53 protein-coding genes and 3 pseudogenes (2 of these 56 cut by a window edge) are annotated in these 55420 nt (G+C 72.4%); 29 read left to right on the top strand and 27 right to left on the bottom strand.

From position 1 onward, the window contains the following. Positions 1-682, top strand: partial view of a hypothetical protein gene (locus BM339_RS07115; RefSeq protein WP_143118310.1) — the 3' portion only. Its footprint begins 71 nt before the window's first position; the window shows 682 of its 753 coding nt (coding positions 72-753); its start codon lies beyond the left edge, outside the window; the stop codon is at positions 680-682. A 42-nt stretch (positions 683-724) separates the two neighbouring features. Here the strand turns inward: BM339_RS07115 and BM339_RS07110 are convergent, their stop codons facing one another. Next, positions 725-1903 (bottom strand): HEAT repeat domain-containing protein, encoded by a 1179-nt coding sequence (locus tag BM339_RS07110; protein WP_177287636.1) that lies wholly within the window; start codon positions 1901-1903, stop codon positions 725-727. Positions 1904-2017: 114 nt separating this feature from the next. Here BM339_RS07110 and BM339_RS07105 point away from each other — a divergent pair, with 114 nt between their 5' ends. The 4 genes from BM339_RS07105 to BM339_RS07090 all read left to right on the top strand — a co-directional run bounded on the left by BM339_RS07105 (position 2018) and on the right by BM339_RS07090 (position 3952). Further along, positions 2018-2359 (top strand): ArsR/SmtB family transcription factor, encoded by a 342-nt coding sequence (locus BM339_RS07105; RefSeq protein ID WP_075020290.1) that lies wholly within the window; start codon positions 2018-2020, stop codon positions 2357-2359. A 3-nt stretch (positions 2360-2362) separates the two neighbouring features. Next, positions 2363-2884 carry an SRPBCC family protein gene (locus BM339_RS07100; protein ID WP_075020289.1) on the top strand — a complete coding sequence of 174 codons (522 nt, stop codon included), beginning with the start codon at positions 2363-2365 and terminating at the stop codon, positions 2882-2884. Continuing rightward, the gene (locus BM339_RS07095; RefSeq protein ID WP_075020288.1) at positions 2884-3504 is read left to right on the top strand and encodes a dihydrofolate reductase family protein; all 621 of its coding nucleotides are present in this window, start codon (positions 2884-2886) and stop codon (positions 3502-3504) included. The genes BM339_RS07100 and BM339_RS07095 overlap by 1 nt, the downstream gene beginning before the upstream one ends. A gap of 145 nt (positions 3505-3649) precedes the next feature. Further along, positions 3650-3952 carry a DUF1905 domain-containing protein gene (locus BM339_RS07090; protein WP_021599394.1) on the top strand — a complete coding sequence of 101 codons (303 nt, stop codon included), beginning with the start codon at positions 3650-3652 and terminating at the stop codon, positions 3950-3952. A 15-nt stretch (positions 3953-3967) separates the two neighbouring features. Here the strand turns inward: BM339_RS07090 and BM339_RS07085 are convergent, their stop codons facing one another. Both BM339_RS07085 and BM339_RS51170 read right to left on the bottom strand, forming a co-directional pair. Beyond that, positions 3968-5542: a carboxylesterase/lipase family protein gene (locus BM339_RS07085; RefSeq protein WP_075020287.1), complete on the bottom strand. Its 1575-nt coding sequence runs from the start codon at positions 5540-5542 to the stop codon at positions 3968-3970. Positions 5543-5668: 126 nt separating this feature from the next. Then, a pseudogene (locus tag BM339_RS51170) lies at positions 5669-5734 on the bottom strand (hypothetical protein); the annotation flags it as partial. A 290-nt stretch (positions 5735-6024) separates the two neighbouring features. Between BM339_RS51170 and hpnC the strand changes: the two are divergent. From hpnC to hpnH, 6 genes are read left to right on the top strand one after another with little or no spacing between them, the layout of a single operon-like run. Continuing rightward, positions 6025-6888 carry a squalene synthase HpnC gene (hpnC, locus tag BM339_RS07075; RefSeq protein ID WP_083597367.1) on the top strand — a complete coding sequence of 288 codons (864 nt, stop codon included), beginning with the start codon at positions 6025-6027 and terminating at the stop codon, positions 6886-6888. Further along, complete coding sequence (locus tag BM339_RS07070; RefSeq protein ID WP_024936513.1) at positions 6885-7802, top strand: phytoene/squalene synthase family protein; 918 nt, start codon at positions 6885-6887, stop codon at positions 7800-7802. The genes hpnC and BM339_RS07070 overlap by 4 nt, the downstream gene beginning before the upstream one ends. 28 nt (positions 7803-7830) lie before the next feature. Further along, positions 7831-9261: a hydroxysqualene dehydroxylase HpnE gene (gene hpnE / locus BM339_RS07065; RefSeq protein WP_024936512.1), complete on the top strand. Its 1431-nt coding sequence runs from the start codon at positions 7831-7833 to the stop codon at positions 9259-9261. Then, positions 9258-10268 (top strand): polyprenyl synthetase family protein, encoded by a 1011-nt coding sequence (locus BM339_RS07060; protein ID WP_021598196.1) that lies wholly within the window; start codon positions 9258-9260, stop codon positions 10266-10268. The genes hpnE and BM339_RS07060 overlap by 4 nt, the downstream gene beginning before the upstream one ends. Continuing rightward, entirely contained in the window at positions 10268-12238 is a 1971-nt protein-coding gene (gene shc / locus BM339_RS07055; protein WP_075020286.1) for a squalene--hopene cyclase, read from the top strand. Before BM339_RS07060 ends, shc begins: the two co-directional genes overlap by 1 nt. 3 nt (positions 12239-12241) lie before the next feature. Further along, entirely contained in the window at positions 12242-13246 is a 1005-nt protein-coding gene (hpnH, locus tag BM339_RS07050; RefSeq protein WP_024936511.1) for an adenosyl-hopene transferase HpnH, read from the top strand. Between the two features lie 33 nt (positions 13247-13279). Here hpnH and BM339_RS07045 read toward each other — a convergent pair whose 3' ends face one another. Both BM339_RS07045 and BM339_RS07040 read right to left on the bottom strand, forming a co-directional pair. After that, positions 13280-13840 (bottom strand): YdbT family protein, encoded by a 561-nt coding sequence (locus tag BM339_RS07045; RefSeq protein WP_021598193.1) that lies wholly within the window; start codon positions 13838-13840, stop codon positions 13280-13282. 120 nt (positions 13841-13960) lie between these two features. Then, entirely contained in the window at positions 13961-15946 is a 1986-nt protein-coding gene (locus BM339_RS07040) for a bifunctional phosphatase PAP2/O-acyltransferase family protein (protein ID WP_075020285.1), read from the bottom strand. A 205-nt stretch (positions 15947-16151) separates the two neighbouring features. Here BM339_RS07040 and BM339_RS07035 point away from each other — a divergent pair, with 205 nt between their 5' ends. Then, positions 16152-16841 carry a PadR family transcriptional regulator gene (locus BM339_RS07035; RefSeq protein ID WP_063747830.1) on the top strand — a complete coding sequence of 230 codons (690 nt, stop codon included), beginning with the start codon at positions 16152-16154 and terminating at the stop codon, positions 16839-16841. A 2-nt stretch (positions 16842-16843) separates the two neighbouring features. Further along, positions 16844-17344 (top strand): DUF1707 SHOCT-like domain-containing protein, encoded by a 501-nt coding sequence (locus tag BM339_RS07030; RefSeq protein WP_021598190.1) that lies wholly within the window; start codon positions 16844-16846, stop codon positions 17342-17344. Positions 17345-17373: 29 nt separating this feature from the next. Here the strand turns inward: BM339_RS07030 and BM339_RS07025 are convergent, their stop codons facing one another. Both BM339_RS07025 and BM339_RS07020 read right to left on the bottom strand, forming a co-directional pair. Continuing rightward, a complete protein-coding gene (locus BM339_RS07025; RefSeq protein ID WP_021598189.1) occupies positions 17374-18018 on the bottom strand; it encodes a response regulator in 645 nt (214 codons plus the stop codon). Further along, entirely contained in the window at positions 18015-19373 is a 1359-nt protein-coding gene (locus tag BM339_RS07020; RefSeq protein ID WP_083597489.1) for a sensor histidine kinase, read from the bottom strand. The genes BM339_RS07025 and BM339_RS07020 overlap by 4 nt, the downstream gene beginning before the upstream one ends. Positions 19374-19502: 129 nt before the next feature. Here BM339_RS07020 and BM339_RS07015 point away from each other — a divergent pair, with 129 nt between their 5' ends. Continuing rightward, complete coding sequence (locus tag BM339_RS07015) at positions 19503-22094, top strand: ABC transporter permease (RefSeq protein ID WP_083597366.1); 2592 nt, start codon at positions 19503-19505, stop codon at positions 22092-22094. A gap of 47 nt (positions 22095-22141) precedes the next feature. Here BM339_RS07015 and BM339_RS07010 read toward each other — a convergent pair whose 3' ends face one another. After that, positions 22142-23068 carry a LysR family transcriptional regulator gene (locus BM339_RS07010; RefSeq protein ID WP_256255242.1) on the bottom strand — a complete coding sequence of 309 codons (927 nt, stop codon included), beginning with the start codon at positions 23066-23068 and terminating at the stop codon, positions 22142-22144. A gap of 73 nt (positions 23069-23141) precedes the next feature. Between BM339_RS07010 and BM339_RS49645 the strand changes: the two genes are divergently transcribed. Then, positions 23142-23312, top strand: a complete 171-nt coding sequence (locus BM339_RS49645; protein ID WP_177287635.1) for a hypothetical protein — start codon at positions 23142-23144, stop codon at positions 23310-23312. On the opposite strand, the gene BM339_RS07005 is transcribed toward BM339_RS49645, so the two are convergent. From BM339_RS07005 to edd, 4 genes are read right to left on the bottom strand one after another with little or no spacing between them, the layout of a single operon-like run. Beyond that, positions 23293-23682 (bottom strand): PPOX class F420-dependent oxidoreductase, encoded by a 390-nt coding sequence (locus BM339_RS07005; protein WP_075020284.1) that lies wholly within the window; start codon positions 23680-23682, stop codon positions 23293-23295. The genes BM339_RS49645 and BM339_RS07005 overlap by 20 nt on opposite strands. Before the next feature lie 36 nt (positions 23683-23718). Beyond that, a complete protein-coding gene (eda, locus tag BM339_RS07000; protein WP_075020283.1) occupies positions 23719-24345 on the bottom strand; it encodes a bifunctional 4-hydroxy-2-oxoglutarate aldolase/2-dehydro-3-deoxy-phosphogluconate aldolase in 627 nt (208 codons plus the stop codon). Continuing rightward, positions 24342-25505: a glucokinase gene (locus BM339_RS47440; RefSeq protein ID WP_083597364.1), complete on the bottom strand. Its 1164-nt coding sequence runs from the start codon at positions 25503-25505 to the stop codon at positions 24342-24344. The genes eda and BM339_RS47440 overlap by 4 nt, the downstream gene beginning before the upstream one ends. Next, positions 25502-27313 (bottom strand): phosphogluconate dehydratase, encoded by a 1812-nt coding sequence (gene edd / locus BM339_RS06985; protein WP_075020282.1) that lies wholly within the window; start codon positions 27311-27313, stop codon positions 25502-25504. Before edd ends, BM339_RS47440 begins: the two co-directional genes overlap by 4 nt. Positions 27314-27486: 173 nt before the next feature. Between edd and BM339_RS06980 the strand changes: the two genes are divergently transcribed. Both BM339_RS06980 and BM339_RS06975 read left to right on the top strand, forming a co-directional pair. Further along, complete coding sequence (locus tag BM339_RS06980) at positions 27487-28608, top strand: ROK family transcriptional regulator (RefSeq protein WP_075020281.1); 1122 nt, start codon at positions 27487-27489, stop codon at positions 28606-28608. A gap of 732 nt (positions 28609-29340) precedes the next feature. After that, positions 29341-29961 (top strand): hypothetical protein, encoded by a 621-nt coding sequence (locus BM339_RS06975; protein ID WP_143118309.1) that lies wholly within the window; start codon positions 29341-29343, stop codon positions 29959-29961. A gap of 255 nt (positions 29962-30216) precedes the next feature. Here BM339_RS06975 and BM339_RS06970 read toward each other — a convergent pair whose 3' ends face one another. Beyond that, the gene (locus tag BM339_RS06970) at positions 30217-30717 is read right to left on the bottom strand and encodes a winged helix-turn-helix transcriptional regulator (RefSeq protein WP_021596887.1); all 501 of its coding nucleotides are present in this window, start codon (positions 30715-30717) and stop codon (positions 30217-30219) included. Positions 30718-30880: 163 nt separating this feature from the next. On the opposite strand from BM339_RS06970, the gene BM339_RS06965 reads away from it, so the two are divergent. After that, positions 30881-31546, top strand: coding sequence for a class I SAM-dependent methyltransferase (locus tag BM339_RS06965; RefSeq protein WP_218163586.1), 666 nt, complete (start codon positions 30881-30883; stop codon positions 31544-31546). 910 nt (positions 31547-32456) lie between these two features. Beyond that, entirely contained in the window at positions 32457-33683 is a 1227-nt protein-coding gene (locus BM339_RS06960) for an HNH endonuclease signature motif containing protein (RefSeq protein ID WP_075020279.1), read from the top strand. Between the two features lie 22 nt (positions 33684-33705). Here the strand turns inward: BM339_RS06960 and BM339_RS06955 are convergent, their stop codons facing one another. Next, positions 33706-34368, bottom strand: a complete 663-nt coding sequence (locus BM339_RS06955) for a DNA alkylation repair protein (RefSeq protein ID WP_033333966.1) — start codon at positions 34366-34368, stop codon at positions 33706-33708. Positions 34369-34520: 152 nt separating this feature from the next. On the opposite strand from BM339_RS06955, the gene BM339_RS48480 reads away from it, so the two are divergent. Further along, complete coding sequence (locus BM339_RS48480; RefSeq protein WP_143118308.1) at positions 34521-34718, top strand: hypothetical protein; 198 nt, start codon at positions 34521-34523, stop codon at positions 34716-34718. A 222-nt stretch (positions 34719-34940) separates the two neighbouring features. Here BM339_RS48480 and BM339_RS06945 read toward each other — a convergent pair whose 3' ends face one another. Next, entirely contained in the window at positions 34941-35294 is a 354-nt protein-coding gene (locus BM339_RS06945; RefSeq protein WP_024936503.1) for a hypothetical protein, read from the bottom strand. A 1007-nt stretch (positions 35295-36301) separates the two neighbouring features. Then, positions 36302-36805 carry a hypothetical protein gene (locus BM339_RS06940; RefSeq protein WP_021599531.1) on the bottom strand — a complete coding sequence of 168 codons (504 nt, stop codon included), beginning with the start codon at positions 36803-36805 and terminating at the stop codon, positions 36302-36304. Positions 36806-36960: 155 nt separating this feature from the next. Between BM339_RS06940 and BM339_RS06935 the strand changes: the two genes are divergently transcribed. Beyond that, positions 36961-37833 (top strand): NAD(P)-dependent oxidoreductase, encoded by an 873-nt coding sequence (locus tag BM339_RS06935; protein WP_075020277.1) that lies wholly within the window; start codon positions 36961-36963, stop codon positions 37831-37833. A gap of 1 nt (position 37834) precedes the next feature. Here BM339_RS06935 and BM339_RS06930 read toward each other — a convergent pair whose 3' ends face one another. Together BM339_RS06930 and BM339_RS06925 are read right to left on the bottom strand one after the other, a co-directional pair. Next, on the bottom strand, positions 37835-38797 hold the full coding sequence (locus BM339_RS06930; protein WP_075020276.1) for an alpha/beta hydrolase: 963 nt from the start codon (positions 38795-38797) through the stop codon (positions 37835-37837). Positions 38798-38852: 55 nt separating this feature from the next. Then, positions 38853-39416, bottom strand: coding sequence for a DUF1349 domain-containing protein (locus BM339_RS06925; protein WP_021599534.1), 564 nt, complete (start codon positions 39414-39416; stop codon positions 38853-38855). Positions 39417-39566: 150 nt separating this feature from the next. On the opposite strand from BM339_RS06925, the pseudogene BM339_RS51165 reads away from it, so the two are divergent. Together BM339_RS51165 and BM339_RS06915 are read left to right on the top strand one after the other, a co-directional pair. Continuing rightward, positions 39567-40238 (top strand): annotated as a pseudogene (locus tag BM339_RS51165) (phosphatase PAP2 family protein); the annotation flags it as partial. Between the two features lie 52 nt (positions 40239-40290). Continuing rightward, positions 40291-41052: a creatininase family protein gene (locus BM339_RS06915; protein ID WP_075020275.1), complete on the top strand. Its 762-nt coding sequence runs from the start codon at positions 40291-40293 to the stop codon at positions 41050-41052. Between the two features lie 3 nt (positions 41053-41055). Here the strand turns inward: BM339_RS06915 and BM339_RS06910 are convergent. From BM339_RS06910 to BM339_RS06870, 9 genes and pseudogenes are all read right to left on the bottom strand, one after another. Then, positions 41056-41832 (bottom strand): annotated as a pseudogene (locus BM339_RS06910) (lysylphosphatidylglycerol synthase domain-containing protein); the annotation flags it as partial. Between the two features lie 14 nt (positions 41833-41846). After that, the gene (locus tag BM339_RS06905; RefSeq protein WP_244938403.1) at positions 41847-42755 is read right to left on the bottom strand and encodes a class I SAM-dependent methyltransferase; all 909 of its coding nucleotides are present in this window, start codon (positions 42753-42755) and stop codon (positions 41847-41849) included. Continuing rightward, positions 42752-43864: a glycosyltransferase family 4 protein gene (locus BM339_RS06900; protein ID WP_337959899.1), complete on the bottom strand. Its 1113-nt coding sequence runs from the start codon at positions 43862-43864 to the stop codon at positions 42752-42754. Before BM339_RS06900 ends, BM339_RS06905 begins: the two co-directional genes overlap by 4 nt. Then, positions 43861-44259: a 6-pyruvoyl trahydropterin synthase family protein gene (locus tag BM339_RS06895; RefSeq protein ID WP_021597780.1), complete on the bottom strand. Its 399-nt coding sequence runs from the start codon at positions 44257-44259 to the stop codon at positions 43861-43863. Before BM339_RS06895 ends, BM339_RS06900 begins: the two co-directional genes overlap by 4 nt. Positions 44260-44284: 25 nt before the next feature. Continuing rightward, positions 44285-45256 carry a zinc-dependent alcohol dehydrogenase gene (locus tag BM339_RS06890; RefSeq protein WP_021597781.1) on the bottom strand — a complete coding sequence of 324 codons (972 nt, stop codon included), beginning with the start codon at positions 45254-45256 and terminating at the stop codon, positions 44285-44287. Further along, positions 45213-46043: a CDP-alcohol phosphatidyltransferase family protein gene (locus BM339_RS06885; protein ID WP_075020273.1), complete on the bottom strand. Its 831-nt coding sequence runs from the start codon at positions 46041-46043 to the stop codon at positions 45213-45215. Before BM339_RS06885 ends, BM339_RS06890 begins: the two co-directional genes overlap by 44 nt. Further along, positions 46040-46705: a GTP cyclohydrolase II gene (locus BM339_RS06880; protein ID WP_021597783.1), complete on the bottom strand. Its 666-nt coding sequence runs from the start codon at positions 46703-46705 to the stop codon at positions 46040-46042. Before BM339_RS06880 ends, BM339_RS06885 begins: the two co-directional genes overlap by 4 nt. A 113-nt stretch (positions 46706-46818) precedes the next feature. Beyond that, on the bottom strand, positions 46819-47562 hold the full coding sequence (locus BM339_RS06875) for a nucleotidyltransferase domain-containing protein (protein ID WP_256255237.1): 744 nt from the start codon (positions 47560-47562) through the stop codon (positions 46819-46821). Beyond that, entirely contained in the window at positions 47559-48260 is a 702-nt protein-coding gene (locus tag BM339_RS06870; protein ID WP_075020272.1) for a nucleotidyltransferase domain-containing protein, read from the bottom strand. Before BM339_RS06870 ends, BM339_RS06875 begins: the two co-directional genes overlap by 4 nt. Before the next feature lie 205 nt (positions 48261-48465). Here BM339_RS06870 and BM339_RS06865 point away from each other — a divergent pair, with 205 nt between their 5' ends. The 6 genes from BM339_RS06865 to BM339_RS06840 all read left to right on the top strand — a co-directional run. Then, positions 48466-49779 (top strand): ABC transporter substrate-binding protein, encoded by a 1314-nt coding sequence (locus tag BM339_RS06865; RefSeq protein ID WP_075020271.1) that lies wholly within the window; start codon positions 48466-48468, stop codon positions 49777-49779. Between the two features lie 5 nt (positions 49780-49784). Further along, complete coding sequence (locus BM339_RS06860) at positions 49785-50804, top strand: carbohydrate ABC transporter permease (RefSeq protein ID WP_083597360.1); 1020 nt, start codon at positions 49785-49787, stop codon at positions 50802-50804. Next, positions 50801-51625 (top strand): carbohydrate ABC transporter permease, encoded by an 825-nt coding sequence (locus BM339_RS06855; protein WP_021597788.1) that lies wholly within the window; start codon positions 50801-50803, stop codon positions 51623-51625. The genes BM339_RS06860 and BM339_RS06855 overlap by 4 nt, the downstream gene beginning before the upstream one ends. A 31-nt stretch (positions 51626-51656) precedes the next feature. Next, a complete protein-coding gene (locus tag BM339_RS06850) occupies positions 51657-53288 on the top strand; it encodes a glycoside hydrolase family 13 protein (protein WP_021597789.1) in 1632 nt (543 codons plus the stop codon). A 10-nt stretch (positions 53289-53298) separates the two neighbouring features. Further along, positions 53299-54345, top strand: a complete 1047-nt coding sequence (locus BM339_RS06845; protein WP_024935074.1) for a LacI family DNA-binding transcriptional regulator — start codon at positions 53299-53301, stop codon at positions 54343-54345. A 187-nt stretch (positions 54346-54532) separates the two neighbouring features. Then, a protein-coding gene (locus tag BM339_RS06840; RefSeq protein WP_235206398.1) for an ABC transporter substrate-binding protein crosses the window boundary here: on the top strand, positions 54533-55420 show its 5' portion. 408 nt of this gene lie beyond the right edge of the window; only the first 888 of its 1296 coding nucleotides appear in the window; the start codon lies at positions 54533-54535; the stop codon falls past the right edge of the window.

Here is a 55420-nt window from a genome sequence, read left to right as displayed (position 1 = left end):
CGCGCAGACCGCGCAGTTCGTGGCGTCCGGCTGCTGGTTCTCCGATGAGTTCGGCCACATCGCGCGTCCCGCACCAGCAACGCCAGGACCACGGATCACCGAGATGGTCCACGTCAACGATCGTCCTGGCAACACGCATCGAGTGAACGCGCTGGTCCTGACACCGTTACTGCCCGCCGAATGGCGCTTCGCCATGTACCGCAGCTTCCTGCCGGAAGATTTGGCGCGACACATCAGCCGATGGCGCGCCCATATCGATGAAGTGCGGGCAGGCGGTCACCGCGCGTACCTGCAAGCCTGGTACGCCTACACGATTTCCCAGCGGCTTGCCGAGGAATGGACCACCCTTCGGCAACTAGCAACTAACGCCAGGACACGCACGAACGCCTGGGCCGTCCGCCCCGCGTTGGTCGAAGTGCGCGAACGCATCACCGTGATGGCGGAACCGACCGTCAGCCCGCCACCCCGCTGGAGACGCTCACATGACCCACACCCCATCGACGCAACACCGTTCGTTGAGCTGGCGCGCGAGTGGAACAGGCGCGTGCCGGCCAACCAGAAGGTGCACGTCCCCAAGCCGCCGAGCTATGAGGAGTTCCTCGACGACCCCTCGCCGGACGACACGCTTGTGTGGCTGGAAGCGTCGGCCGAGGAGGGATACGGCGTCCTCCTCGATTGGTGAGCCCGAGCGAAGAGTTCCGACACAGAGGCGGCGGCGGGATCCCTATCGCGCCTCACTGTCCTGGCGGAGGAGGGCTGACAAGCAGAGGCGGCGCAGTCCGGCCGCGGTGATCCTGAGCCCCATCGGCTCCCCGTCGATCTCGGTCCAGACCACGAAGTCATCGAGCGTGGCACCCGCGTAGAGAACCCAGCGGGGAACGCCGTCGCCCCGCTGGGCGACGATGTCCTCAAGGGCATCGAGGGCCCTCCGAGCCGCCCGGTCACGATAGGTCGCACCGTTCGGGATCACGGCGTAACCGGGGTCCCGAATGATCAACCGGAGGTTCGCGACGGCTTCTTCGTCATCGCCTCCGGCGCCGAGGGCGCCGGGGGCGGCGCGACCGTCCGCTTCCAACTCCGCTCGGAGCGCGCCGTCCGGATCCAGGACGTCGCGCAGCGCCGCGTCGGCCTCCGCGTCGTCCATTTCCACGAAGTGGCCGAGGTCGAGCGCCGCGATGGCCGCGCGGCGTTCCTGGTCCCCGCCTCTGCGCGCCAACTCTGCCAACGCGTTGACGGTGCCCGATGCGCTCACTTTCACCATTGCCTGGAGCACCGGGTGGCGAGCCCTGATGTCGTTCTGGCCGTCAAGAGTGTCGATCAGCACCTGCCTCGCGACCGGACCGCTGAGGCGACCCAATGCGGGGGTCGCGGCATCCCTGTCACGAAGCAGAGCAAGCAGTGCTCCGGCCGCTTCCGACCCGGCCACTGCCACCAGCGGGCTCAACAGCGGTTCGCGCAACCCAGAGAACTCACCGTCGGCCAGCACACCGATCAGCGCGTCCTTGGCGGAGGGATCCCCGATCCGTCCCAGTGCCCCGGCCGTGATGGAACTGATCGTCTCGTAGCTGGAAAATCTGGTGGCGCGGCCGTTCTTGTCACGGATCCGGCCTGTTTCGACGAGCAGCGGCACGAGTACCGGCACGGCGCGAGGATCACCGATCTTGCCCAGCATTCTGCTGACCTCGGCACGAACGGCCCCGACCGGATGGCCGAGAAAAGGGAACACCGAATCGATCGCCGTGTCTCCGACGATCCTTTCTAGAGCCTCGCGGGCCCGACTGTAAACAAGAACGTCGCCGTGCCCGAGAAAATCCGCCAACCTCGCCACATCGCGTTTCTGCTCAAGCCTGTCGACTTTCCGTTTAAGCCTGTTGAGCTTTCGATTCTGGGAGCCGGGGAACATGCGCCCACTATGACAGAAGGACGGAGCGCTGGATCGGGCCGGCGCAGGCGCCGGAAGCCCAGCCGATCCGGCCGCCCGCTTGACGCATACCCATATGGGCATATGATGACGGCCATGGCACGAGCAGCGACGACGTCGGACGTGTTCAACGCGATCGCCGAGCCGCAGCGCCGGGAGATCCTGGTGCTGCTGCGGGCGGGCGAGCTGCCGGTGACGGAGCTGGCCCGGGAGCTGGGAATGACCCAGCCGGGGGCGTCCAAGCACCTGCGGGTGCTCCGGGAGGTCGGGCTGGTACGGGACCGCAGGGCGGGCAAGCAGCGCCTGTACGGCCTGGACGCCCGCGGGCTGCGACCGGTCCACGAGTGGACCGGCGGGTTCGAGCGGTTCTGGAACGAGAGCTTCGACCGGCTGGACGCCTACGTGCAGGACCTCAAACAGGCGAAACAAGAGGAGTGACCTATGGCAGCCACGGAACCCGGCACGCCGGCGCGGTCGGCGACGGCCGACCGCGAGGTCGTGATCTCCCGGGTCATCGATGCCCCGCGGGAGCTGGTGTTCGAGGCGTTCACCGAAGTCCGGCACCTGTCGCGATGGTGGGGGCCGGAGGGATTCACCACCACCACGCGGGCGTTCGAGTTCCGCGTCGGCGGGGCGTGGGACTTCGTGATGCACGGGCCGGACGGGACCGACTACCAGGAGTGGATCTCCTGGACCGAGATCACCCCGCCCGAGCGGATCGCGCTGCTGCACGGCGAGTCCGGCGACGACCCGAACGCCTTCGAATCCGTCCTGACGTTCGCGCCCGCGCCGGGCCGCCCCGACGGCGCGGCGACCCGGATCCAGATGCGCACCGTGTTCCCCACCAAGGAACTGCGCGACGAGGCGGTCGAGAAGTACCACGCGATCGAGGGCGGCCGGCAGACCCTGAACAACCTCGCCGCCTACATCACCGAACTCCTCCTGAAGGGAGATGACAGCTGATGGCCGGAAAGGTGTTCTTCAGCGTCTCGATGTCGCTGGACGGGTTCATCGCGCCCGAGTCCCCCGAGGAACTGATGGGGCGGCAATGGATGGAACTCCAGGCGTGGGTGTTCCCGCTGCGTTTCATGCGGGAGAACCTGAAGCTCGGCGAGGGCGGCGAGGAGGGGCGCGACAACGACATCGCGCGGGAGACCTTCGAGCGCACCGGCGCCAGCGTGATGGGCAAGCGCATGTTCGACGCCGGCGAGCGGGCGTGGCCGGAGGAGGCGCCGTTCCACACGCCGGTCTTCGTCGTGACGCACGAGAAGCGCGATCCCTGGCACCGGCCGGGCGGGACCACCTTCCACTTCGTCAACGACGGCATCGAGGCGGCGCTCGACCAGGCCCGCCAGGCCGCCGGCGACCGGGACGTCCGCATCGCGGGCGGCGGCGCGACGATCCTGCAGTACCTCAACGCCGGCCTGGTCGACGAGTTCTCGATCGCGCTCTCACCCGTGCTGTTCGGCTCCGGAGTCCGCCTGTTCGAGGGGGTGGACGCCGGCCGCGTGGCCCTGGAACCGGTCCGCACGGAGCACTCCCCCAGGGTGACGCACCTGACCTACGCCGTCCGGGAGCGGTGAGACCCTCCCCGCGAGCCGTCCGGGAATGGTGAGCCTCGTGAACCGTCTCCATCTCGCCCACATCGATGAGTTCTGCCGCCCGGCGTGGTCTCGTCCATGGAAGGCCCTGACAGAGGCCGGGGCCGACACGCGGGGAGGACACACCGTGACAGCACAGTCCAAGAGCGCGAAGAGCACGCCGCTCGACAAGGAGTTCACCGAGATCCTGCGGAAGAGCCCCGCCAAGGGCGGCTGGACCTACGTCATCTGGCCGGAGTCGGCCGAGTTCTTCGGTACCCGCGGCCTGGTGAAGGTGACGGGGACCATCGACGGGCACCCGTTCCAGGGCTCCTTCATGGCCCTGGGCGACGGCAACCACAAACTGGCCGTGAAGGCGGAGCTCCGTGAGGCGCTCGGCAAGGAGGAAGGCGACAAGGTCACCGTCCACCTCACCGAACGCCTCGGCTAGCCGGGCGGGGCGTGGTCAGAGGGAGTCCCAGAACGCGCAGTTGCTGGTCCGGGAGGTGTCGGTGCGGTGGATGCCGCGCGCTCCCGGGGCCAGCGACAGGACGTCGCCCGGTGACCGGAAGCGCGGCCAGTGCGGTGCGTGCCGCGCCTTCGGCCTGCCGTTCCAGGCGAAGGACGTCCAGTAGCCGACCATCGCATCGGAGAGCCGCTGCTGCCGCGGGTCGAGTTCGCCGAGCAGTCCCGGGAACAGGAAGGTCAGCTCGGTGGCGTGCTCGGCGCCCTCGTCGAATCCGGGGACGTCGATGAGCGGCGGTGCGGTGCGGTCGGCGAACTGGTACGCGTAGACCGGGACGCCCGCGCGTTCGAGCAGCTGGAACGCGTCTTGGTGCAGGCAGGTGGAGAGCGCGCCGCCGGCGTCGGTCTGGATGGTGGCCAGCGCGATCCGTGGATCGGAGTAGTTCCGTGCCGGATACCGAGCGAGCACCGCGCCGGCGGCGTCGCCGTACGTCGAGCGGACGATGCTCTCGTACTGCGCCTCCGTCATGGGGTTCGGGTGGAGCAACGAGACGTACAGCCGCATCTCGTCCAGCGTGTTGCCGTGCATCACCGGCACCCGGTTGAAGCGCCCCTGCTCGATGGCCTTCTCGGGTTGCAGTGGCAGCACGCGGTCGCCGCCGGCGACGGGCCCGGCGCTCATCCCCGCCGCGTCGAAGGTCTCCAGCAGCGTCTTGACGGGCACGTCCCGCAGGCATGCGGCGTTGTCCACCGGCGAGCCCTGGTCGCACCCCACGGCCTTGGCGAGCGATGCCGCGTCGGCCTCTGCCGAGGCTTCGGTCCGGACGGGGGTGGCGCAGCTGAAGCTTTCCGGTATCACCTTGTGGAACAGTCCGGCCGCAGACGGCGAGGCGAGGTTGGCGCAGGAGTCGGCGGCACCGGCGGATTCACCGAACAACGTCACGTTCCGAGGATCCCCGCCGAAGGCCCTGGCGTTGCGCTGCGCCCAACGCAACGCGGCCTGCTGGTCGAGCAGTCCGTAGTTGCCTGCCTGGTAGCGCCGATCGGCGCCGTTCTCCAGGCCGGGGTGCGCGAGCCAGCCGAGGGGCCCGAGGCGGTAGTTGACGGTGACGACCACGACGTCGCCGTCCACCGCGAGCTTGGCCGCGTTGTAGACGCTGCCGCTACCGGTCGTGTTGCCGCCGCCGTGGACCCACACCATGACCGGCAGCCCGTGCCGCCGGTGTGCGCGGTCAGGGGTGGTGACGTTGAGGTACAGGCAGTCTTCGCCGTAGGTGGTGTCGCCGCCGTAGGGCGGGGCGAGCTGTGCGCATTGGCTGCGCGGGGACGTCGCGTCGTAGGTGCCCTGCCACGGCCGCACCGGTTGCGGCGGTCTCCAGCGCAGGCTCCCCGTCGGAGGCGCCGCATAGGGGATGCCTTGGAACAGCCGATAGCCCGGTTGCGGTTGGCCGCGCACCAGTCCGCGGTCGGTGCGGACGACGGCGGACGGATCCGTTGGACGCTGCTGGGCCACGGCCGGCGCGGCCCCGGCGAGAAGGAGAGCGGACGCGAGCAGGGAGATGCCGGTGAGCCTCACAGGGCCCCCTTTCAGCACGGCGCTTCTGGCAGCCCCCCGAGCCGGGCACGGCACCGAACCCCGCGCCCCGGACTCAAATTAGAACTTGATTCTAAGATAGATGCAAGCCCCGATACAGGCGGGGATTCACCACCGCTGGCGGGACTCCTCCGCCCACCCGGTGAGGTCGTCGAAGTCGATCCAGGTGCCGCCGTCGGTGCGGGCGCGCCCGCTGAAGTGGCCGAAGCACTGCTGGGGTCTCGATGCCGACCGTGCCGACGATGCCGAGTTCCGTCCGCGCGACCCGCTCGTGGAACGGACGGAACTCGGCCTCGACCCGCAACCCCACTGATCGTCCGGTCGCGTGCCGGTTCCGGGCGGCCTTTCCCGGGTTGTCGCGGCGCGGAATCCTGGACCGGTTCAGGCCCGGGACACGCATCGTTTAAATAAGTCCATACCTCGGCCAGAGTTTCTCTCGTGCCGGACCTGCCGATCTCCTCTAGGTGATCATTGAACCGTCCTGGAGCGCCGAGGAGCACGACCGCGCGCTGGACCGGCTCGCGGCGCGGGAGAACTTCCCGGTGGCGGCGCGGCTGCTCCCGGCCCGGCACCGCGCCGACCTGCGGGCCGTGTACGGCTTCGCGCGGCTCGTCGACGACATCGGCGACGAGGCGCCGGCGGAGCAGCGGCCGAAGCTGCTCGGCCTCGTGGACGACGACCTGGACCGCGTGTTCGCCGGACGGACGCCGAACCTGCCGCAGTTAAGGCGGCTGGCGCGGACGGTGCACGCGCACCGGATCCCGGAGGAGCCGTTCCGCGACCTCGTCCAGGCAAACCGGCAGGACCAGACCGTCCACCGGTACGACACGTTCGAGGAGCTGAAGGGGTACTGCGCCCTGTCGGCCGCGCCAGTGGGACGGATCGTGCTGCGCGTGTTCCGCGCACACACGGCGCGGCTGGAGGCGGCGTCCGACGACGTCTGCACGGCGCTGCAGATCATCGAGCACTGCCAGGACGCCGGACAGGACTACCGGAGCGGGCGGATCTACCTGCCCGGCGAGGACCTGCGGCGGTTCGGCTGCGCCGAGGACGACCTGGCCCGCCGGGTGACGCCGACGCGGCTGCGCGGCGTCCTGGCACTGCAGGCCGGGCGTGCCCGCGACCTGCTGGACGGGGGCGCCGGGCCGCTGATGGCGGGCCTGACCGGGTGGGCGCGCTTCGCCGTCGCCGGCTACGTGGCCGGGGGACGCTCGGCGCTGTCGGCTCTGGAACGCGGGCGTTTCGACGTGCTCGCGCATCCGCCGCGTCCGCGGCGGGCCGCCCTGCCGGCCCGCTGGGCGCGCGCTCTTGGAGGGAGAGGGCGATGACGGTTTCGGAGGCTTGCGAGCGTTCCGAGCGGGTTGCCGAGGCGTACCGGCACTGCGAGCGGGTGGTGCGCGACGAGGCCCGCAACTTCGCCTACGGGATCCGGCTGATGCCGGCCCCGAAGCGGCGGGCGATGAGCGCGATCTACGCGTTCGCGCGGGGCATCGACGACATCGGGGACGGGCCGGAGCCGGCGTGCGTGCGGCTCGACCTGCTGGACCGGTCGCGGCAGCGGCTCGCGACCGTGCAGGAGGTGCTGCGGCGGCGGCTGGACGTCCGGGCGCTGGAGGGCCACCCGGTGCTGACGGCGCTGGCGGACGCGGCGGGCCGCTACCCGATCCCGCTGGAGGCGTTCGAGGAGCTGATCGACGGCTGCGAGAACGACGTCCGCGGCGCCGACTACCGGACGTTCGACGACCTGCTGCGGTACTGCCAGCGGGTCGCCGGGACGGTCGGGCGGCTGTCGCTCGGCGTGTTCGGGCCGGACGGCCGGCAGCGGGCCGAGGGGCTCGCGGACTCGCTCGGCGTCGCGCTCCAGCTCACGAACATCCTGCGCGACCTGCGCGAGGACCGGATGGCCGGGCGGACCTACATCCCGGCGGAGGACCTGGCCCGGTTCGGCTGCACGCTGGAGCTGGACGAGTCGGGCGCGTTCGTCGACCCGCCGTGGCGGCTGAACGAGCTGATCGGCTTCCAGGCGGAGCGGGCGCGGGCCTGGTACGCGGAGGGGCTGCGCCTCCTGCCGCTGCTGGACCGGCGCAGCGCGGCGTGCACGGCGGCGATGGCCGGCATCTACCGGCGGCTCCTGGAGAACATCGCCGAGCGCCCCCAGCTCGCGCTGAACGCGCGGGCGTCGCTGCCCACCTGGCAGAAGGCCGTCGTGGCGGCCCGCGCGCTGTCGGGGGTGGAGCGGTGAGCGCCGCCGGAGCCCTGGGGGTGGGCCGGTGAGCGTCGTCATCGTCGGAGGAGGGCTCGCCGGCATCAGCGCCGCGATCGCGCTCCAGGAGTCGGGCGTGCCGGTGACGCTCGTGGAGTCCCGGCCATGGCTGGGCGGCGCCACGCACTCGTTCACGCGGGGCGACCTGAGCGTCGACAACGGCCAGCACGTGTTCCTGCGGTGCTGCTCGGCGTACCAGGGGCTGCTGCGCAGGCTGCGCGCCGATCACCTCGTCGACGTCCAGGACAGGTTCGACGTCCCCGTCCTGCGGGCGGGGGCGGAGCCGGCGCGGCTGCGGCGGTCGCCGCTGCCGAGCCCGCTGCACCTGCTGCCGGCGCTGGCCGGGTACGCACCGCTGTCGCCCGCCGACCGGCTCCGGGCGGTGCGCGCCGCGGCGGCGCTGCGGCGCCTCGATCCCGCCGACCCCGCGCTCGACACGCTGTCGGCCGGGGCATGGCTGGCGCAGCGGGGGCAGCGGCCCTGGGTGCGGGACGCGCTGTGGGGGCTGTTCATCACGTCCGCGCTGAACGCCGAGGTGGACGAGGCGGCGCTCGGGCTGTCGGCGATGGTGTGCCGGCGGGCGCTGTTCGGCCGCGCCGACGCCGCCGACATCGGGCTGCCGCTCGTCCCGCTGGAGGAGCTGCACGGCGGCCCGGCGCTGCGGCGGATCGCCGAGATGGGCGGGACCGTCCGGCTGAAGGCCAAGGTCGAGGCCGTCACCACCGACCCGAAGGTGGTGGTGGACGGGACGCCGATCGCCGCCGACGCGGTGATCCTGGCGGTGCCGCACGAGGCGGCGGCGCGGCTGCTGCCCGCGCAGGCGCTGCCGGAGCCGCTGCGCTGGGCCGAGCTGGACGCGAGCCCGATCGTGAACGTGCACGTCGTCTACGACCGCAAGGTCACGGACTTCCCGCTCTCGCGTGGGGGGACGACCCCCCACACGCCCCGGAACAACCTTTTCTCGCGTGGAGGGACGACCCCCCACACCCCCCGGAACGACCTTTTCGCCGCCGCGGTCGGCTCCCCCGTCCAGTGGGTCTTCGACCGGACGGCGGTGAGCGGGCTGCGCCGCGGCCAGTACCTCGCGGTCTCGCTGTCGGCGGCCGACCGCTGGATCGACATGCCGACCGCCCGGATCCGGTCGCGGTTCGTGCCGGAGCTGCGGCGGCTGCTGCCCGCCGCGTGGGACGCCGAGGTCCGGGAGCTGTTCGTGACGCGGGAGCGGCGCGCCACGTTCCGGCAGCGTCCCGGTTCCGCCGCCGCCCGGCCGGGGCCGGTGACGCGCGCGCCGGGCCTGTTCCTGGCCGGCGCGTGGACCGACACGGGCTGGCCGGACACGATGGAGGGCGCGGTGCGCAGCGGTCTCACCGCCGCCCACCTGGTCCGCCGCCATCTCAGGAGCACGCGCCGGGCCGAGGAGAGGGTGAGCGTCCGATGACCACCGTGCCGGTCTCGCTCACCGACGTCCGCGAGCTCGTCGACGGGGCGCTGCGCGCCGCGGTCGGCCGCCTCGACCCGCGCACGTACCGGGTCGCCGCCTACCACCTCGGCTGGACCGACGAGGAGGGCCGTCCGCGCAAGGAGCCGGCGGGAAAGGCGCTGCGCCCGGCGCTCGCCCTGCTGTCCGCGCGCGCCGCCGTGGCGCCGCCGGAGAGCGCCCTGCCGGGAGCGGTCGCCGTCGAGCTGACCCATGCGTTCTCGCTCCTGCACGACGACATCATGGACCGCGACCGGACGCGCCGGCACCGGCCGGCGGCGTGGACGGTGTTCGGCGAGGCGTCCGCGATCCTGGCCGGCGACGCGCTGCTCGCCCTCGCGGCCGAGGTGCTGCTGGAGGCGCCCGGCCAGGGCTCGGCGCGGGCGGCGCACGCGCTGTCCACCGCGACCCGCCGCCTCATCGCCGGCCAGTCCCTCGACATGGACTTCGAGACGCGCCGGCAGATCGGCGTGGACGAGTGCGTCGCGATGGCGTCCGGCAAGACGGCCGCGCTGCTGGCGTGCTCCTGCGCGATCGGGGCCGTCCTGGACGGCGCCTCCGAGAAGCTGTGCGCCGCGCTGCAGGGGTTCGGCGAGGACCTCGGCATCGCGTTCCAGCTCGTGGACGACCTCCTCGGCATCTGGGGCGACCCGGAGATCACCGGCAAGCCCGCGCTGTCGGACCTGCGGTCCCGCAAGATGTCGCTGCCGGTCGTCGCCGCGCTGAACTCCGGCACCCCGGAGGCGGCACGGCTCTCCGATTTGTACGCGCGGCCGGACCCGTCGGAGGACGACCTGGCCGAGACGGCCGCGCTCGTGGAGGCCGCGGGCGGGCGCGCCTGGGCCGAGATCGAGGCCGAGAGCCGCATCCAGCGGGCCGCCGAGCACCTCCTCGACGCCCGGTTGCCCGACCCCGTCCGCGCCGAGTTCCTGCACATCGCCGACTTCGTCACCTGCCGGGACCACTGATGACGACCACAGAGCCGACCACGGAGACCGCCGCAGCGCCCACCACGGCGCCCACCACGACCAGAACGGCCGCGGAGGCCCTGGACGCCGCGCGCGAGCACCTGCTCCTCCTCCAGTCCCCCGAGGGATGGTGGAAGGGCGAGCTCCAGACCAACGTGACCATGGACGCCGAGGACCTGCTGCTGCGCGAGTTCCTCGGCATCCGCACCGGCGAGGACACCTTCGAGGCGGCCCGCTGGATCAGGTCCCAGCAGGCCGCCGACGGCACCTGGGCGAACTTCCACGACGGCCCGCCGGACCTGTCCACCACCACCGAGGCGTACGTCGCGCTGCGGCTCGCCGGGGACCTCCCCGACGCGGGCCACATGGTCCGCGCCGCCGCCTACATCCGCGGCGAGGGCGGCGTCCCGGCCACCCGCGTCTTCACCCGGTTCTGGCTGGCGATGTTCGGCCGCTGGCCCTGGGACGAGCTGCCGGTGCTGCCGCCGGAGATGATGTTCCTGCCGCGCTGGTTCCCGCTGAACGTCTACGACTGGGCGTGCTGGGCGCGGCAGACGATCGTCCCGCTGACCGTGGTGGGCGCGCTGCGTCCCGTCCGGCCGCTGCCGTTCACGCTGGACGAGCTGTACCCGGACCACGACGTCCCGCGCCCCCGCGGGCGGCGCCTGCCCGGATGGGGCGAGGCGTTCGAGGCGCTCGACAGGGCCCTGCACGTGTACGAGCGGCGCCCGCTCAGGCGCGTGCGCAGGGCCGCGCTCCGCCGCGCCGCCGAGTGGATCATCGCGCGGCAGGAGCGGGACGGCTCGTGGGGCGGGATCCAGCCGCCGTGGGTGTACTCGCTGCTCGCGCTGCACCTGCTCGGCTACGGGCTCGACCACCCGGTGGTCCGGCGAGGGCTGGACGGCCTCGAACGCTTCACGATCCGGGACGAGTCGGGGCGGCGGCTGGAGGCCTGCCAGTCCCCCGTCTGGGACACCGCGCTCGCCATGAACGCGCTGGCCGACGCGGGCCTGCCCGCCGGGCACCCGGCCCTGGAGCGGGCCGCCGAGTGGGTGATCGGCGAGGAGGTGAGGGGGCCCGGCGACTGGTCGGTCGGGCGGCCCGGCCTGCCCCCGGGCGGCTGGGCGTTCGAGTTCGACAACGACTGCTACCCCGACACCGACGACACCGCCGAGGTGGTCATCGCGCTGGACCGCGTCCGCCACCCGCGGGCGGAGCCGGCGATCGAGCGCGGTGTGCGCTGGATGGCCGGGATGGTGTCGAAGGACGGCGGGTTCGGCGCGTTCGACGCCGACAACACCCGCGCGCTATGCCGCAGGCTGCCGTTCTGCGACTTCGGCGAGGTGATCGACCCGCCGTCCGCCGACGTCACCGCGCACGTCGTGGAGGCGATGGCGCGACGCGGCATGGCGGACTCGCTGCTGGTGAAGCGGGCCGTCGTCTGGCTGCTGAGGGCGCAGGAGCCGGACGGTTCGTGGTTCGGCCGGTGGGGCGCCAACCACGTGTACGGGACGGGCGCCGTCGTGCCCGCGCTGATCGCGGCGGGCGTCCGGCCGGAGAAGCCGGTGATCCGGGACGCGGTCGGCTGGCTGGAGCGCCACCAGCGCGACGACGGCGGCTGGGGCGAGGACCTGCGCTCCTACCGGGACCGGTCATGGGTCGGGCACGGCGCGTCCACCCCGTCCCAGACCGCGTGGGCGCTGATGGCGCTGCTCGCGGCCGGCGAGCGCGGACCGTCGGTCGAGCGCGGGATCCGCTGGCTCGTCGACCGCCAGCGGCCGGACGGGACGTGGGACGAGGACCACTTCACCGGCACCGGCTTCCCCGGCGACTTCTACATCAACTACCACCTGTACCGCCTGGTCTTCCCGCTGTCGGCCCTGGGCCGCTACCTGAGCGGAGCCGGCTCGTCCCCCGCACGGCCCGGCGCCGCCGCGGACGGCGGGCACAGCGACCCGGAAGGGATCTAGAACATGGCGATGCCAGTGCGCCAGAGCCTGCGCGTCGGCGGGTACGTCCTGCGCAACCGGCTGGCGGGACGGCGCAGGTACCCGCTGATCGTCGAGCTGGAGCCGCTGTACGCGTGCAACCTGGCCTGCGCGGGCTGCGGGAAGATCCAGCATCCGGCGGACGTGCTGAAGCGGCGGATGCCGGTCGAGCAGGCGGTCGCGGCGATCCGCGAGTGCGGGGCGCCGATGGTGTCGATCGCGGGCGGCGAGCCGCTGATGCATCCGCAGATCGGCGAGATGGTCGCCGAGCTGGTGAGGATGAAGCGGTACGTGTTCCTGTGCACGAACGCGGCGCTGATCCCGAAGAAGATCGACGCGTTCCGGCCGTCGCGGTACTTCGCGTGGGCCGTGCACATCGACGGGCTGCGGGAGCGGCACGACGCGTCCGTCTGCAAGGAGGGCGTGTTCGACCAGGCCGTCGAGGCGATCCGGATATGCCGGGAGCGCGGGTTCCGCGTCACGACGAACACGACCGTGTTCAACACCGACACCCCGCGGACCGTCATCGACGTGCTCGACTACCTGAACGACGAGCTGCGCGTCGACCAGATGATGATCTCGCCCGCGTACGCGTACGAGAAGGCACCGGACCAGGACCACTTCCTCGGCGTCCAGGAGACCCGGAACCTGTTCCGCACGGCGTTCGCGGACGGCCGGCGCGAGCGCTGGCGGTTCAACCACTCGCCGCTGTTCCTGGACTTCCTCGAAGGGAAGGTCGACTTCCCGTGCACGGCGTGGGCGATCCCGTCGTACTCGCTGAAGGGCTGGCAGCGGCCCTGCTACCTGATGGACGACGGCTATGTCGACACCTACCAGGAGCTTCTGGACACGACCGACTGGGACGCCTACGGGCGGGGGCGCGACGCCCGCTGCGCGAACTGCATGGCCCACTGCGGCTACGAGCCCACCGCCGTGTTCGCGACGATGGGTTCGCTCAAGGAGTCGATACGCGCCATGCGGAGCGTGTGATCGTCAACGACGTGCCGGGTTCGGCGGCACGCGTCACCGCGCGCCGTGCGGAGCGTCCGAGCCGGGCGGCAGCGGCGCCGTGCCGTGTTCCAGCGCGTGCCGGATGAGGGCGACCAGGACATCGGCGTCGGAGGTGAAGCCGGTGATGAGGAGGCGGCCGCCCTTGTGGCCGTCACCGCCCTTGATCTTGACAACGCTGTAGACGTCCCACCCGAGCATCTCGCCCACCCAGTGGCGTTGGCCGCGCTCGGAGACGCTCCTGATCCGGTCCCACGGGATCACCCGGAACCGGCCGGCGTGCTCGTACGCCAGCCCTCCGACGCGGACCCGGAACACCTCGCCGGGCGTCATGAGGTACCGGCGGCCGCACGAGAACCCCCACCACAGCCCGACCAGCGAGAACCCCAGCAAGAGCCCGGCGATCGTGTAGGCCGTCTCGCCCCGGGTGAAGACCGCGACCAGCACCGGTGCCGACAGGCCCACCCCGGCCAGGCCGATCAGCGTCGAGACCACCGCCACCTTGCCGCGCCGGGCGTCGTCGGTCTCGAAACGCCGCACGAACTTCCCCAGCGCCTGCTCCGCCGCGCGCACCATGACCGCACCGTCCTCGTCGCCGCCCGCCTACCGCAAGGATCACGTACCGGACGGCCCGATGATCGAGTCCCGGCCGGACGGCAGGTGGCCGCAAGCGGCCAGCGGTCCGCCGGCACCGGGTCAGGCGTCGCGGAGCTCGTCGATCACGTCGCGGACGGCGTCCATGAGGGCGTCGGCGTCGTCGGTGAGGCCGGGGTCGACCGAGAGCCCGAAGCACAGGTCGCGGTCGACGCCGAGGCCGGCGATCGCCAGGGGCGTGCCGGGCGCGAGCGGGACGATCGGGTACACGGCGGTGAGCGGTGCCCCGGCCAGCCACAGTTGCCGGTCGGGTCCGGGAAGGCTCGACACGGTGCCCTGCAGGAAACGTCCGCTGTAGGACATCCGGGCGAAACGGGCGTGCAGCGGGGCCGGCATCAGCCGTCCCGCCTGCCACATCACGAACCAGGCGGCCTGCGCCCGCGTCCCCGACCGCAGCACCCGGCCGCGCTCGGCGATCATGGCGAGCCGGTCGGTCTCGGCCATCTTCCCGATGGGCAGGTCGACCATCACGGCGGTGGTGTGGTTGCCGACCATCGCGCTGCCCGGCGGGCGCATCATCAGCGGGACCGCGACGCGGCAGGACCCGGGCCGCCCGTCGTCCTCGCTGACGACCCGGTTCAGCGCGCCCGCGACCGCGCACAGCACCACGTCGGTGACGCGGGCGCCGTGGCGGCGGCCGACGTCCCGCACCGCGCGCAGCGGCAGGGCCATCGTGCCGTACCGGCGTTCGGACGTCCCGGCGGAGGGCAGCCGCTCGGGTCGCGTCACGGCGGTCGCGAGCTGGCCGAGCCCGACCACGGTCGCGACCGCCTTGCGGAACGGCGCGCGCGGAGGCCCGGGGACGGGTTCGGGCGGCGGCTCCATCAGGTACATCGCCTGCGCGACGATGCCGACGCCGTCGGCGACGACGTGGTGCATCAGGTACACGACGGCGGTGCGGCCGGGTTCGGCGCCCTTCAGGACGACCATCCGCCACGGCGGCCGGTCCGGCGGCAGCGGCTCGGCCTGGATGCGGGCGACCTCGGCGCGCAGCCCGGCCATGCCGTCGACGCGCCGCTCGGCGACGTGCCAGGCCCAGTCGACGGGGTCGTGGTCGCGCCAGACGGGGCGGCGCCAGCGGCCCCGCCGGACGAGCCGCTGCCGGAACCGGGGCAGCCCGTCCAGCCGGCTCCTGATCACCCGGACGAGGTCGGCGCGGCCGACGTCGGCCCGCGGGGTGTCGAGCATGATGACGCCGCCGGCCTGCTGCGGGGCCTCGGGCGTCTCCACGGCCAGGAAGAACGCGTCGGGCCCCTGGACGCGCGGCGCCGGCGGGCGGGCGATGCGTTCGGCGAGGTACACCGGGACGACGACGAACGGGATCGCGGCGACCGCGTCCAGCAGGTAGTGGTTCGCGGTCGCCAGGATCACGTAGAGGGTCACGATGATGTGCAGGGCGTTCAGGCCCTGGACCCAGCGTTTCGCGTTGACGCGGGCGAGCTCGACGCCGACCCACAGCGTCCAGGCCATGTGCAGGGACGGGACGGCGGCGAACCGGTCGGCGTGCTCGACCATCGGCGAGCCCCAGGACCCCCAGGTGCGGCCCTCGGTGACGGTGTCGATGAAACCGAGGTCGGGCATCAGCCGCGGCGGCATGACGGGGTACAGCGCGAAGCAGGCCAGCCCGCCGAGGTTGAGCATGACGAAGGCGTTGCGGGCCGTCCGGTACCGCTCGGGGTGCCGGAGGAATAACCAGGTCAGCAGGGCGAGAGCGCTCGCGATGTAGGTGATCGCGTACTCGTAGTTGGCCAGCACCCGCCAGACCGGCTGGTCCGCCAGCCAGTGGTTGAGAGCCGGTTCGACGTCGAGGTGGAGCGCCCGCTCCAGGGCGTAGAGCGACTCCCCGTGGTCGCGGGCGGCCTTCTCCCTCGCCTGCTCGGGCAGCATCGTCACCAGCGAGTACAGCGCGAACAGCGCCAGGCCGAGCGCGAGCTCGTTCCGCACGCGCGGCCTCGCGCGCGGAACGGTGCCCGCGGCGTCCGGTGCCAGAACCGCGTCCGGCGCGGTCACCGCCTCGTGTGTGCCCATAGTCCCCCTCGCCCCGGGTGGTACCCACAGATTCGCCAAATCAGACGGCGATGCCGGTATTCGGGGATCATGCCCGGCCCGCCGCGAGAGACCCGTCCGATCCGCTGGAAATCTCCGGGAACCATCTGGCCCGTCCCGGCGTCTTCGATATATCGTTGTCGTATCGCGAGAGGTCTTAGAGAGATCTCAGAAGGTGGTGGAGAACATGGGTCACATGCATGGACGCGGCGGCCCCTGGGGGCGCGGCGGCGACTTCCCGAACCTCGGCGCGCTGTTCGGCGGCGGCCCCGGCCCCTGGGGCCCGCCCGGCGGCTTCGGGCCCGGTCCCGGCCCCCGGCCGCCCTGGGCGCGGGGACGCGGCGGGCCCTGGGGCAGGGGCCCGAAGGCGCGCAAGGGCAACGTCCGCGCGGCGATCCTGGTCCTGCTGGCCGAGGAGCCGCGCAACGGCTACCAGATCATCCAGGAGATCCACGAGCGCAGCGGCGGGGCGTGGAAGCCGAGCCCCGGCGCGGTCTACCCGGCGCTCCAGCAACTCGCGGACGAGGGCCTGATCGCCGGCGACGAGTCCGGCGGGCGGCGCACCTTCCACCTGACCGACGAGGGCCGCGCCTACGCCGAGGAGAACGCCGACCGGCTCGCCGAGCCGTGGGCGGAGATGACCCCGGAGTACGGCGAGGGCGTCCCGGAGCTGTTCAAGCAGGCCGCGCAGACGGGAGCCGCGGTGATGCAGATCGTCCACTCCGGCTCCCCCGAGCAGGTCGCCCAGGCCAGGGACGTCCTGTCGGACGCCCGCCGGAGCCTGTACCGGATCCTGGCCGACGACCTCGCCCACGACCCCGACGACACCCCCGGCACCGACGACGACGCGGGCCCGACGGCCCGCGACGAGGAGTAGAGATGGCACGGCACGACGAGATCCGCGTCGGCGACGCCGAGCGGGACGCGGTCATGGTCGCCCTGCACGACCACTTCGCCGAGGGGCGGCTGGACCGCGGTGAGCTGGACGGGCGGCTGGACGCCGTCCTGTCCGCCAAGACGCGCGGCGACCTGCGGACCCTCGTCCGGGACCTGCCGGCCCCCACCGGGCTGCCCGACCCGCCGAAGGCCCCGTCCCTGGAGCAGGGAATGGCGGTCATGTTCGGCGGCCCGGGGCACCCCGCGTGGCACCGCCACCACCGGCACATGGCCGCCCGGCGGCACCGGCACGGGCCGCCCTTCCCGGTGCTCCAGCTCCTGCCCGGGGTGTTCCTGGTGCTGGCCTTCACGGCCGGGCCGGGCACGGGGTTCCTCGTGGTCCTGCAGATCGCGCTGGCCTTCTGGGTCGTGCGCGCGGTGCTGCTGGCGTTGGGGGTGCGGCGGTCCCGGCGACCCGGCCCGCCCCTGTCCCCCGGCGCGTGACCCGTGCCCCCCGGCGCGCGACCGCCGGCTCAGCCCAGCCCGGCGTCGCGGGCGAGGAGGCCGGCCTGCGTGCGGTTGGCGCAGCCGAGCTTGTCGAGCAGGCGGGAGACGTGGCCCTTCACGGTGGCCTCGCTGAGGTGGAGGCGTCCCGCGATCTGCGCGTTGGACAAGCCCTCGCCGAGGCAGGCCAGCACCTCGGTCTCCCGCCCGGTGAGGCCGCCGACGAGCGCGCGCGTCCGGTCGCGGCCCGACGCGCGGTCCGCCGCGGTGCCGAGCAGCCGCATGGTCGCGGCGGCCGACATCACCGTGTGCCCGTCGGCGGCGACCCGGACGAGCTTCACCAGATCCTCCGGCGGCGTCGACTTCAGCAGGAACCCGCTCGCGCCCGCCCGCAGCGCCCGGATGACGTGCTCGTCGCCGTCGAACGTGGTCAGCGCGACGACGGCGGGCGGCGACCGGAACGCGGCGATCCGCTCGATGGCGGCGAGGCCGTCCACGCCCGGCATCCGCAGGTCCATGAGCACCACGTGCGGCCGGTACCGGACGACGGCCTCGACGCCCGCCGCCCCGTCGTGCGCCTCCCCGACCACCCGGACGTCGTCGGCCGCGCCGAGGATGACGCGCAGGTGCGCGCACACCATCGGCTCGTCGTCGACCAGCAGGACGGTGATCACGGCAGCCCGGCCGGGTCGGGCGCCGCGACGGGCACGAAGGCGGGCAGGGACGCCTCGACGCGGAAGCCGCCGCCGTCCGGGCCGGCCGTGAACGTCCCGCCGATCAGCTCGACGCGCTCGCGGAGCCCTTCGAGGCCCATCCCGGACCCGCTGGCGGCGAGGTCGGCGTCCGGCTCCCGGGACGGGGCGGCGTTGCGGACGGTCAGCGTCACGCCGTCCGTGCGGTAGCGGACGTCCACCCGGACGGCGGCGCCCGGCGCGTGCTTGCGGGCGTTGGTCAGCGCCTCCTGGACGACCCGGAAGGCGGTGCGCCCGACGGCGGGCGAGGCGGACGGCGGGTCGCCGTGCTCGGCCAGCTCGACCGGGACGCCGACCGCCGCCGAGTCGGCGACGAGCGCGGACAGGTCGGGCAGCGGCTCGGACACCGCGGCGGGCGGCCCCTCGGGGTCGCGGCGGAGCAGGCCGATCACGTCGCGGAGCTCTTCGAGGGCCTGGCAGCCGGTGCCGCGCAGCTCCTCGGCGGCGGCGCGGGTCGGCTCGTCCGGCGCCCGGATCCGCAGCGCCCCCGCCTGCAGCACCATCAGCGTCACCCGGTGCGCGACGACGTCGTGCATCTCGGCGGCGAGCCGGGCCCGTTCCTCCGCGCGGGCCCGCTCGGCCAGCAGGTGCCGCTCCCGTTCGGCGCGCTCCGCCCGGTCGGTGAGCGCCTGCACGACGCGGCGGCGCGCGGCGGCGTACAGCCCGAGCAGCGCGGCGACGATCACGACGGCGACGCTGCGGAACACCACCGCGTCGACGCTGTCGGTCTCCTCGGCGTTGAAGTGCCGCATGGCCGAGTCGGGGAGGACGTCCTCCAGCACGCCGATCGGGACGAGCAGCACGGCGACCGGCAGCAGGCGGATCCAGGCCGGCCGCCCGCCGTCGCGCGGGAACGCCGCCACCGCGTAGGCCGCGAGCGGCGCCGTCGGCGGCCACCACACCACCGGGCTGAGGGCGTGGTCGGCGTCCACCCGCAGCAGCGCGCCCGGCGCGGCCAGTTCGAGGAGCCACACCAGGACGGCGAATCCGGCGGTGAGCCACGCGACCGCCATCGGGGCCCGGCGCCGGAGCGCCAGCGCGGCGGCGGGCACGAGGAACAGCGCGACCGACGCGCCGCCGTGCCGGTGGACGATGGCGCCCGGGTCGATGACCGCCTGGACGCTGAGCGCCACTCCGGACAGCACGACGGCGGCGTCCGCGGCGCGGTCGCGGCGCCGCCCGACCGGGAGGAGCCGCGCGAGGGCGAGACGCGGCGAGGGCGGGCGCACCCGGGCCCGCCGCAAGAGGGTGGCCCCCCACGGGTTCGCTCCGCTCATGCCCATACCGTACGCACCCGCCCCCGGCCCGCGACCCCTACGAAAGTCGTGCCCGCAGGGCCGTTCGTCGCGGTGGGACACGACGTTCCGCGCTCCCGCCGTGGGGCCCGGCCGACTGGAATCGGCGCCATGACGGTCAAGCGCCTTCTCCGCCGCCCGCCCGCTCCGCGCCTCCCCCGCATGGGCGGGCTCGTCCTGCGGGGCCTGGTCGCGCACCGCGCCCGGCTGCTGATGTCGATGGTCGCGGTGGTCGCCGGCGTCGCGTTCGTCGCCGGCACGCTGATCTTCTCCGCGACGCTGGAGCGGTCGGTCGACCGCGCCTTCGACGACCTCGGCCGCGGCACGGACGTGATCGTCCGGTCGCAGCGGGCCTTCGAGCCGGGGCTGGGCGAGCCGGCGCCGGAACGTCCCGTCCCGGCTTCGGTGCTGGGGACCGTCCAGGGCGTGGACGGCGTCGCGAAGGCCCGCGGGGTCGTCACCGGGTTCGCCGCCGTCGTCGACCGGCACGGCACGATCGTCGGGGCGGAACCGCAGACGGGTGTGGCCTGGGACGGCGACCGGGACCTGTCCCTGCCGCGCCTGACGTCCGGACGACCCCCCGCCGCGCCCGACGAGGTCGCGGCCGACACCGGGACTGCGCGCGACGCCGGCTACCGGATCGGGGACCGGATCACGGTCGCGCTGGCCTCGGGCACGCGGACCTTCCGCCTCACCGGCCTGTTCAAGGTCGGGGACTCGGCGTTCGGCGACTCCCTCTCGATGACCGCGTTCGCGCCGGAGGCGGCGCCCCGGCTCCTGTCGGAGCACCCCGGGGCCTATGCGCGGGTCGTCGTGCACGCGGACGACGGCGTCTCCCAAGAGCGGCTCCGGGACGCGGTGGCGGCGACGCTGCCGCCCGGGTTGGAGGCGGTCACCGGACGGGAGGCCATCGACGAGCAGGCCGGATCCTTCAAGGAAATCCTCGCCGTGATCCGGACGTTCCTGCTGGTCTTCGCCGTGATCGCGGTGTTCGTCGGCTCGTTCATCATCTTCAACACGTTCACGATGCTGGTCGGCGGGCGCGTCCGGGAGCTGGCGCTACTGCGCGCGGTGGGGGCGTCGCGCGGGCAGGTGACGCGGTCGGTGCTCGGGGAGGCGGCCGGGGTCGGGCTCGCGGGCTCCGCACTGGGTCTGGCGGCGGGCGTCGGCGTCGCGGCCGGGCTCGCCCGGATCCTCGCGGTCTTCCTGGGCGGTGAGGAGCTGCCGTTCGGGACGCCGGTACCGCCGGTCTCCGCGGTGATCGCGTCCTTCGCGGTGGGGACGCTGGTGACGCTGGCGGCCGCGTTCGTCCCGGCCCGCCGCGCGTCGCGGATCCCGCCCGTCGCGGCGCTGCGCGAGGGGACGGCGCCCGCCCGCCCGCTGCGGGCGCGCGCGCTGGGCGGCGCGGTCGCGGCCGCGGCGGGCGCCGGGCTCGTCGCGGCCGGTTCCGCGGCGGACGGCAGGACCGCGCTGACGCTGACCGGGGCGGGGTGCCTGGCGGTGTTCGCCGGAGTCGTCACGCTGTCGCCGGTGCTGACCCGCCCCGCGATCCACGTCCTGGCCTGGCCGTTCGCGCGGTGGGGCGGCGGCGCGGGCCGGATCGGCGGGCGAAACGCGCTGCGAGAGCCCCGGCAGACGGCGGCGACGGCGTCCGCGCTGACGATCGGCCTCGCGCTGATCGCCGCGGTGTCGGTGATCGTCCAGTCGATGGCGTCGTCGGTGGAACGGCAGCTCGACGCGGGCCTCACCGCCGACTACCGGGTCACCGCGCGCAGCGAGATCACGCCCGTGGCGGCGGACGCTGCCCGCGCGGTCGCCGGTGTGGACGGCGTGCGGGCGGCGATCCCGATCCGCGCGGCCCGGTTCCGGGTGGACGGCTCCGTCCGGACCGCCGCGGCCGGTTCGCCGGGCGAGCTGCTGGCGCATTTCCGGCTTCCGCTCCAGGCCGGTTCGCCCTCGCCGGGCGCGGACGAGCTGCTCGTCGGGAGCAGCGTCGCCGAGGCCCAGGGCTGGCGAGTCGGGAGCACCTTCCGGGGCGAGTACCAGGACGGGGCGAAGCGGACGTTCCGCATCGCCGGGATCTACCGTGACCGCCCGTCGATCACCCCGTCCGCCCCCACGATGATCATCGGCTGGGACGGCTACCGGGCGCACGACCCCGGCGCCACCATCGACCGCATCGAGGTCGACGTCACGACCGCGACCCGGGGCGCCCTGGAGAAGGCGCTCGCGCCCTGGCCCAACGTGGAGCTCAAGGACCGCGCCCAGGTCAAGGACGACGCGGCCGGCGCCATCGGGCAGTTCCTCGACCTCGTCCTCGGCCTGCTGGTCCTGTCGGTGGTGGTCGCCGCGCTCGGCATCGTCAACACGCTCGCCCTCGCGGTGACGGAGCGGACCCGCGAGATCGGCATGCTCCGCGCCCTCGGCATGCAGCGCCGCGAGATCCGCCGCATGATCCGCTACGAGGCGGTCGCGGTCTCCCTGTTCGGCGCGCTGCTCGGCGTCGGCACCGGCGTGCTGCTCGGGATCGTCCTGCAGCACGCGATGGCCGAGGGCGACGGCGGCATGGAGGTCCTCGCGATCCCCGCCGGGCGGCTCGCCGTGTGCGTCGCGGCGGCGGCGCTGATCGGCGTCGTCGCCGCCGTGTGGCCCGCCCGCCGCGCCGCCCGGATGGACGTGCTGCAGGCGATCGCCACGGAGTAGCCGGCTCACACTGAGTGGCTCACACTGAGTGGCTCACACTGAGTGGCTCACGCGGCGGCGAGGACGCAGCGGTCGGGGACGGCGTCGCGCAGCGCCCGGAGGCCGCGGGCGATCAGCGGGTTGCCGCGGCTGCCGCGCCGCACGCAGGTCAGCACCCGCCGCCGCGGGACGCCGTCGCCGCCCAGCGGAACGCGCACGACCGGCTGGTCGGACGGCCCGCCCGCCAGCCTCGGTACGAGGGACACGCCGAGGCCGTTGGCGACCAGCGCCCAAATCACCGACCAGGTGGTGGCGTTGTGGGCGATGCGGGGCGTGAACCCGGCGGCGGCGCAGTAGGCCACGACCTGCTGGTGGTGGGCACACCCCTCGGGCTGGACGCTGATCCAGGGCTCGTCCGCGGCGTCCTCCAGCCGGACGCCGCCGCGGGACGCGAACGGATGCCCGGCCGGGACGATGAGGTCGAGCGCCTCCTCCAGCAGCGGCTGCCGGTCGAAGCGCGGGTCGCCGGGCGGCGGCGCCTCGGGGGTGGGCTCGATGACCGCGATGTCGGTCTCGCCCGCGGCGAGCAGCCCCATCGCCACGTCGGTGTCGCACTCGCGGATCTCGACCGCGAGGTCCGGGTCGTCCCGCAGCAGGGCGCCGGCGGCCGGGGCGACCAGCCCGCCGACCGCGGTCGTGAACCCGCACATCCGCAGCGGCCCGGCGGCGCCGGCGCGGTGCGACTCCAGGTCGGCGAGGGTCTCCTCCCACTTGGCGAGGAGCCCGTCGGCGTGCTCGACCAGCAGGTGCGCGGCCGGGGTCAGCCGCACCTTGCGGCCCTGCGGCTCCAGCAGCGGCACCTTCAGCTCCCGCGCCAGCTCGCGCAGCTGGTGCGAGACCGCCGACGGGGTCAGGTGCAGCGCGTCCGCCGCGGACGTGACCGTCCCGTACTGGTGGACGAGCCGGAGCATGTGCAGCCGCCGCAGATCAATCATGCAACCATATTGCACGATCCAGTGCGTAAATCTGAAATGGACGGCAACGTTCGGCGGACCGCAGACTGGTGCCATGACACAGCAGAACACCCTCGTGTCCCGGCATCTCACCAGCGACGGAGTCGTGGTCTGGACCCGCTGCGCCTGCGGCAGGCTGCGCATGGACCTCGTCCCGAACGACGGCGGGCGCGGCCTCGTCGCGGGCCCGTGCCCGCACTGCGCGGTCAGCCCTCGTCGATCGTGACCTCGTAGTGCAGCGTCCGGTAACGCTTCATCTTGTGGAAGAGCGGCACCGCGAACCCCTGCAGGAGCGGGTGCTTGCGGGCCAGCAGCCTGCGGACCGGCTTCGACTCCTCCTCGCTGAGCAGCCGGACGCGGCCGTGCGTCTCCGGGCCGGTGGCCTCGCCCTTGAAGGTGCTCGGCGCGATCTCCACCTCGGGATTGCGGGCCAGCCGCTTGGTCTTGAAGGCCTGGTCGTAGGTGCGGAAGTACGCGTGGTCGCCGAGGACGACGATGTTCACGGGCGTCCCGACCGGCGTGCCGTCCTTGCGGTAGGTCGTCAGCCGGACGGTGCGCTGCGCCTTCAGGTTCTCAAGCGTCGATGTGGTGTTCATATCCAGGAGACGGGGGCGCCGCCTCCGGATGTGACATCACCGCGCCCGGAGGGCGGCGGCCTCGGCGGCGAGCTTGCGGATCCGGTCCCAGTCGCCGTCGCGGACGACGTCCGCCGGGGTCAGCCAGGACCCGCCGACACAGCCGACGTTCTTCAGCGCGAGATAGTCCGCGGCGTTGCGCGGGCTCACACCGCCGGTCGGGCAGAACCGGATCTGCGGAAGCGGCCCGGCGAGCGACTTCAGGTAGGCGGCCCCGCCCGCGGCCTCCGCGGGGAAGAACTTCATCGCCGTGACCCCGCCCTCCAGCAGCGCGATCGCCTCCGACGCGGTCGCCACGCCCGGCAGGAACGGCAGGCCCGTCGCGACCATCGCCGCCTGGAGCCGCGCCGTGCAGCCGGGGCTGACCAGGAACCTCGCCCCGGCGGCGGCCGAGCGCTCGGCGTCCTCGGGACGGACGACCGTCCCGGCGCCGACGACCGCGTCAGGGACCTCCGCGGCGATCCGCGTGATCGCCGCGATCGCCGCCGGCGTGCGGAGCGTCACCTCGATCACCGGCAGCCCGCCCTCGACCAGGGCGCGGGCCAGCGGGACGGCGGCGTCCGCGTCGTCCAGCACGACGACGGGGATGACGGGCACGAGGTCGAACAGCTCTTCGGCGATCATGCAGGCTCCAGGTCGGGCAGGCTCTGGGCGAGCCGGACGGTGGCGCCGACCAGGGCCGGGCCGGGGTGGACGATGAGGGCGGTCGGGATGGCGCGCATGTAGTCCTCGACGGGAGGCTTCCCCTCGAAGCGGGCCCGGAACGCGCTGCCGCGCAGCACGTCCACGATGCGCGGCAGGATCCCGCCGCCGAGGTAGACGCCGCCCCGCGCGCCGAGGGTCAGGGCGGCGTTGCCGGCGAGCGAGCCGAGCAGCGCGCAGAACATCTCCAGCGTCTCGCGGCAGCGGGGGTCGTCCTGCCTCTCGCAGATCTGCCGCGGGGTGAGTTCCTCCTGCGGCTCGCCGTCGAGCGTCGCCAGATAGCGGTGGACGCGGACGAGCCCCGCGCCGGACAGCAGGTACTCGGCGGTGACCGCGCCCTTCTCGGCGCGCAGCAGCCGCGCCACGGCGATCTCCCGCTCGGTGGCGGCCGGGATGTCGACCTGCCCGCCCTCGCCGGGAACCGGCACCCAGCCGGACGGGGTCGGCACCAGACCCGCCACCCCGAGCCCCGTACCGGGCCCGACGACCGCAAGCGGCGCACCCGGGGTGGGAGCACCCGCGAGCGGCGCAACCGGGATCGGCACACCCGAGATCGGAGCACTCGGGACCGGAGCACTCGGGACCGGAGCGCCCGAGATCGGAGCACTCGGGATCGACGCGACCGCTCTCGGCGCACCCGCAAGCGGAGCGCCCGGGATCCGAGCACCCGAGATCCGAGCACCCGAGATCGGCGCGCCCGCTTTCGGCTGGGCCCCGCCGACGGGGATCAGGTCGTCCGGGCCCAGGCGCGGGAGTGCGAGGGCGAGGGCCTCGAAGTCGTTGATGATGTCGAGGTACGGCAGGCCGAGGTGGGCGCGCACCGCCTCTGGCGTGCCCTCCGGCCAGCCGGCGTTGGTCAGGCGGAAGGTGCCGTTCCCCACCGGCCCCGCCACCGCCAGGCATGCGGCGGACGGTTTCGCGCTGGGCGCGTGCCGTGCGAGGTAGTCGGCCGCGGCCTCCGCCAGGCCCGGATAGTCGCGCGTGGGGAGCGACTCCACGTGGGCGGGGAGGCCCTCCGGGCCGTCCACCAGCGCGAACCGGGCATTCGTCCCGCCGACGTCCGCGACCAGCCACTGGCTCATGAGAAGACCCCCGCGCCGCGCTCGGCCGGGCCGACCGCGTGGCGGAACGACCCGAACAGCTCGCGTCCCGTGCCCCACGTCTGGTCGGGCGGCCCGGCGGCGGGCTCGCGGGCGGAGAGTTCGTCCTCCGGGACGAGGACCTCCAGGAGCCCCCCGTCCGCGTCGAGCCGGACGATGTCGCCGTCGCGGACGCGGGCGAGCGGCCCGCCCGCCGCCGCCTCCGGTGACACGTGGATCGCGGCGGGCACCGCCCCAGAGGCGCCCGACATCCGACCGTCCGTCACCAGCGCGACGCGGTGCCCTCGGTCCTGGAGGACCGACAGCGGCGGGGTCAGCCGATGCAGTTCCGGCATCCCGTTGGCGCGCGGCCCCTGGTTGCGGACGACCGCCACGACGTCCCGGTCCAGCTCCCCTGCGGCGAACGCCTCCTGGAGCTGCTCCTGCGAGTCGAACACGCGGGCGGCGGCCTCGATCGTCCGGTGCTCCGGCCGCACCGCCGACACCTTGATCACCGCCCTTCCCAGGTTGCCGCGCACGGTGTGCAGGCCGCCGTGCGAGTCGAACGGCTCGGCGACCGGGCGCAGCACGTCGGTGTCGCCCGATCCTCCGCCGATCGGCCGCCACTCGACCCCGCCATCGGCGAACTCCGGCGCGTTCCGGTACGCGGCGAGGGTGTCGCCGCCGACCGTCCGCGCGTCCTCGTGCAGGAGCCCGGCATCGATCAGCTCGCCGATGAGGAACGCGGTGCCGCCCGCAGCGTGGAAGTGGTTCACGTCGGCGGTGCCGTTCGGGTAGAGGCGGGTGAGCAGCGGCGTGACCTTGGACAGCTCGTCGAAGTCGTCCCAGGTCAGCTCGATGCCCGCCGCCGCGGCCATCGCGACCAGGTGCAGCGTGTGGTTGGTCGAGCCGCCCGTCGCGAGGAGGGCGACGACGCCGTTCACGAACGCGCGCTCGTCCAGCAACTCGCCGATGGGCGTGTAGCCGCCGGCCAGGTCCGTGAGCTGCAGGACGCGCTTGCCGGCCGCCTCGGTCAGGGCGTCGCGCAGCTTCGTCCCCGGCGGGACGAAGCTCGCCCCCGGCAGGTGCAGGCCCATGACCTCCATGAGGAGCTGGTTGGAGTTGGCGGTCCCGTAGAAGGTGCAGGTGCCGGGCGAGTGGTACGACGCCGCCTCGGCGGCCAGCAGTTGCTCGCGCCCGATCTCCCCGGCCGCGAACCGCTTGCGGACCTTCGCCTTCTCCCCGTTCGGCAGCCCGGACGCCATCGGCCCGGCCGGCACCAGGATCGCCGGCAGGTGCCCGAACGACAGCGCCCCGATCACCAGCCCCGGGACGATCTTGTCGCACACGCCGAGGAGCAGGGCGCCGTCGAACATGTCGTGGGACAGCGCCACGGCCGTCGCCATCGCCACCACGTCCCGGCTGAACAGCGACAGCTCCATGCCGGCGCGGCCCTGCGTGATGCCGTCGCACATCGCGGGCACCCCGCCGGCGAACTGGGCCGTGCCGCCCGCGGCGCGGATCGCGGCCTTCAGCAGGTCCGGGTAGTCCTTCAGCGGCTGGTGCGCGGAGAGCATGTCGTTGTACGACGACACGATGGCGATGTTCGGCGTGGCGTCGCCGCGGAGCCACAGTTTGTCCTGGACGCCGCAGGCGGCGAAGCCGTGCGCCAGGTTCGCGCAGCCCATCCCAGAGCGCACCGGGCCTTCCGTCCGGGCGTCGCGGATCCGCTCCAGGTACGCGCCGCGCGGCCCGGCGCTCCGCTCGACGACGCGCCGGGTCACTGCCGCCAGCACGGGATGCACAGCCATCAAACGCTCCTGCTCCAAACTTCCACGACCGGGGATCTCTAGATCGTCATCGTCCTCGCCAAGCTATCGAGACATCGGTCATCCGATCAACCGTACTTATGAACTTTGAATGACATAAGTCGGTCGATTGCGCCAAGTGGACTGGCCGAAGGGGCGCGTGCTTGACTGGCCGGATGCCGCGCCCCGTCACCCGCCCCTCCACGGTCGGCGACATCCTCCGCCTGATCCGCGAGGACGGCGTCGCCACCCGCGCCGACCTCGGCCGCATCACCGGGCTGTCCCGTCCCGCGGTGGCGTCCCGCGTCGCCTCCCTCCTCGCGCGCGGCCTCGTCGCCGAGCACCCGGACGGGCCGTCCACCGGCGGACGTCCCCCCGTGCGGCTCGCGTTCAACGCCGCCGGCGGCACCGTCCTGGTCGCGAACCTGGGCCAGTCGCGCGGCCAGCTCGCCGTCTGCGACCTCGCGGGGACGATCCTGGCCCGCGCCGACGGGCCGCCCGCCGAGGTGTCCCCCGGCAAGACGCTCCCCCGGCTCCTCGACCAGTGGACGTCGCTGCTGTCCGCCTCCCGCATCGACGCGTCCTCCGTGCGCGGGGTCGGCCTCGGCGTCCCCGACGCGGTCGAGCACGTCGCCGGACGCTGGGACGCCGTCGAGATCGGCGCGCCCATCTCCGCCCGCTTCGGCGTCCCCGCCTACCTGGACAACGAGGTCAACGCCGCCGCCCTCGGCGAGCACCAGGCCCACCCCGGCGTCGACGACCTGCTGTTCGTCAAGGTCTCGACCGGCATCGGCGCGGGCGTCATCGCCGGCGGCCGCATCCAGCGGGGCGCCCTGGGCGCGGCCGGGGAAATCGGCCACGTTCCCGTCCCCTCGCCCGACGAGGCGCCGTGCCGCTGCGGCAACGTGAACTGCGTCGAGGCCATCGCGGGCGGCACCGCGCTCCTCGCCCGCTCCCCCGCGGACGACCTGCCCGGCCTAGCCGCCCTCGCCCGCTCGGGCGACCCCGCCACCGTCGCCCTCCTGCGCGACGCCGGCCGCCGCATCGGCGAGGTCGTCGCCACCGCCGTCAACCTGCTCAACCCCGCCGTCGTCGTCCTCGGCGGCGACCTCGTCGGCGCCGACGAGCCCCTGATCGCGGGACTGCGCGAGGTCGTCTACCAGCGCTCCACCGCACTGGCCACCCGCAACCTCCGCATCGAGCCCAGCCGCCTCGGTGAACAGGCCGGCCTCGCCGGCTGCGCCGCCATGGTCCTCGACCACATCCTCTCCCCCACCGCCATCGACGCCACCACTTAGCCAACACGCACCGCCCAGCCAACACGCACCGCCCAGCCAACACGCACGGCGTACGTAGACAGCGCGGATAGACAGCGGGCGCGACGTAGCCGGCAGGCACGACATAGACGGCACCGCATAGACGGCACCGCAAAGACGGCACCGCAAAGACGGCAGGACGGCGTAGCCGGCAGGCACGACATAGCCGACACGCACCGCCCAGCCGACGCCGCAGAGACGGCGAGCCCCGATATAGCCGACACGCACGGCATAGCCGACAGGCGCCGCGGTGCCGGTCCTGGCACGGCAATCCCATCTTTAAGTGGGCGTACTCGCTTGCTCGCCGCCACATGGTTCGCCGGTTCGGTCTGATATTCGCGGCGTGGACGGCCCTTTCCTTGATCGTCTCGGACCTCCCGGACGTCCTGGACGCCGCACTGGCCGTGGCGGGGGCCATCAGCATGGTGGTGGCCGGGGTGTACGTGTATCCGCCGCAGCGGATGCTGCCCGGATGGGTCCGGTGGCTTGAGGTAGACGAGAAGATCACCGAGCGTCCCTCGTGTTTCGAGGTGCATCGGCATGCGCGGGCCCGACAGGCGCCGCGCAGCCAGCGCGGCATAGCCGACAGGCGCCGCATAGCCGGCGACGCACGGCGTAGAAACACGCAAGGAATAGACGGGCGGGGGCGGCGTAGACGGCGGGCGTGGCGTGGGCGCTACGGCTTAGAATCGGCGGCAGGCCGAAAGGGGCGCCATGGACGCGTCGGTTCCTCTTCACCAACCAGGCGACATGCTCTTCAACGCGCCAATGACGCGGGAGGAGACCTGGCAGACCATTCCCAAGCGCACCCGCAAAAAGCTCAAGCGGCGGTCAGGCAAACCCATTGACTGGATTGCCAACCTCGGCCCTGACGGCCTCCCGTGGGCGGTGACCTTCGGTAAGCGCGGCCTCGCCGCATACCGGACCAACTTCGACGTCTTCTCGTTCGATTTCACCCCCGGCTCCCTCAACCGGGTGCCGGTCGACGGCGGCTACCCCTCGGACACCGAACCACCCGAGGACAGCATGCCGGTCGACCCGCCTGACCTCGGCATCAACCAAGAGGACTACGACATCCTCGGCAACCTCCCGGCCCGGGCACAGCGACTTCTCCAACTGCCCTTCCTGGACGGCCAGGAGGTTCTGAGTAACTGCTGGCTGTACAAAGGGACCCTGGAGCGCCTCGACGAGTTCATGTTCTACCTTGCGGGGCCGCGAGAGGTCACCGTCGCCACGGGCACCATGGCCGTCACACCCGGCGGCACCGCCCACTGGTCACTGACCTGCTATCACGCCACGGTCACCCACACGGACGCCCCGCCGAAGAGACCCTGACACTCAAGCCCCATGGCTTCCGGGCGTCCAGGCACGTCCAGGCGTCCTAGTGTTCAGAGCGATCGAGCATTCTGAGCGCCCAAGCATTCGGAGCCTCCGAAGTGTTCAGAGCGTCCTAGCGTTCGGGGCCTCCGAGTGTGCGGGTGTCGAGTGGTCAGGCGCTCAGCGAGACCAGACGCGTTTGTGTTCAAGCGCGCTCGGTGGCCAGGCGCGTCCAGTGGCCAGGCGCGTCCGGTGATCAAGCACGTCCGGCGTTCAGGCGCGTTCGGCCAGGAGGGGGCCTAGTACTTGGGTGCCTGGGCCGACGCGTCCGCCGGGGCCGGGGAGCTGGGTGGTGTTGGACGGCGTGAGCGTCCCGCCGCAATGTGCGCAGGACGGGACGGACGTGGTGTCGTTCCCGCAGTCCAAGTGCCGGATGCGCGCCGGCGGGCCTTCGGGACCGGCATACCACCGGTCGCCCCACGCCATGAGGGCCAGCAGGACCGGGTACAGCTCCTCCCCCTTCGCGGTCGCGCGGTAGTGCTCGCGGGGCGGATGGTCCTGGTAGCGCTCGCGTGTCAGCACTCCCTCCTCGACCAGACGCGCCAGGCGCGCGGCCAGGACCTTACGGGAGATACCGAGGTCCCGGGCCAGATCGTCGAACCGCGTGACGCCGGTGATGACGTCCCGCATGATCAGCGCCGTCCACGCGTCCCCGAACAGGTCGGTGGCACGGGCGATGGAGCAGGCGACCTGGCCCAGTGGTGTACGTGTCACGGCGCTGGATCCTACCCGAGTTCCCCGAGGAAACTTGGCATGTCAAGTTCCCTTAAGAAACTTATGGAGGGATGCGCTGGTGGCTTCACCGATCCTGGTCCTGGACTCGTCCGCACCCGGCAGCGTTGACGGACGCCATCTTCGAGCCGCCGTCTTCCAGGACGTGCGCCTGCAGTACGTCACGAAGGTTCTGGACGAGACTTCCGGCAAGCGCGCCGCCGTGATCGGCGGTGGACGGGGGCTCCTTGCCCAGGGGCTGGCCCGCCTGGGGATGGAGGTCATGTCCGTGGACCCTTCACCCGAGGCCACCGCACTGGCCCGGGTGTCCGACGACTCCGGGGCGGTCGTCTACAGCACCGCGCCTTTCGAGCGCCCCGGCCTGCCAGAGGGGACGTTCGACCTCGTCTACTGCGCCGACACGTTCGAGATCACCGAAGACCTGGACGCAGTGCTGGCCGCGGTCGTCCGATTGCTGCGCCCCGGCAGCACGTTGATCTACGACACCGTGAACCGGACGCCGATCTCCCGCCTGGTCTATCTGGGGATGTTCCAGCGCGTTCCCGGCACACGCATCATGCCTCCCGGCCGCTATAGCGCCGCCCGGCTGCGTCCGCCTGCCGAACTGGCCGACCGGATGACCGCCCATGGCCTCACCAACCTCGACACCTGTTCCTTCAAGCCCCGCAGCGTCGGCGCGCTGATCTCAGCGACTCGCGCCCGCCGCGCCGGCCGTGTCGCCGACGACCAACTCTCCTCGATGGTGGACTTCAAGCTCGACCCGAACGGCCCGCCTGTCGTCACCTACCTGGGCCACGCCCGCCGCACCTGATCGCCCGACGGCGCCACGCCCGCCTGAGCCTTCCGCGATCCTGACTCCTAGGACTCATCTCGGGTGGGGCTTGTTGCGGATTGCCACAGCGACAAGGGGTTCAGCGCAACGTTAACTGCTGGTGCGGCTGTTGAGGCCCGAACCTGAAGCCGACTTAACGTTTGCGCCAGCGCGACAGTTACGGTCGGCGCGACTGTTTGGGTTGTTGCACCTTGCTGTCTGTTGATCGGGCTCCGGGCTTGAGGTCTGCGCCCGCCTTAGCCTTGCCGCTTCTGCGGGTGGGAGTTTTATCGAGAATCCTGGCTGATGCGAGTGGACGGCTGGGCCCGCTCCTGTACGTCTGCACGCCCGTCCCGCTCACCACATATTGCTGTCACGTTGGTTGAGGTAGCGGGTTGTTGTTCGTTTTATCTGCGGCTTTGCGACTCTCCTGCCTTCCTGGCGCGGCCTTGCGGCCGCGCTGTTGTCGGCGACGCGCCGAAGGCGCGCTTTCTGGGCGCAACCCCGGTGGGACCGCAACCCTTGAGCTCAAATACCAGCCCACTACAGCAACCAACGTGACTTCAGCCGACGGTGACCTACATGTAGGCACTATCCGCGGGAGCCCGCTCAGCCGTCCACCTGCCTCAACCACGCTATTCCGACAAAAAGACTGCCTCAGCTTTGACGATCAAGAGAAGGGGCGAGAAAGTTTAACTCAGAGCTACAGCATGACTGCGTAGAGCCACAAAGATGGTAAGATGAATTTGGTGAAGCGGGAGGGGGTGATCCAATGATGACGGCTCTGACGATCGCCGAAGACGTGCGCATCGAAGTGGGTGAGTGGGAAGGGCGCGGATGGTTTCCGCCAGGCCCGCAGTTGGCCATCTGCCTTTCCAGCGGATTGGACGGACTCTCGGACACCGAACTCATGGAAGTGGCCGCCGCCGCGCGACGTCAGACCTCATGGGCGCAGGCTCGCGAACTCGCCGCCATCGCGGAGTTGTCCCGCCGCCGCCTCGCCGACGAGGCCGAGGGCGGCCCCGACTACCGGATCCTGTCCGCCCACGAATCGGTCGTCGAAGAAGTCGCCGCCGCACTCGCGGTGACCGGCGACGCGGCCGCCACACTGGTCCACCTCGCCGACCGGCTCGCCAACGACCTGCCGGCCACGCGCGAGGCTCTGGAGACCGGCCGGATCGACCTGCCGAAGACCCGCGTCATCAGCGACCTCACCGACGGGCTTCTGGACGGCCTCCCCGAGCGGGTCGAGACCGCCGTCCTGGACAAGGCGCCCGACCAGACCACCGGCCAGCTTCGCCGCCGCATACGGCGCATCGTGCAGAAGTTCGCCCCTGAACGCCTCGAAGAGCGTAAGCGCGAGGCCGTCCGCCGCCGCGACCTGCACCTCTGGGACACCCTCGAAGGCACCACCGACCTGACTCTCACCGGTCTGGAGACGACCGAGGCCCACGCCATCTTCAACAAGATCGTCGCCGTCGCGCGGGGCCTGAAGGCGGACGGCGATGTGCGCCCTCTCCACGCCATCCGCGCCGACCTCGCCAAGGAACTCCTGAAGGGAACGTCGTTCCCCGAGGCCACGTGTGCGTCCGACGCCCGGCAGGTCGAGCCGCCGCGAGCTACGGCCGTCGCTCCCGCAGCGGTCGCCCTTCCAGACGCGACGATCGTCGAGACCCTCGCCAAGATGGCCGATGAGCGGTTCAGCAAGATCCTCACACACGCCCGCGCCACGGGACGGACCAACGCCCTGCCCTTCCTGATCAACCGGGCCGTCCAGGACATGCATGACCAGCTACGCGGCCTTCGCGAGAGCTGGTGCCGCGCCACCGGCCTGACGCCCGACCGGCACGGCCACAGCGGCTACCGCCCACCGGCGGCCATGCGGCGCCTCATCGAGGCCCGCCACGCAACCTGCGTCTTCCCGACCTGCAACCGACGGTCGAACCGCTGCGACCTCGACCACACCGTCCCCTGGGGCCAGGGACTCACCTGCCAGTGCAACCTCGCCCCACTCTGCAGGCGACATCACCGGACAAAACAGTCCCCCGGCTGGACCCTGATCCAGCCCTGGCCAGGCCTCCTGATCTGGACAACCCCATCGGGAAGCTGGCACATCACCCTTCCCACCCGACAGTAGCCCGATGCCCTGCTGGACGTTCTCACTGATCGTGGTGACGGCGCACTATCTCGTTGATCCAGATGGGCGCGAACGGAGACGTACACCCCGGGGATGTCGGGTAGTCCTTGAGCACCTCCAGCCGCTCACCGATGTCGATCGCGCGGGAGCGGTGCTCAGCGTGCTCGATCCCGATCTGAGCCAAGCAGTGATTCATCGCCCACTGGAGGCGTTCCGGGGCGTCCTTCATCTGCGCCTCGATCACGTCGAGTAGTCCCGCGAGGTCAAGGCCCTCGGAATTCTTCGCCACGCGTTCGGTGGTCAGCGCCCAACCGGCACTGGCGACCGCCGGATCCGGATCGGCGAACCAGGCCAGCCGAAGATCTTCGGAGTGCGGGCTCTTCTTCACCACGTAATTCACGAGCCAGTCGTGCACCTTGGGCGTGCGCGCATCGCGCACCATGACGTCCAGATCGTCACGTTCGAACGCCTTCGGCCGGCAGATCAGAATCGCCAGCAGCCTCGCCGCACTGTCCCCCGTCTCCCACAGCCGGCACGCGAGTTCCTGCTGCGTCTTCAACCGCTTCGCGAGCGCGCGCAACTTGCCGAGGTTCACACCGTGATCGTCACCGTGCCTCTCATTCACCTCGCGCGCCTTCGGATCCTCAAGCGCGGCCAGCTCGGCCATCACCTCGGCCATTGTCATCTCGGCCACAGCAACCTCCCGCCCACCACACACGAGCCTCAGCGTACGCCGAGAGCCGTCCCCCGTCAGACCGAGCTGTAGGACCGGGGGAACGAATCCAGGGCGGCCCGCGCCCGCTCCCACACGTGTACGGCTGGTGGGAAGGTGAGGTCATGGAGACTGCCAACCGCACGCTTACGGCAGACGTGATCGCGACACTGGCGTACTGGCCCGCCATCATTATCGGGGTCAAAAGAATCCTCCGGACCCGGTGCATCTCACCGTCCTACTTCATTCACGATCAACTGCTCGGATCCCATGCCAAGATGGGTGACGTGGTCCTCCGCCCGGCGAACGCGCCTGCCGGCTAGCCAGAGCCGCATCCATTCGGAAGAGTTTTCACCAGGCTGATGGATCTGCGCGGAATCTCGTTTGAAGAAATGGGACGGCGGACTAAACGGGCGATGTCCACCATCAACAGGCTCCGCAGCGGACGACTCAATCCGCATCCCGTTCTCCTCAAGGAGATCGCCGTGTCGGCGGCGTGCGTGTGGGGGTGGAACCGAGCAGGGCGGCAACTATGGGCGGTTGGCTCAGCGGACGGAGCCGCTGAGCCGGCTGGTGCCACCGCCTGAGCCCGAGCCCGCGGTGCGGGTAAGGGGCTGGCCGTCGACATATGCGACCGCACTCAGCGAGCCTTCGCCCTCGCGCTTCATGACGAGGCTCCAGGTGTCCTCGCCTTGCTTGGTGAGCTTGATGTCCTTCTGCCAGGGGAGCGTCACCTGCGGCTCGGTCGTTGAACGGCCGTTGATGACGTAAGTCATGGTGACAGTCCCCTCGCCCTCGACTTCGAAGGTGAGCGTGTGCGGCTCGTCATTGGACGAGCATGCGCCCGACAACAGCACGACGGTGGCCGCTACAAGCGGCCACCGGACCAACGTGGTCATCCGCTCGCTCCTAGTAATGATCACTGCGCAAAGCTACAGGATCACCACAGACCGGAACAGACCAACCAACGATCTGCACAAGCGAGGTCGCTACATGGCTGGCGCGACTCGGGCGGATCCGATGCCCCGAGCCGCTGATCGAACATATCCTCGGCTGTTACGCCGACCGCGCCACCAATGAACACCGCGACCAACCCTGACGCCGACTGGTTGTTTCCCGGCGGCCGCTCATCCCCGGCGCCCTCCGCCAGCACTACGCGCCTCGGCGTCCAGGTCACCCAGACCCGCGCCGCCGCGCTCGGCTATCACCACGGCACCGCCGCTACCCCGCTCAGCGCTGACGCGCCCACGCCTCACACACGTCATCCAACAGCCCGGTCAGACTCGCGGCGACCGCGTCCAGCGCCTGGCCCGCCGACTCCACTCGCGAACCAGCAACCGCCCCGCCATGCGTTCCGGCGAGCTCCGCTAACCGTCCGCCATAAGCCAGCACAAGCCGCTGCAACGCCCTCCATGGTCATCACCGGTTCGCTGGAGCAACGGCGCCAAACGGCGATGGCCCATGGGTTCGACGGCCTTACAGAGATCTTCTAGAAGGCTGTCGCAAAGCAGTCGGGTCATCGCCGGGAGCCCGCCTGTGCCGCGTGGGCTGCATTCGTGACGCTGCCGGCTTGCCCGCCGGGGTCAAGGACGTCCTGCGCCGCCTCGGTTCGGCCGGGACCCGCAGGTCGAGCAAGTGATGGACACCGTGCCCCATGCTCAGAGGGGCACCGCGCCCGGCAAGACGTATCGGCACTGGGCCAACTCGCAGGTCTCGCGCCGGGCCGCCGGTGGCCACGGCTCCTTGGAGGACGACCAACTCAATTCATCCCGACCAGGGTCCCGGCGCTCTGCATGATCCCGAGATGTAGCCATATGTGTTCTGTGTACTGCCTCGTGGCCTCGTTGACGGTCCCGTAGTGGTGGAACGCTGATCTTGGACCGTGCGGCTGACTATGGCCCAGTCGTTAGCGGGTGTCGCGGTGGGACTGGCGGCGGGCGCCCTTGGCTCGGGTGGCGGCGTGGCGGCGGTTGAGGGCCGGGTCGGCTGTTGTTGGTCTGCGGCGGGGTGTGGTCTGGGGGGTCATGGGCTCGGGTTCTGGGGTGCCGGGGGCGGGTGGGGGTGTGCGGGACGGGTTGGCGGCGGCGATGCGTTCGGCCTTCAGTTCGGAGGCGCTGCGCCGTGCGGCTCGTGCCAGGTACCAGCTCACCCGGGCCAGGGCGTCCTCGAAGACCTCGGCTTTCTGGGCGTCGCGGGTGTTCTTCGGGCGGGCCTTACCACGGCCGCCGTGTTCGGCGACGCGGTCGCTCGCGGTGCGCCGGTACAGCTTGCTGTACTTGTTGCGGGCGCGGCGGATCCGGGTGTGAAGGTCCACGAGGCCGTCCTCCGTGAGGTAGGAGAGCTCGGCGCTCCCGGTCTCCCGGACGAGAGCCTTCTCGGGCTCGTTCAGCGAGTTCAGCAGCGCCTTCATCAGCCCCCCAGGCGGTCGGTGCGGCCCGTCGAGCGTCGCATGAACCCCCGTAAAAGGTGGGACGAGAACGGGCCAAAAACGGCAATCGGGTCGGTTGACCTCAAGTTGCGTTGAGGTTCTAGCGTGAGCGTCCGATCGTAGGGAGGAGCATCTTCATGACTTTCGGCAACGTGCGTGTGGCCGTGCTCGGGCTCGGGGAGATGGGTTCGGCGCTGGCCGGTGCCTTTCTGGACGGCGGGCATCCGACCACGGTGTGGAACCGCACGCCTGGCAAGGGCGAGGGGTTGGTCGCCAAGGGGGCGAAGCTCGGCTCGACGGTCCGCGAGGCCGTCGGCGAGGCGGACGTCGTCGTGGTCAACGTGAAGGGGGCCTCGGTCGCGGAAGACGTTCTCGGGCAGGCGGGTGACGCGCTGGCCGGGCGTGCGGTCGTCAATCTCACCGACGGGACGTCCGCCGAGGTGAGGAGGGTGGCCGAGCGGGCAGCCGGCGCCGGGTATCTGCACGGGCAGATCATGACCATTGCGCCCGGCATCGGGCATCCGGACGCGACGATCTTCTACGCGGGCGCGGAGGCGGTCTACGAGCGCCACCGGGCCGCGCTGGGGCTGCTGAGCGGGCACGCGCCCCTGGTGTCCGGCGATCCCGGGGTGGCCGTCCTCTACGGCATGGCCGTCCACGGGACGATGTGGGGTCTGCTCAACGGGTTCCTGCATGGGGCGGCGGCGTTGGCCGACGAGGGTGTCCGGTTGGAGGACTTCCTTGAGCGGGCCGATCCCGCGCTTTCGGCGCTCTCGGGGTTCCTGCCGGTGATCGCCGGGGAGGTCGACCGGGGCGAGCACGCGACACCGTACGGGGCGCTCCGGCATCATCTGCCGTCGATCGAGGATCTCGTCCGGGAGAGCAGGGCGCGGGGGATCGATACCGAGTTGCCCGAGTACACGCTTGGTCTCGTCACCAAGGCCGTCGGGCGGGGGTACGGCGACGACAGCTACTCGCGGCTGGTCGAGCATTTCCGGCGTTCTATCTGAATTACGCGGCCCGGGTGTGGGACGAGGTGGTGCGGCGGGCGAAGAAGCCGATCTCCTTGATGGCGGTCAGGCCCTCGCGGGAGAGGTCGGCGAAGATCTGGAAGACGTGCGCCTGGCCTTCCCAGATCTGGAGGGTGCAGGGGACGCCCGCGGCGCCGAGGCGTTCGGCCATCAGCTCGGCGTCGGCGAGGAGGACCTCGATGGAGCCGACGTGGATGAGCGTCGGGGGCAGGCCGGACAGGTCGGCGTGCACCGGGGAGAGCCACGGGTCGGTCAGGTCGGCGTCCGGGAAGCAGGTGCGGACCATGTCCCGCAAGCGCGGCGCCGGGATGAACGGGTCGAGGGCGGCGTTCGCGTGCGCGATCTTGACGTCGATGTCCAGGTCGGTGAACGGGGAGAGCGCGGCGATCCCTGCCGGGCGGGGCAGGCCGGTGCGCAGCGCGTGGATCGGCGCCATGAAGGCGAGGTAGCCGCCCGCGGAGTCGCCGGCGATCACGATGTCGTCCGGCGCGCGGCTGTCGAGGAGCCACCGGTAGGCGCCGACGCAGTCGTCGATGGACGTCTGGATGGTGACGCGGGGCTGCATGCGGTAGGCGACGGAGAGGACGGGCATGCCGGCGGCCTGGGAGATGCGGGCGATCATGCGGCGGTGGGTGCGCAGGCCGCAGGCGACGAAGCCGCCGCCGTGGAAGTAGAGGATCACCCGGCGGGAGTCCGCGGGCACGCCGCGCCCCCGGACCCATTCGGCCGCGCAGCCCGGCCCGTCGACCTTGGTGACCCTGGTGCCGCGCGGCGGCACGAGGAGGGCCGCGGCCAGGTCGAGCAGCGGGGCGAAGCGCAACGTGAACGGGGTCCATGGGAGCCGGGTGACGAGCGGGCGCATGAAGCGGCGCATCAGGCGGGCGGCCAGCCGCGCGCCCCGGCCGCATCCCGGGCGCTCCTCGATCACCGCCGCGACCGCCATGCCCCGTCCCCTCCCGCCGTGCCCGGAGGAGCCTAGCAAGTAAGTGCTTGGGTATCTACGGGTGGAGGGCCTCGTCGGGGGGAGCCGGGGCCGCGCGGGTGAAGCGGACCGTGAGGCCCTCGCGTTCGGGGGCGCAGCAGTAGGGGCCGGCCGCGGCCTCGACGGCGGGCGGGAACGGGGCCAGGCGGATCATCTGCCAGGGGTCGTCGCCGGCGCGGGCGCGGATCGTCACCGCGTCGCCGCTGCGGCTGGCCCGGATCGTCACCTCACGGCCCGTCCACGGGACGGGGAACGAGGACCAGTCGGAGACGCCGCGCGTCACCACCGCGCCCAGCTGGAGGGCGCCGTCGCAGTACTCGGCGCCCGCCTTGATCCAGGTCGTCTCGTCCAGCCGGACGAGGAGGCCCGCCTGGTCGAACTGGTGGTCGTAGTCGGCGAGGAAGGACACCTCGACGGCCGCCTCGGGGCCGAACGGGGACAGCAGGGCGTGGCCGCTGTCGCGGTCGTAGCCGTAGGAGGTCGTCCGCCAGAAGTCGCTGCCCGCGGCGGCGGTGACGAGGAGCGCGGAGCCGTCGTCCCGGACGGACGGGGGCGGGTTGAGCCAGTCGCCGGTGATCACACACCGGAATCTACGGGAGGGGTGGGGCTACCTCCACCCCCGGTGAGGGGCTTTCCCTCCGCGGACCGGGTGGCTGGACCCAATGCCCCGAGAAGTGTCGGACGCGAGGGTTGTGATTGGACGCGGACGACGGGTACGGGGAGGACCGGGATGGCGAGCACTGCGGTGGCGGGACGGGTGATGCGGGGCCGAACGCGGCCCCTGGTCACCGAGGTGGGGCTGCTGGCGGTCCTGTTCGCCTTCTACAAGTGGGGCCGGACGCTGGTCGAGCACGGGCCGGGCCAGGCGATGTCGAACGCGCGCCGGCTGTGGGGTTTCGAGCGGACGTGGCTGCCGAACGAGGTCGACGTCCAGAACTGGGCCCTCGGATGGGACCACACGGCGTTCCTGGCCAATGTCTACTACGTGAGCGTCCATTTCCCGGGGACGGCGCTGCTGCTGGTCTGGCTCTACGTGCGGCATCGCGGAGCCTACGGGAGGGTGCGGAACGAGCTGGTGGTGCTGACGGCGGCCGGGCTCCTGGTGCACATGGTGTTCCCGCTGGCCCCGCCGCGGCTCGCGGGGATCGGGGCCGTGGACACGATGCTGACCGTGGGCCCGTCGGCCTATCCGGCCGCCGCCGACGGGATCGCGAACCAGTACGCCGCGATGCCCTCCCTGCACATCGGGTGGGCGATCCTGGTCGCGGTCGCGGTGCTGCGGGTGTCGCGGAGCCGGTGGCGGTGGGTCGTGGCCCTGCACGCGCCGGTCACGGTGTTCGTGGTGGTCGTGACGGCCAACCACTACTGGACGGACGGGATCGTCGCCGCCGTCCTGCTGGCCGGGGCGATGGCGCTGGTTTCGGCGGCCGGGCGAGTACGGCAGGGTGGGGGCCATGTTGCCGACGCACACGAGCACCGAGGTCCCGGACGTCCCGGTGGCGGTCCTGCCGGTGGGGAGCCACGAGCAGCACGGCCCGTACCTGCCCCTCTCGACCGACACCGTGATCGCCTGCACGATCACCGAGGAGATCGCGAAGGCGTACCCGGTGCGGACGCTCCCGCCCGTGACGATCTCGTGCTCGCATGAGCACGCCGGCTGGCCCGGGACGGTGAGCATCTCGGCGGCGACCCTGCACGCGGTGGTCGGGGACGTCGCCGAGTCGCTGCGCCGGTCGGGCGTCCCGAAGCTGGTCCTGGTCAACGGGCACGGCGGCAACTACGTGCTCGGCAACGTCGTCCAGGAGGCGCACGGCGCCATGGCCCTCTTCCCCGGGATGGACGAGTGGGAGGAGGCGCGGAGGGCGGCCGGCATCGAGACGACGGGCGTCGGCGACATGCACGCCGGGGAGCTGGAGACGTCGATCCTGCTCCACGCCCACCCGGAGCTCGTCCGGGACGGGTACGACACCGCCGACCACCTGGCCGATGACCGGCGGCACCTGCTGACCGCCGGGATGGCGGCCTACACCGGGTCGGGCGTCATCGGGCGGCCGTCACTGGCCCGCGCCGGCAAGGGCCGGGACGCGCTGCGGAGCCTTGTCGAGGCGTTCGGGGACGTGCTCGCGGTGCTTCAGCAGCAGGGTGCCGGCGCCGGGCAGGCACGCGATGAAGCTGAGCACCCCGTACACGACGGACACGGTCAGGCCCTGCGCTGAGCCGAGCCCCGCGGCGCCGAACGCCAGGGCGAGGACGGCCTCGCGCGGCCCCCAGCCGCCGACGTTCACCGGCAGCACCATCACCAGCAGCGCCAGCAGCAGCAGCGGCAGGAGGGTGAGGAGCGGGGCCGTCGAGCCGACCAGGCGGGCGGCGACGACGAACAGGGCCAGATGCCCGGCGAGGGCGGCGACGGACAGGGCCACGACGCTCGGCCAGGCCCCGAGGACGGCGCGCAGGTCGGCGAACGTCGAGGTCAGGGCGCGGTGACGCCACCGGGCCAGGACGAGCACGACGCCGAGGACCACCCCCGCCGGGAGCAGCGCGGGAGCCATCGCCGACAGCAGCGCGGGGTGGGCGAACAGGGCCAGGACGCCCGCGACCACGGCGACGCCCTGCCCGGCGATCCGTTCGAGGAACACGGCCCGCACGCCGCGCGCCACGTCGCCCGAGCGGTGGCCGTGGCTCACGGCGCGGTGCACGTCGCCGAGCACCCCCGCCGGCAGGACCGCGTTGAGGAACTGGGCCTTGTAGTAGTCGGCGACCGCGGCGGACAGGGGCAGGTGCAGGCCGAGGCGCTGGGCGACCAGCCACCAGCGGGCCGCGCTCAGCACCGTGGTCGCCAGGCCGACGGCGAGGGCGATCACCACGGCGCCGGTGTCGATCGCGTGGAGCGCGTCCACGAACGCGTCCGTGCTGTGCCACCACAGGAGCGCGGTGAGGATGCCCAGCCCGATGAGCAGGCGCAGCCAGGGCCAGGACTTCTTCACGGCGTTGAACATCACTGGGGCGGACATCACTGGGGACTCCCGGGGAGGGCGAGCAGGTCGAGGTGGTGCACCTCGGCGGTGAGCCGCCCGGCGGCGCACGCGTCGAGGCGGCGGGCGAGGTAGCCGTCCGCGGGCGGGGCGAGGTCCGGCCGCTGCTCGACGGCTGCGGCGACCCAGCCGCGCAGCCACTCGGCGGTCAGCGCGGCCTGCCCGGGGCCGAGCCGCCACGGGCTCGGCCGCGTCAGGACGGTGGCGCCGCGGCGCCCGAACGCCGCGGTCGCGGCGGTGACGGCGTCCGGGCCGAGGAGCCCGGCGCGGCGCTGGTGGGCGTCGAAGGCGGCGGCGAGTTCGGCGTCGAGCGGCTCGGACGGGGAGAGCCGGACGCGCCCGACGACCGACAGGGTCAGCAGGGCCGGGCAGGCCACCGCCGCGGCGATCGCCTCGATCTCGGCGGCGGTGAGCACGTCGAGCAGCGCGGACGCGGTGACCAGCGACACGCCCACCAGGTCGGACGCGCGGAGCGCGCCGAGCTCTCCGGCGCGGGTCTCGATCGTGGCGGGCGTCCCGTCCGCGGTGACGTAGGCGTTGGCGCGGGCCAGGTCGAGCAGGCCCGGGTCGCGGTCGTGCAGGATCCAGTGCTGCGGGCCGCGCAGCCGTCCGGACAGCCAGCGGCCGAGGGAGCCGGTGCCGCAGCCGAGGTCCCAGATGGTCAGCGGCCCGTCCGGCGGGAGCGCGGCCCGGAGCGGGTCGAGCAGCTCCGAGGCCCGCGCGGCGGCGTCGGCGGTCTCCCGCAGCGCCAGCCACGAGGGCGCGTAGGCGTCCGCCCGCTCCTCGCCGGAGAAGTTCTCGATCTCCGTCAGCGCCTCATTGTGGGGGGACGACCCCCCACGCCCCCCGGCAAAAGCCGCACCGATGCCCTCGCTTCGCTCCGTCATCGTGCCTCCCTGCGCAGGCGGGTCAGGACGGTGGCCAGGCGGCGGGCGGTGTCGTCCCAGCCGGGCAGCATGCCGCGGCGCAGCCGGGCGGCGGCGCGCAGCCGGCCGCGCAGCTCGGGTTCGACGAGCCAGCGGCGCAGCGCCGTGGCCAGCGCGGCGGGGTCGTCGGGCGGGACGAGCATGCCGGGGACGGCGCCGACCGGGTCCCAGCCGACCGTGTCCGGGACGCCGTCCACCGCCGTGGCGACGACGGGGATGCCGCGGGCGAGGGCCTCGGTCACCACCATCCCGAACGTCTCGGCGCGGGAGGCGAGGACGAGCAGGTCGGCGGCGGCGTAGGCGTCGTCCAGCGGCGCGCCGGTCAGCGGCCCGGCCAGCTCGACGCGGTCGTCGAGGCGGTGCCCGCCGATGAGGCGGCGCACGGTCGCGACGTGGCCGGAGTCGCGGCCGAGCGGCCCGGCGCACTGGCAGTGCCAGGGCAGGTGCGCCACGTCGGCGAGCGCCTCGACGAGGACGTCGTGCCCCTTGCGCGGGGTCACCGACGCCACGCACAGCAGGCGGCCGGCCCCGTCGGTGCCCGCGGCGAGGGGCGCCGGGTCGGTGCCCGGCGGGACGGCGTGGACGCGGGACGGTTCGAGGCCGTGGTGGGCGATGAGGTGGTCCTTCGCCCACGGGCTGGTCGCGATGACGGCCCCGGCCGCCTCCAGCACCGAGCGCTCGCCGGCGTTGAGGTCGGCCTGGCCGGGCTCGTCCGCCAGCGGCAGGTGGACGAGGACGGCCAGCCGCAGCCGCCTCGCCTCCGGGACGACGATCCCGGGCACCCCGCACGCCACCAGCCCGTCCAGCAGGACGACGGAGTCGTCGGGGAGCGCCGCGAGCGCCTCCGCGAGCTCGGTCCGGGCGGTCTCGCCGGGGCGCGGCCACGTCCCGGCGACGGCCAGCTCCCGGACGGGGCGGCCCGACTTCACGAGTTCGTCGCACACCCGCCGGTCGTACCGGTTGCCGCCGCTCGGGTTCCCGGCCTCGTCGATGTCGCCGGGGACGACCACGCAGATCTCGCGCGCCCCGGCCCTCCCGGCGGGCTTGGCCGCCGCCTCGTTCACGGTCACAGGTCACGCTCGTAACTGGCCCAGGCGACGTGCGACTCGTGCAGCGTCACCTGGAGGCCGGACAGGCCGCGCGCGTTCTCGCCGAGCTCGCCGGCGTGGATCCGGTCGGCCAGCCGGTCGGCGATGGCCTTGGCGAGGAACTCCGTCGAGGTGTTGACGCCGGCGAAGTCCGGCTCGTCGTCGAGGTTGCGGTAGTTCAGCCCGCCCAGGACCCCGCCCAGCTCGCGGGTGGCGAGCCCGATGTCGACGACGAGGCCGTCCGGGTCCAGCTCCGCCCGGCGGAACGTCGCGTCCACCACGTACGTGGCGCCGTGCAGCCGCTGCGCGGGTCCGAAGACCTCGCCGCGGAAGCTGTGCGCGATCATGACGTGGTCGCGGACGGTGAGTGCGAACAACAACGGCCTCCAGTCAGGGTGTGTCTCAGTAGGTGATTCGGTGGCACAGGGCGGAAAGTTCACCGGTCGCGAGACGCGGCATGACCTGCGGCAGCTCCCCGAACGGGCTCTCCCCCGTGATCAGCGCGTCGAACGCCGGGTCGGCGAGGATCCGCAGCGCCAGCGCGAGCCGGTCGGCGAAGGTCCGGCGGGACCGGCGCGACGGCGGGATCGCGCCGACCTGGCTGGCCCGGACGGTCAGCCGCCGCGAGTGGAAGAACTCGCCGAGCGGGACGCTGACCCGCCGGTCGCCGTACCAGCTCAGCTCGACGACCTCGCCCTCCGGCGCGACCAGCTCCAGCGACCGGGCGAGGCCCGCCTCGGTGGCGCTCGCGTGCACGACCAGGTCGCAGCCGCCGGCGGCCTCCTCGGGCGGGACGAACTCGACGCCGAGCGCGCGGGCGACGCCGGCCCGGGACGGGTCGGTGTCGACGAGCTGGACGCGGCTGCCGGGGAACCCCGCGAGGACCCCGGCGACCGAGCAGCCGACCATCCCGGCGCCGACCACCGCGACGCGGTCGCCGACCAGCGGGGCCGCGTCCCACAGCGCGTTCACCGCGGTCTCCACCGTCCCGGCGAGGATCGCGCGCCCCGGCGGCACCCCGTCCGGGACGACGCTGACCGCGCTCGCCGGGACGACGTACCTGGTCTGGTGCGGGTAGAGGCAGAACACCGTCCGCCCGAGCAGCTCGCGCGGCCCGTCCTCGACGGTGCCGACGTTCAGGTACCCGTACTTGACCGGTCCCGGGAACGCCCCGTCCTGGAACGGCGCCCGCATGATCGCGTGCTGGTTCGGCGGGACGCCGCCGCGGAACACGATCGCCTCGGTGCCGCGGCTGACGCCGGAGAACACGGTCCGGACGAGCACCTCGCCGGGACCCGGCTCCGGCAGGACGAGATCACGGATCTCCCCCTTACCGGGCGACCGGATCCAGAAGGCGCGCGCCTCGCGCTCCATCCGTGCTCCTCCCCCGAGTCCCCCGAATGCCGTGCCCGTCCGGACGGGCCGCACGGTGCCGCCTGACCAGCCACAGCACGTCCCGTCCGAACGACCACACCAGCAGCCCCAGCGCCGCCGCCACCAGCGCGCCGGACAGCGGGACGACCCCGGCCGCCGCGACGACCAGCGCCACGCCCTGCACCACCGCGACGGCCTTGCGCGCGACGCTCGGCGGCAGGTCGGCGCGCAGCCAGGGCGCCGCCCACGCCGCCGCGCCGAACAGGTACCGCATCGCCCCGATCGCCAGCACCCACGCCCCCGCGGACCACGCGACCTCGACGCTGAGCACCAGCACCAGGAAGGCGTCGGTCTCCATGTCGAACCGCGCGCCGAGCTTGGACGCCGTCCCGGTGCGCCGGGCGACCTGCCCGTCCACGCCGTCCAGGACGAGGGCCAGCGACGCGACGGCGACCAGCGCCCAGGTGTTCCCCCCACCGGTGAGATGCCCCGCGACCAGCGCCGCGACACCCCCGGTCAGCACGACCCGGGCGAGCGTCACATGATCGGCCGGTCCGAGCGTCCGGCGCCGCCGGAACGCCATGCCGAGGATCCCCCATGACGCCAGCGCGTACAGGACGCCCACGGCCAGGCCCGCGTAGCCGGGACGAAGCAGCGCCAGCAGCGCGAGCTGGACGGCCACCGCGGCGGCCAGCTCGGGCCCCCGGGTGAGCCGGGGCCGGCGCGGCGGCGGAGCAGCGGGCGGCCGCACCGCGACCGGCCGGGTCAACGTGGCCGGCCGCGTCATCCGCGCACCTCGCTGACCGGCGCGTCGCCGAGCGCGGCGGCGGGGACGTCGATCTGCGGCAGGTCGTGCCCGAGCCGGTCCCGCTTGGCGGTGAGGTAGCGGACGTTGTCGTCGCTGACCGGGACGAGCAGCGGCACGCGGGCCGCGACGGGCACGCCGTACGACTCCAGCGCGCTGAGCTTGACCGGGTTGTTCGACATGAGCCGCACCGACCCGACGCCGAGGTGGTGCAGGATGCGCGCGGCCGGACCGTAGTCGCGGACGTCCACCGGCAGCCCGATCGCCGTGGCGGAGTCGACGGTGTCGAGGCCCTGGTCGTCCTGCAGGATGTGGGTCCGGACCTTCGCCACCAGCCCGATGCCGCGTCCCTCGTGCCCGCGCAGGTAGACCAGGACGCCCGCGCCCTCCCGGACGATCGCGTCCAGGCCGGCGCCGAGCTGGTCGCCGCACTCGCAGCGCGTCGCGCCGAAGATGTCCCCGGTCATGCACTCGGAGTGCATCCGGACGAGCACGTTCTCGCGTCCCCGCACGTCGCCGCGCACGAGCGCCATGTGCTCCTGCCCGTCGACCGGGTCCCGGAACGCGACGGCGCGGAACACGCCCCTCCTGGTCCGGAGGTCCGCCTCCGCGATGTCCTTCTCATCGATGCCCTGGTCCCGCATCGCTCCCCTTCCTCGGCTCCGCAATCACTCCTGGTACGTGGCGACCGCACCGGGTGGTTGCGTCCAAAAACGGTCCGTATAACCGGTGGCACGCAGGGGAGGCTCTTGAGGGTTCAGCCTAGGCGCGTGCGGACCACCAAGTCGTGAAGGGCGCGGTGGTTCGCGGGCGCTTCGGGAAGGGAACTTCGGTCGCGCTCGTCCTCCAGCAGGGCCGTGAGCGCGGCGACGTCGTCCCGCAGGCGGGGCGGGCCGGGCGCGTCCCGCGGCGGCGCGCCGTGCTCGGCGGCCCGCTTGGCCTCGACGAGGTCGGGAAGGTAGGGCGGTCCGCCGGCGAGCCGCGTCAGGTCGGCCTCGACCTCGCCCGTCCGCATCAGGTGGACGCCCGTCAGCAGCACCCGGAAGGTGTAGAGCAGCGGCTTCAGCTCGCCGGACTTCTCGAACAGCCTCCACTGGTTCCGCGCGAACCCCAGGTAGTGGTGCGCGTGGTGGAAGGTGACCAGCCCGGGGACCAGGGCCCGCAGCTCCTCGTGCACCGGGGAGGTGGCCACGACGAGCGGCGACATGACCTGCTCCAGAACGTATCCGTTGCGCCGCAGGAGCAGCGTGCAGAACTTCGCCAGGTCGTGGGTGACGGCGTCGGCCTCGACGCCGGCGTGGTCCCACATCAGCGAGACGGTGTCCTGGCCCGGTTCCAGCCCGACGATCTCCTCCAGGGGCAGCAGGTGGACGCCGCGCAGGTCGACGTCGGAATCCCGGGAGGGGAAGCCGTACAGGTGCGCGCCGCTCACCGTGAGGAACGCGCGGGGGTACGGGTGGTCGGCGGCGAAGCGGTCGATCATGCCTTCGGGGAGGTTCACCACGTCACGCTCCTGCGTCGGACGGAGATCAGCAGTTCCTCGACCGTGGCGCGGTCGGGTTCGGGCGGCAGGGGGCCGCGGGCCGTGGCCTCCTCCAGGTCGGCGGTGAGGGAGGCGCGCCACGCCTCGATCTCGTCCCAGCCGACCTCGCCCCGGCGGACGGCGAGGAGGCGGTCGCGCAGGCCGCCGACGTCCACGCGCGGCTCGCCGTGCCGGACGAGGTGCACGCCGCTCTCCAGCAGGCGCAGCATGTGCATGACGTGCTTCCAGCGCGGGACGCCGCCGTTGCGCAAGTCGCCTTCCAGTTTGCGGAACTGCGCCTGGGCGTAGCGGAGGAATGTGCGGTGCGCGTGCCGCGACAGGAAGGCGGACCGGACGGCCAGCAGCTCCTCCCCCACCGGCGTCACCCGCTCGACCAGCGGCGACCACAGGCACTCCAGGACGGTCGGGTTCGCGGCCAGCGCCAGCTCGCAGAAGCGCTCCAGCTCCCAGGAGAACTGCTCGGGCAGCGGGCCGTCCACGTGGGTGGGCGGTTTGGTGAAACGCCAGAACAGAGGGGCCGGCGCGGCGTAGACGCCGCGCCGGTCGACGTCGCTGGCATCGGTCGCCAGCCCGTAGGCTCGCGAGCCGGACACCACCGACAGGATCGTGTGGTCGCGGACGAGGCCGAGGGCCGCGGCGCGGTCGGGTTCGGTCACGGAGGAAGCCTCGCGCAGCGCCTCCGGGCGTGTCGACCGGATTGCCGACGGCCCGCAAAGGGTTACAGATCGGCCACGGACTTGCTGAAAGTTTCTGCAAGAGGTTTACGGGGCTGAAACGCGTTGCTAACGTCCCCGTCCAGCCACCCCATCTCGTGACCTGCGGGGCGCCGGCCGGACGGCGCGCCCCGCGAAGGAGGACACCATGCGGCGCATCCCCCCGATCGGCGGCGCCCCTCTGGCTGGAGGCCTCATCTGCGCCGCCCTCGCGCTCTCGCTCTCCGCCTGCGGCGGCGATGACGGCGGCTCCGCGGGCGGCACGGGCGCGGCGAGCCTGCAGGGCCGCGGTCCGATCACCTTCGTCACCGGCAAGGACCGCTCGGGCTACCTCCAGAAGCAGCTGGACGGCTGGAACGCCGAGCACCCGAAGGAGCAGGTCCGCCTCATCGAGCTGCCGGACGAGCCGAACGAGCAGCGGCAGCAGATGATCCAGAACGCGACCACCAAGTCGGACGCCTACTCGGTGCTCAACCTCGACGTGGTGTGGACGGCGGAGTTCGCCGCGAACCGGTGGCTGACGCAGCTCCCCAAGCATCAGATCGACTTGTCGAAGATGCTGCCCGCGACCGTCACCACCGGGCAGTACCGCGGCAAGCTTTACGCCGTGCCGTCCACGTCCGACGCGGGGATGCTCTACTACCGCGAGGACCTGCTCAAGAAGGCCGGGATCGCCGAGCCCCCGAAGACCTACGACGAGATGTGGGCCGCCTGCGACAAGGTCCGGAAGCTGCCCGAGGGCGAGGACGTCGACTGCTTCTTCACCGAGGTCAACAAGACCGAGAGCATGACGATCAGCGCGGTCGAGGCGATCGCGAGCGCCGGCGGCTCGATCATCGGCGCCGACGGCAAGCCTTCGCTGACCACACCGCAGGCCAAGCAGGGCGTCGAGTTCCTCGTGAAGGCCAAGAAGGAGCACATGCCGAAGGAGGCCGTCACCCTCGACACCGAGGGCGGGCGCCGCTACTTCCAGTCCGGGAGGCTGCTCTTCCAGCGGCAGTGGCCCTACCAGTACGCCCTCGCGAACTCCGACGACGGCTCGTCCAAGGTCGCGGGCAAGTTCGCGGTCGCGCCGCTGCCGGGCCCGTCCGGCCCCGGCGTCGCCAACCTCGGCGGCCACAACCTCGCGATCTCCGCGTTCGCCGAGAACAAGGCCACCTCGCTCGACTTCATCCGGTACCTGGCCGGTGAGCAGTCGCAGCGCGCCAACCTGATCGCGACGTCGAAGGCGCCGACCATCGCCGCGCTGTACGACGACCCGGAGATGGTGAAGAAGTTCCCCTATCTGCCCGTCCTCAAGGAGGCCATCGCGAACGCCAAGCCGCGTCCGGTCGCGGTGAAGTACGGCGACGTGACAGCCGCCGTCCAGGGCGAGATGTACGACGCGGTGACCGGCAAGAAGTCCGTGGAACAGGCCCTGGCCGATCTGCAGTCCAAGCTCCGGCCGCTGACCGCGCAGTGAGCGGCATGACCACCACGCGAAACCAGAGGCCGTCCGCCGCGGGCACCCCCGCGGCGGGCGCGCCGCGCGGGCGCCGGCGCGACGTGCAGGGGACGAAACGGCTCGCGGCGCTGCTGCTGTCCCCCACGCTGCTCGTGCTCGCGCTGGTCATCGGCTACCCCGTCCTCGCCGGGTTCCGCGAGTCGCTGTACGCGCGCGGCGAGGGGCTGGACGCCGAAGGGTTCGTCGTGGAGGGCGACCGGTTCGTCGGCCTCGACAACTACACCGCCATCTTCCAGGGCGACCGCGCCGGCGCGTTCTGGAACGCCTTCGGCAACACGACGTTCTTCACGCTGACCACGGTCGTGCTGGAGACGGTGATCGGCGTCGCGATGGCGCTGATCATGCACCGGGCGTTCCGGGGGCGGGCGATCGTGCGGGCGAGCATCCTCGTCCCGTGGGCGGTCCCGACCGCGATCTCCGGCCTGCTGTGGCGGTGGATCTTCCAGGCGGACGGCGCCGCCAACGCGGTGCTGCGCCAGGAGATCCTGTGGACCGCCGACGGGTTCCCCGCCAAGACGGCCGTCGTCATCGCCGAGGTGTGGAAGACCTCGCCGTTCATCGGGCTGCTCGTCCTCGCCGGCCTGCAGATGATCCCCCGGGACGTCTACGAGGCGGCGCGGGTGGACGGCGCCGGCCCGGTCCAGCAGTTCTGGCGGATCACGCTGCCGCTGGTCAAGCCCGCGCTGCTGGTCGCCGTGCTGTTCCGGATGCTGGACGTGCTGCGCATGTTCGACCTGCCCGCCGTGCTGATCGGCGTCAACCAGAGGTCGGTCGAGACGCTGACGATGATCGCCTGGTTCGAGGCGTCCAACCTGCGGTACGGGTCGGCGGCGGCGTACGCGACCGTCCTGTTCCTGTACATCGCGCTGATCGCGTACCTGTTCGTGAAGCTGCTCGGCGCCGACATCATCGGCGAGGCCCGCCAGCACACCAGGCGCGAACGCAGGAGCAGGCCGGTGAAGGGCACGAGGAGGGCCGCATGACGCGGGCGAAGCGGTTCCTGTCCTACTTCGGATTCGCGGCGGTGGCGGTGTACTGCCTGGCGCCGTTCTACTGGATGGCGGTCTCGGCGTTCCGCCGCCCGCAGGACCAGTTCGACAACTCGATCGTCCCGGCGCGGTGGTCCGGGGAGAACTTCTCCGCGGTGTTCTCCGGCGACAACGGGTTCGGGCGCGCGCTGCTGAACAGCGTGATCGTCGCCGGCACCACCACCGTGCTGACGCTGCTGATCGGCACGTTCACCGCGTACGCCCTCGCCCGGCTGCACTTCCGGTTCAAGAACGCGGTGCTCGGGCTCATCGTCGCCACGACGATGTTCCCGGGAATCTCCCAGCTCGTTCCCCTGCTGAAGCTCTTCACCGACATCAAGTGGATCAACACCTACCAGGCGATGGTGCTGCCCAGCCTCGGATTCGCGCTGCCGCTGTCGGTCTGGCTGCTCACGGCGTTCTTCCGGCAGCTGCCGTTCGAGCTGGAGCAGGCGGCCATGGTGGACGGCTGCACCCGCGGCCAGGCGTTCCGCAAGATCATCATCCCGCTGGCGGCGCCCGGGGTGTTCACCACGGCGATCCTGACGTTCATCGCCGCGTGGAACGAGTTCCTCATCGCGCTGTCCATGGTCAACAAGAAGGAGATGCAGACCGCCACGGTCGCGATCTCCAAGTTCACCGGCGTCTCCGGGTTCGACCAGCCGTTCGGCACCCAGATGGCCGCCGGGGTGGTCGTGACCGTCCCGCTCATCGTCGTGGTGCTGGTGTTCCAGCGCCGGATCGTCGCCGGCCTCACCGCCGGCGGCGTCAAGTAGCTCCTGACGGCTCCCGATTCGAAGGATGTTCATGACCCAGGACACCCTGCTCGTCCCCGCCGGCGGCGGCACCGCCGGCGGGACCCGCTGGTGGCGCGACGCCGTCATCTACCAGGTGTACGTGCGCAGCTTCGCCGACTCCGGCGGCGACGGCGTCGGCGACCTGCCCGGCGTCCGGTCGCGGCTGCCGTACCTTGCGGACCTCGGCGTGGACGCGCTGTGGCTGACCCCGTTCTACGTCTCCCCGATGGCCGACTTCGGCTACGACGTGGCCGACTACCGCGACGTCGACCCGCTGTTCGGCACGCTCGCCGACGCCCGGGGCCTGATCGCCGACGCGCACGCCCACGGACTGCGGATCATCGTGGACGTGGTGCCGAACCACACCTCCGACCGGCACGCCTGGTTCCAGGCCGCGCTCGCCGCGGCCCCGGGATCCGCCGAACGCGCCCGCTACGTCTTCCGCGACGGCCGGGGCCCGGACGGCGCCGAACCGCCGAACGACTGGGAGTCGGTGTTCGGCGGCCCGGCCTGGACGCGGCTGCCGGACGGCCAGTGGTACCTGCACCTGTTCGCGTCCCGGCAGCCCGACCTGAACTGGGAGAACCCCGAGGTCCACGCCGAGTTCGCGGACATCCTGAAGTTCTGGCTCGACCTCGGCGTGGACGGGTTCCGCGTCGACGTCGCGCACGGCATGGCCAAGGCCCCCGGCCTGCCGGACGTCGGCCACGCCGACCAGGTGGAGATGCTCGGCACGGCCGTCCTGCCGTACTTCGACCAGGACTCCGTCCACGACATCCACCGCGAATGGCGCCGGCTGCTCGACTCCTACGACGGCGAGCGGATCGCCGTGGCGGAGGCGTGGGCGCCCACCCCCGAGCGGCTCGCCGACTACACCCGCCCGGACGAGCTGCACCAGGCCTTCAACTTCCACTACCTGACCGCGCCCTGGGAGGCGTCCGGGATGCGGGAGGTGATCGACGAGTCGCTCCGCGCCGCCGGGGCGGTCGGCGCGCCCGCGACCTGGGTGCTGTCCAACCACGACGTGAAACGGCACGTCACCCGGTACGGCGGCGGCGAGCGGGGGCTGCGGCGCGCCCGCGCGGCGGCGCTGCTGACCCTCGCGCTGCCCGGCTCGGCCTACGTCTACCAGGGCGAGGAACTGGGCCTGCCGGAGGTGCTCGACCTGCCGGAGGAGTACCAGCGGGACCCGCAGCGGCTGCGCGGGGAGGGCGCGGGCCGCGACGGCTGCCGCGTCCCGCTGCCGTGGGAGGGCGAGGAGCCGCCGTTCGGCTTCGGCGCGGGCGCGTCCTGGCTCCCGATCCCCACCGCGTGGCGCGACCTGACCGTCACCGCGCAGCGCGACGACCCCGGCTCCGTGCTCGCCCTCTACCACGAGGCGCTGCGCGTCCGGCGCGAGCACCCGGCGCTCGGCGACGGCGGGCTGCGCTGGCTGGCGGGCCCACCGGGCACACTGGTCTTCGTCCGGGAGGCCGGCGGCGGGGAACGGCGGCTCGCCTGCGCGGTCAACATGGGCGACCGCGCCGCGCCCGTCCCCGTGCCCGGGACGCCGCTCCTCGCGAGCGGACCGGTCCACATGGACGGCGAACAGGCCGAACTGCCCCCGGACACCGCACTGTGGTGGGACGTCGAGGAGCGATAATTTGAAACCCATGACGACACGCCTGGCGGACATCGCGGCGCACGCCGGGGTGAGCGAGGCGACCGTGAGCCGCGTGCTCAACGGCAAGCCGGGCGTGTCCCCGGGCACCCGCCAGGCGGTGCTGACCGCCCTGGACGTGCTCGGCTACGAGCGCCCGGCCCGGCTGCGCCAGCAGCGGGCCGGGCTGATCGGGCTGATCATCCCCGAGCTGACCAACCCGATCTTCCCGGCGTTCGCCGAGGTCATCGAGAGCGCGCTCGCCCGGCACGGGTACATGGCGGTGCTGTGCTCGCAGGCGCCGGGCGGCGTCGCCGAGGACGACTACATCGAGATGCTGCTGGAGCGCGGCGTCGCCGGGATCATCTTCGTCAACGGCCTGCACGCCAACGCCAACTCCGACCGCGCCCGCTACGCGCGGCTGCTGGAGCAGGCGCTGCCGATCGTCCTGGTGAACGGGTACCGGCCCGACATCGACGCGCCGTACATCTCCAACGACGACGTCGCGTCGCTGGAGGCGATCGTCGCGCATCTGGCCGCAATGGGCCACCGGCGGATCGGGCTCGCGATCGGGCAGGACGTCTACGTCCCGACGCGGCGCAAGACCGAGGGCTTCCGGCGCGGGATGGCGGCGCACACCGACCTGGCGCCGGAGGAGGTCGACGAGCTGATCGTCAACACCATGTACACGGTCGAGGGCGGGCAGGCCGCGGCGGCGAAGCTGCTCGACGCGGGCTGCACGGCGATCTGCGGCGGCAACGACATCATGGCGCTCGGCGCGATCCGGGCCGCGCGGGCGCGCGGCCTCCGGGTGCCCGCGGACGTGTCGGTGACCGGGATGGACGACTCGCTCCTCACCGCCTACCTCGACCCGCCGCTGACCACCATCCGGCAGTCGGTGCGGGAGATGTCGATGGCCGCGGTGAGCACCGTCCTGGACGAGATCCGCGGGGCCCGCGCACCCCGCACGGAGCTGCTCTACCGGCCGGAACTCGTCGTCCGGCGGTCCACGGCGCCGGCCCCGGCGGCGGCCCGGCTGACCCCCGTCACGGAGGGCTGACCGGGGGCCGGCGAGGGGCCGGCCGGCCGCCGGGCGCGCGCCGGCCGGGCTCCCGCCGGAGCCAGGTTCTTGTAACGGTTGTGTTGCGGCGCATTGACAGTGAGCCGGGTCACGGTCTTTCCTTCGTGGGAGCGCTCCCACACACCTGCACAACACAACCTGAGAGGGGTCCGCGATGAGGGCCATCATGCGGCGCGGACTGAGTACGGCGATGGCGGCCGTGCTCGTCGGCGGCCTCGCCGTCGCCTGCGGCGGGGACGACAACGACGACGGCGGCTCCGAAAGCGGGCCGGTCGAGCTCACCGTCGACGTCTTCGGCGAGCCGGGATACGACGCGCTCTACAAGCAGTACGAGCAGTCCCACCCCAACGTGAAGATCAAGCAGCGCAAGGTCTCGACGCTGGACGAGTACAAGCCGCGCATCCAGCAGTGGATGGCCACCGGCAGCGGGGCGGGCGACGTCGTCATGCTGGAGGAGGGCATCCTGCCGCTCTACATGCAGCAGAAGGCGAAGTTCGTCAACCTCTTCGACCACGGCGGCAAGGATCTGGAGAAGAACTTCCTGCCGTGGAAGTGGCAGATGGGCGTCACCCCGGACGGCAAGCAGCTCATCGGCCTCGGCACCGACGTGGGCCCGCTCGCCATGTGCTACCGCAAGGACCTGTTCGAGAAGGCGGACCTGCCGACCGAGCGCGGGGAGGTCGGCAAGCTGTGGCCGACCTGGGACGCGTTCCTCGCCACCGGGCAGAAGTTCCAGCAGCAGGTGCCCGGCAGCAAGTGGCTGGACGGCCCGACCGCCGTCTTCCGCGCCACCGTCCTGCAGAACGCCGGCGCCGGCCCCGGCTACAGCTTCTTCGACAAGAGCGACAACCTCGTGTTCGAGAGCAACCCCGCGGTGCGGCAGGCGTTCGACACGTCGCTGAAGTTCGCGCAGAACAAGCTCACCGCCGACATGTCGATCTTCACGCCGCCGTGGCAGACGGCGCTGAAGCGCGACACGTTCGCGACGCTGCCGTGTCCGTCCTGGATGCTCGGGGGCATCGAGGAGTTCTCGGGTGACGCGGGCAAGGGCAAG

Origin of the sequence: Actinomadura madurae (assembly GCF_900115095.1) — a bacterium.
In the GTDB taxonomy this organism is placed as follows: domain Bacteria; phylum Actinomycetota; class Actinomycetes; order Streptosporangiales; family Streptosporangiaceae; genus Spirillospora; species Spirillospora madurae.
Note: the sequence above shows the minus strand (reverse complement) of the source record. Positions and strands in the feature narration are given on the sequence as shown.

Bases quoted from the DNA above. Each gene is read 5' to 3' on its own strand.
- BM339_RS06975 (WP_143118309.1), top strand. From the start codon at position 29,341: ATGGACGCGTCGGTTCCTCTTCACCAACCAGGCGACATGCTCTTCAAC.
- BM339_RS06960 (WP_075020279.1), top strand. From the start codon at position 32,457: ATGGAAGTGGCCGCCGCCGCGCGACGTCAGACCTCATGGGCGCAGGCT.
- BM339_RS06850 (WP_021597789.1), top strand. From the start codon at position 51,657: ATGACCCAGGACACCCTGCTCGTCCCCGCCGGCGGCGGCACCGCCGGC.
- shc (WP_075020286.1), top strand. From the start codon at position 10,268: ATGACGACCACAGAGCCGACCACGGAGACCGCCGCAGCGCCCACCACG.
- BM339_RS07035 (WP_063747830.1), top strand. From the start codon at position 16,152: ATGGGTCACATGCATGGACGCGGCGGCCCCTGGGGGCGCGGCGGCGAC.
- eda (WP_075020283.1), bottom strand. From the start codon at position 24,345: ATGATCGCCGAAGAGCTGTTCGACCTCGTGCCCGTCATCCCCGTCGTC.
- BM339_RS07005 (WP_075020284.1), bottom strand. From the start codon at position 23,682: ATGAACACCACATCGACGCTTGAGAACCTGAAGGCGCAGCGCACCGTC.
- edd (WP_075020282.1), bottom strand. From the start codon at position 27,313: ATGGCTGTGCATCCCGTGCTGGCGGCAGTGACCCGGCGCGTCGTCGAG.
- BM339_RS06855 (WP_021597788.1), top strand. From the start codon at position 50,801: ATGACGCGGGCGAAGCGGTTCCTGTCCTACTTCGGATTCGCGGCGGTG.
- BM339_RS06890 (WP_021597781.1), bottom strand. From the start codon at position 45,256: ATGGAGCGCGAGGCGCGCGCCTTCTGGATCCGGTCGCCCGGTAAGGGG.
- BM339_RS06865 (WP_075020271.1), top strand. From the start codon at position 48,466: ATGCGGCGCATCCCCCCGATCGGCGGCGCCCCTCTGGCTGGAGGCCTC.
- BM339_RS06860 (WP_083597360.1), top strand. From the start codon at position 49,785: ATGACCACCACGCGAAACCAGAGGCCGTCCGCCGCGGGCACCCCCGCG.
- BM339_RS07060 (WP_021598196.1), top strand. From the start codon at position 9,258: ATGACCACCGTGCCGGTCTCGCTCACCGACGTCCGCGAGCTCGTCGAC.
- BM339_RS06915 (WP_075020275.1), top strand. From the start codon at position 40,291: ATGTTGCCGACGCACACGAGCACCGAGGTCCCGGACGTCCCGGTGGCG.
- BM339_RS07040 (WP_075020285.1), bottom strand. From the start codon at position 15,946: ATGGGCACACACGAGGCGGTGACCGCGCCGGACGCGGTTCTGGCACCG.
- BM339_RS06905 (WP_244938403.1), bottom strand. From the start codon at position 42,755: ATGACGGAGCGAAGCGAGGGCATCGGTGCGGCTTTTGCCGGGGGGCGT.
- BM339_RS07015 (WP_083597366.1), top strand. From the start codon at position 19,503: ATGACGGTCAAGCGCCTTCTCCGCCGCCCGCCCGCTCCGCGCCTCCCC.
- BM339_RS06955 (WP_033333966.1), bottom strand. From the start codon at position 34,368: ATGACAATGGCCGAGGTGATGGCCGAGCTGGCCGCGCTTGAGGATCCG.
- BM339_RS06945 (WP_024936503.1), bottom strand. From the start codon at position 35,294: ATGACCACGTTGGTCCGGTGGCCGCTTGTAGCGGCCACCGTCGTGCTG.
- BM339_RS06940 (WP_021599531.1), bottom strand. From the start codon at position 36,805: ATGAAGGCGCTGCTGAACTCGCTGAACGAGCCCGAGAAGGCTCTCGTC.
- BM339_RS06880 (WP_021597783.1), bottom strand. From the start codon at position 46,705: ATGCGGGACCAGGGCATCGATGAGAAGGACATCGCGGAGGCGGACCTC.
- BM339_RS07020 (WP_083597489.1), bottom strand. From the start codon at position 19,373: ATGAGCGGAGCGAACCCGTGGGGGGCCACCCTCTTGCGGCGGGCCCGG.
- BM339_RS07095 (WP_075020288.1), top strand. From the start codon at position 2,884: ATGGCCGGAAAGGTGTTCTTCAGCGTCTCGATGTCGCTGGACGGGTTC.
- BM339_RS06980 (WP_075020281.1), top strand. From the start codon at position 27,487: ATGCCGCGCCCCGTCACCCGCCCCTCCACGGTCGGCGACATCCTCCGC.
- BM339_RS06930 (WP_075020276.1), bottom strand. From the start codon at position 38,797: ATGGCGGTCGCGGCGGTGATCGAGGAGCGCCCGGGATGCGGCCGGGGC.
- BM339_RS49645 (WP_177287635.1), top strand. From the start codon at position 23,142: ATGACACAGCAGAACACCCTCGTGTCCCGGCATCTCACCAGCGACGGA.
- BM339_RS07100 (WP_075020289.1), top strand. From the start codon at position 2,363: ATGGCAGCCACGGAACCCGGCACGCCGGCGCGGTCGGCGACGGCCGAC.
- BM339_RS47440 (WP_083597364.1), bottom strand. From the start codon at position 25,505: ATGAGCCAGTGGCTGGTCGCGGACGTCGGCGGGACGAATGCCCGGTTC.
- BM339_RS06885 (WP_075020273.1), bottom strand. From the start codon at position 46,043: ATGACGCGGCCGGCCACGTTGACCCGGCCGGTCGCGGTGCGGCCGCCC.
- BM339_RS07070 (WP_024936513.1), top strand. From the start codon at position 6,885: ATGACGGTTTCGGAGGCTTGCGAGCGTTCCGAGCGGGTTGCCGAGGCG.
- BM339_RS07045 (WP_021598193.1), bottom strand. From the start codon at position 13,840: ATGGTGCGCGCGGCGGAGCAGGCGCTGGGGAAGTTCGTGCGGCGTTTC.
- BM339_RS07010 (WP_256255242.1), bottom strand. From the start codon at position 23,068: ATGATTGATCTGCGGCGGCTGCACATGCTCCGGCTCGTCCACCAGTAC.
- hpnH (WP_024936511.1), top strand. From the start codon at position 12,242: ATGGCGATGCCAGTGCGCCAGAGCCTGCGCGTCGGCGGGTACGTCCTG.
- BM339_RS06845 (WP_024935074.1), top strand. From the start codon at position 53,299: ATGACGACACGCCTGGCGGACATCGCGGCGCACGCCGGGGTGAGCGAG.
- BM339_RS07105 (WP_075020290.1), top strand. From the start codon at position 2,018: ATGGCACGAGCAGCGACGACGTCGGACGTGTTCAACGCGATCGCCGAG.
- BM339_RS07030 (WP_021598190.1), top strand. From the start codon at position 16,844: ATGGCACGGCACGACGAGATCCGCGTCGGCGACGCCGAGCGGGACGCG.
- BM339_RS07110 (WP_177287636.1), bottom strand. From the start codon at position 1,903: ATGTTCCCCGGCTCCCAGAATCGAAAGCTCAACAGGCTTAAACGGAAA.
- BM339_RS06935 (WP_075020277.1), top strand. From the start codon at position 36,961: ATGACTTTCGGCAACGTGCGTGTGGCCGTGCTCGGGCTCGGGGAGATG.
- BM339_RS48480 (WP_143118308.1), top strand. From the start codon at position 34,521: ATGGAGACTGCCAACCGCACGCTTACGGCAGACGTGATCGCGACACTG.